Raw genomic sequence first — 54,904 nt, 5'->3', positions numbered from 1 at the left:
CGTTTCACGAACATCGTTCCAGTGACACCCTTCGGGGACGACAAAGCGGTGTATTTCTGGGAACAGCGAAGGATCGGCCTCGCCGTAAATCTCCTGTGCTTCGGCTGTCTCCTCATCCCAAACGTCAGAAATGCGCTTGAAGAAAAGGAGCGGAAGAATGTAGCCTTTCCAATCAGTTCTATCGACGGCCGAACCTCTAAGCGTATTAGCTGCATCCCATAGGGAGGATTTCAAATCTGGTGCCTTATTCATCATTTCGGCAACGTATGACGATATTCGGAGATTCTACAATGCCAAGACATCTGCAGGCAGAACATCGCAGGTCCCTGTAGCTGACCGCAAGTTAAGCAGTGATCAACAAATGCGGGCCAGCTTCTAGGTCGCTGGCTTGATCAACACTTCAAAAAGAGCAGGCAATGACAAACGCCAAAACAATTCGCCTTCTTGACATCGATCTCGATGCCTTTCAGAGCGACACAGAGCATTTTAGGTCGGGTGCGCCGCGCATCTCTGAGTTAAATTTACTTCTCGTCTTATCCGTCTTGTCTCCTGTCATTTAGGAGTTGAAGGTCCGACAAAACCGCCCGGTTCAACCAGTTTTTTAATGAAAATCTAGAACCGGGCCCCATAGCGGCCCCATCGTTACTTCAACTTGGACCGAAACATTGTGGTAACTGCTTGAAATGAAATGGAGGCGAGTACCGGAATCGAACCGGTGTACACGGATTTGCAATCCGCTGCGTCACCACTCCGCCAACTCGCCTTTTCAAGCAATATCAAATACTTGCTGTGGTATGGTCGGCGTTCTAACAGCTTTCTGAGTGAACGTCCAGAGCTTTGAGCGCGATTGTTTCAGCTCTTGTACTAAATTCCGAAGCGCTCTGATAAGATCATTTTGCCGCGCCCGAATTTGCCGCCTGAGCCGTTGCTGCTGGCAGACGGATGTGGCACAAGCCAATAAGCAGAATGACAAGGATTGAGCGATCAAATGACAGATTTCGCAGCCCGGCGTCTTACGATGGTTGATACTCAAGTCAGGCCGTCGGATGTGACAAAATTCCCGATCATTGATGCGATGCAGTCAGTGGCACGTGAAAATTTCGTGCCGGATTCGCAGCGCGAGGCAGCCTATGTCGGCGATCTGATTGAATTGGGAGGCGGGCGTTGCCTACTGGAGCCCAGAACTTTGGCCAAGATGTTGGATGTAGTGAATATTTCCAACGATGAAGTGGTTTTGGATATTGCACCTGGATTGGGCTATTCGACTGCGATAGTGGCGCAAATGGCTGAGTTGGTCGTGGCTGTGGAATCCGAAGACGATTTGGCGGCAGAAGCGCAGACACTTCTGATGGAAGCCGATGCAGATAATGCAATTGTTCACACAGGTCCTCTCGAAATGGGGGCCGTTGAGCATGGCCCTTATGATGTAATCTTGGTTCAGGGCGGTGTTGAGCAGTTGCCCGCCACGCTGCTGGATCAGCTCAAGGATGGTGGACGGATCGTCTGCCTGTTCATGGAGGGCAGTCTTGGGACTGTGCGGGTAGGTATTAAGGCTGCAGGCCGGATTTCGTGGCGCTATGCGTTTAATGCCAGCGCTCCGGTTTTGCCCGCGTTTTGCGCTGAGTGTGCATTTTCGCTATAGTTGGCAATAGAAGTATTTTGATGCCTTGATTACTTGAAAACACCAGCGCAAACTGCTCCGGTGGTTGCGTAATTTCGATTTGAGAGGATTTGGTAATGCGCGGGACGACGACAGGAAAGCTGCTCAAAGGTCTCACTTTGGCTGCTGGTATTGCGTTTAGTGCAATACCCGGACGGTCAGTTTGGGCTGACAATCTGACAGATGCGTTTATCGGTGCGTATAATACCAGCGGTCTGCTCGAACAGAACCGTGCGTTGCTGCGGGCAGCGGATGAAGACGTCGCAATTGCGCTGTCTGCATTACGTCCCATCATCAATTGGACAGTGCGTGTTAGCAGCGACTACACGCGGACCAGTACAAGCGGCCTAATCAATACGAACGAACCCTCCAGTTTTTTCTCGGGCCTTACGCTTAGCCAGTTGATCTATGACGGCGGCGCTTCGGTTCTGGGCAAGCAATCGGCGCAGGAAACCGTTCTTTCCACGCGTCAGTCTTTGATCGATATCGAACAGCAAATCCTAAATCGTGCAGCGAATGCTTATTTAGGTGTATTGCTGCAGGAAGAAACTGTCGCGATCCGCCAAAACAACGTGGAAGTGTCGGCCGAGGAACTCCGTGCCTCGCAAGACCGTTTCGAGGTTGGTGAAGTGACACGTACTGACGTCGCGCTGTCCGAGGCACAGTTGGCCAGTTCGCAAGCGGATTTGGCCGTTGCCCGTGGTAATCTGAGCATTGCGCAGGCTGAATACGTAAATGCAGTTGGCAAAACGCCCGGAAGGACGGCTGGCCAGCCGAGGTTGCCAAATCTGCCGCGTTCGGAATCCGATGCTGTCAATCTGGCGCAGCGTAACCACCCGGCTATCCTTTCGGCGCAGCATCAGGTTCGCGCGCTGGATCTGATCGTACAGCAACAGCGAGCTAATCTTGGACCGAATGTCAGCTTGAATGCTGATGCAGGTATTACCGAGAGCTATGACAACGACGACTATATCAACGATGCAACGATCTCGTTGAATTTCAATCAACCGATCTATGCTGGCGGTGGTCTGGCGGCTGCAGTGCGTCGGGCGATGGCAACGCGTGACGCGTCTCGCGCGAATTTGCTGAATGTACAGAAAAACATCACGCAAGGAGTTGCGGATCGCTATGCAGCATTTCAGGCCGCTACGGCCAGCTTGCGGGCTTCGACCGAGCGTGTTCGCGCCTCGCAAGTTGCCTTTGACGGTATCCGCGAAGAAGCGACGCTAGGTGCGCGTACAACTTTGGATGTTCTGAACGCTCAGCAGGATTTGTTGGACGCACAGTTGGCTGAAGTTGCGTCTCGGACCGAGCGGTCTCGTGCTGCGTATGAGTTGCTGCAGGCGCAGGGTTTGTTGACGGCAGAACGATTGGGGCTGGCGGTGCAGATTTATGACCCGACCTTGTATTACAACCTCGTCAAAAAGGCGCCATCGCAGGTTAGCAAGCAAAGCCGCGATTTGGATCGGGTGCTCAAGGCATTGCGCCGGGATTAAACAGTATCGCTACCTGTTGTGGCGATGGTTTTGATTGGCTACAATCGAACCAAGGTTAGAGCGGTAGAAAAATATGTCGGATCGTGTTGTAAACGCCAATATTCAGGACGTTCTCTCGTCGGTTAAACGAATGGTCGACGAAGACGCCAGTGGCGAATCGGAATTTATCTTTGTCCCTTCGCCCCCGGCGTCCAAGCCTGGACGGTTGGTTTTGACCGACGCCCTGCGCGTCAGCGAGGAACCGCTGATTGCCAAGAAGCGGGCACCTCTGAATTTGATGCCTCATAACAACGCAGGCGATGAGGCAGAAAGACAGGCGGCGAATACGCCTGACAACCCAGACGAACCGATGCGTTTGCAGCCCAACGATGTTGTGCCTGCCAAAGATACAGAGGTCAGCACCGGAGAACCAAAGCGTGACCTTGCGGGGAGTTTGAGCGCAAAAATCGAAGCCTTGGAAGCCGCGATCGCCCGGACTGAAGATCAGTGGGAACCGGATGGTGAAAGCGACGATGAGTACTCTGGTACAAAGACAAAGGCTGTCGAGTGGCCAGTGGGCAAGGGATTTGCGCAGTCTAAGGTCGCACAACCTGACACAGAGCCCAAAACAGAGGCCGTGTTCATACGCGATCCTTCGGTAAAAGCGGATCTGACACCAAAGCCCACCGGTGCGGTGTTTGAGGAGCAGCAGTTGCGCGAGCTTGTTGCGCAGATCGTCCGAGAAGAGCTGCAAGGCGCATTGGGCGAGCGGATTACTAAGAACCTGCGCAAGATGGTTCGGCGCGAAATTGTGCGGGCGTTGGCCGCTGGGGATCGAGACTAATCCTCAGCCCCGATTTGGTGTCTGCGCCATCGAGAGAAGCAGGTCTAAATCCATGTGCCGCTCAAGATGGTCGGCAAGGTCGTCCAAAACCTGTTCGACGCCGTCTTCATAGGCGTTTTCTGATACAACGCCCAATTCGGACAGATAGTTTGCGCGAAACGCGTCTGATGTAAAAATCCCATGCAGATAGCTGCCGCGTATGCGACCGTTGGCGCTGGCAGCACCTTCTGGCCTCCCCCCGACCTGCAGCCACGCGCGAGCGCAATCCGGACCGTCGGTCCTACCCATATGGATTTCATAACCGCTGACGGGTTCCTTACCGGGTAGGGCGGTCGCTGATCGCAATGTAACCTGCTTTTCACCGGCCATGGTGGTGGTGACATCCAGCAGCCCCAAACCTTCGACGTGACCCGGGCGACCGTCTACGCCATCCGGATCCGCGATGGTTTTTCCCAGCATCTGATATCCGCCGCAAAGGCCCAGAACATGTCCTCCCCGACGGACATGGGCATACAAGTCTATGTCCCAGCCTTGCGCCCGGAAATAGGCCAGATCGCCAATCGTGGATTTGCTGCCGGGCAGCAACACCAGATCGGCATCGCCGGGCAGGGGGCGGCCGGCAGGAATGATCTCGACCGTCACACCGGGTTCTGCCGAAAGCGGGTCAAGATCATCAAAATTGGCCATCCGCTCTAGCTGAGGCACAACGATCTTGCACGCACCGCCCGCGTGAGAGCGAATGTCCATCATATCCTCGGCAGGCAGCTTCCATGCATCGTGAAACCAGGGCACCACGCCGATGCAGGGCCAACCGGTCCGGGCCGCGATGTCATCGCGACCATCGTCAAATAGGGACACGTCGCCTTTGAACCGATTTATGGCAAAGCCTCGGATCATCTCGAGATCCCTTGCGTCCAGGACTGCCTGTGTTCCAACGATTTGGGCGATCACTCCGCCACGATGGATATCGCCGACCAGAACAACCGGAACGTCAGCGGCACACGCAAATCCCATATTGGCAATATCACCCATGCGCAAATTGGTCTCAGCTGGGCTGCCTGCGCCCTCGATCAGCATCAAATCGGCATCGCTGCACAGCCGGCCGAAGCTTTCCAAAGCCGCACCCAGAAGCTTGGATTTATCTTTGCGATAGTCGCCCGCTTTCATTGTGCCTGCGCGCTTGCCCTGAAGGATGATTTGCGCGCCTGTGTCGGTTTCTGGTTTCAACAGGATCGGGTTCATGTCGGTATGCGTCGGCCGTTTCGCCGCCCGCGCCTGCAGGGCCTGCGCACGCCCGATTTCTCCACCGTTTTCAGTAACAGCGGCGTTGTTTGACATGTTCTGCGGTTTGAACGGAGCAACCCTCAGCCCGCGTCGGGTATATGCGCGTGCCAGTCCGGCCACCAAAACCGATTTTCCGACATTGCTACCGGTGCCTTGAATCATGATGGACCGCGCCATGGCCTGTCTCCTATGTTGACGCGCAGATGAACTGATTTAAGGGCAAAGGAAAAGCCCCCTATGAACACACCTGCGCATCTTTTGATCGGCGCCGCCACTTTTGCACTCCCAGCCCAAGGAGCCGCGCTATGGGCAGCGTTACTTGGATCGGTGTTGCCGGATTTATCGTTATATGTGATGGCAAGTGCCTCGCTGTATATTCTGAACATCCCGGCACAGGTTGTATTCGACCAGCTTTACTTTTCGCCAGCCTGGCAAACGGTGTTCTCCGTCGACAACTCGTTCTTTGTGTGGGGAACAGCGCTTGGCCTAGGGCTGTGGCTAGGTTGGCACCTATTGACCATAGGTGCGTCCGCAGGGCTGCTGCACTTGGTGATGGATTTCTTTTTGCACGCAGGAGATGGTCGGCCACAATTCTGGCCGCTCAGTTCTTGGGTCTTCGACAGTCCCATCAGCTATTGGGACAGCACGCATCAAGCCATGTGGGTCGCGCCCATATCCATGGCGGTGTGTTTGGCGGCCTATGCGGTGTTGTGGCAACGCGGCCTTTCGATAGGGGCTAAGCTCTTTTTTGCTGTTTTTCTTGCGGCCGAGCTCTGGGTTGTAAGGCAATGGATAATGTACTTTTAGTCTGGCCAAAGAAAAACGCGCCCCGTCGTCAGGGCGCGTTTTTTCAATCGGATGCGGGGTTCAATCAGGCCGCTTCGGCCTGCTGAGCCGCATTCCGGCGTTCGCTTTCTTCGCGTGACAGAGCCACCGAAGTCCGGACGCCGCGACCGACGAATTCCATCAATCCACCAACAACCCGCTCATTGGGGTCGATACCGGCGCAGGACAGTACTTCGCGACCATCGCGCGAACGGGCCCAGCGGGCAATTTGTTCTGGCCCATTGCCGTATTTCTTGTCGTCAGCGATGGCATCATCCAGAGCAGCCAGTACAACGGCTGCGAAAAGTTTGCGTGCACGATTGCCTTGTTCGTTATTGAAGGCAGTGCCGTCAACGAAATCTCTCATCTCGTTTTTCCTGTTTTTCTTGCTCTTGCAATTTTCGGCGTGACGGTCCTTATGACCTATTACATGCGATTCGGATACACCTAAATCGCATAACTACGTTGCGTCATTTGCATGGCTCGCTGCATGTGCAGCACTAGGTTTCGTTGTCTTGTCAGGTGTGGTCACGCCAGATATAGGGACAACAACTGACGCATCAACCGTTTGTGAAGGATTTAAGTCATGCCCAAGATAAATGGGAACGAAATTCGCCCCGGCAATGTGCTTGAGCATAACGATGGGCTGTGGGCGGCTGTTAAAGTGGATCACGTAAAGCCCGGTAAAGGCGGTGCTTTTGCACAGGTCGAACTGCGCAACCTGCGCAATGGCTCAAAACTGAACGAACGCTTTCGTTCTGCGGACAAGGTTGAGCGCGTACGGCTTGAGCAAAAAGATCAGCAGTTCCTGTACGAATCCGATGGCATGTTGGTGTTCATGGATTCTGAGACATACGAACAGATCGAGCTGCCGTCGGAATTGCTGGGTGAGCGCCGCCCGTTTCTGCAGGACGGCATGACCATTGTTGTCGAATTCTACGAGAGCGAGGCGTTGAATGCGACGCTGCCGCAAAAGGTGACCTGCAAGATTGTTGAGACCGAACCGGTCGTCAAAGGGCAAACCGCTGCAAACTCGTTCAAACCTGCAATCTTGGATAATGGCGTCAAGGTCATGGTTCCACCGTTTATTGGTCAGGATGAAATGATCATCGTGAATACAGAAACGATGGAATATTCCGAGCGCGCCTAAGCTTGTTCCAACCACATTCGAAAGACCGCATCCTTCAGGTGCGGTCTTTTTTGTTGCGCGGTCGCCGGTATCGCTCGGGGTCTGGACCGAACAGTTCAAGCATCAATTCGAACTTGATGCGATTGGCACTGACTTGGCGATAGAATGCGATTAGGAATGCGGTTGGACCTTGTATGCGTGTTAGCCCGCTGGTGGCAGCAACCACGGTGCCGACGTCCGTACGCCCCTGCAAAACCAGCCATCCGCCGAGCATCAAGATGCCAACCGTCCCGGCACCGTTGATGACGCTCAGCAAGAATTTGGCAGATAATTTCCAGATGAACATGCGACGGCGTGTTTCGTAAATGTCATCAAACAGTGCCTCGATATCTGTAGATACAGCCTCGATATCTTCGGTCGTCAAACGGTCGGTCGAATTGCGCAGGATACGGACCCGTTCGGCGACAAAGACGTTCACGCGCCGTTGCGAGACCAGAACAATAATGATTTGCGGAACGATCATCGAAAACGCGATCAGACCCAGGCCGGGTTGTGTGGATGAGATATAGCCAATCACACTGATCAACGTTCCGATCTGAACAACGGGGTCGGAAAAGGCGCCGCCTGCAAATTTACCAAGCTCTTCAGCCTCGGCAGAGACGGCAGTGCTCATGGTTCCTTTACGAAAGGATTCTCCGGTTTGGTTGAGGTCAGCTGCGCGCACCAACAGGCGTTGACGGATCATGCGGATCAGGTCCTCGCCCAAAGTGCCCGCCCGGTAGCCCAGCACCCATTTCAGGGCAAGGCTCAGCAAAATGACAGCCATCATGCCAGCGCCTAATGTCAACAATCGCTCAACCCCGACATCTGCCGAAGTCAGATGGTTGATGATGTCGCGCTGAAATTTCAGCGGAACTGCAGCTAGCGCTGCAACTGCCAATGACAGCAGGATAAGTATAACTTGCCGGCCCGCACTGGCCCGCCAGATTGCCCGATACAGCCGGAACATCTTTTACATCCCTCTTGCAGTTCCGGCGCCAGTGTTACCGCGCAGCGCGATGGGTTCCAGCGAAAACGTGGCGCGAGGCTATCCGTGGGGTTAGTCGGTCAAACGCACGATCGCATCGCCCGCCAGCATGTCCCCTTGGGCGCGGTCAAGGCGCAGATAGGCAATTGCTTTGCCATTGGATTGCGTAAACAAAGTTCCGGCGGGCTTTCCACCAGACTGTATCTCGGTTCCGATCGGTGCAGCGCCCGTAATTTCAACAACACGCAAGCCTTTGCGCAGTTCGGTTTTGTGCTTCATGCGCGCGGTGACTTCCTGGCCAACATAGCAACCTTTTTTGAAGTCGAGGCCATTCAGGGCTTCGAAACCGGCTTCAAGTATGTAGCTGTCTGGCGTTAGTTCGATATTTGTCTCTGGAATGCAATGACGGACGCGGATCGCATCCCAGTCTGTACCATCTTCGTCTTCCGGTGCCGAAGAATAGCCGCGCCAGCCAAGATCGGGATGCCTCGGATCGGGCAGGGCGCCTTCTGGTGCGGGGCCTGTGCCGCGCTGCAGATTGAGGTCGGTCGCTTCGATCGCAACATCAGCACGCAGCTTGTACATCGTCAGGCGCTTATTCAGCGCGTCGGCCAGATCCTCTGCCACGTCCAGCAGAATCGATGATCCGTCCCGTTTCAAAAAGAAATCAGCCAGATACTTGCCCTGCGGGGTCAGCAGGGCAGCGTAGACCAACCCCTCATTCATCCGCTGTACGTCATTTGTGATCAGCCCTTGCAGAAAGCTGTCAGTATCCTTGCCGGTCAGGCGCAGAATGCGGCGATTGGGCATGGGTTGATCCTCGTCATTTGGTCTGGCCTCGTGATATAGGAGAACGCGCCGCCATGACCAGAGGGTATCAGACGTGTCCGCCCCAATCAGCATCGTGATCCCGACATTGAATGCAGGGCAGGAGCTGCCAAGTACACTGCAATCGCTGATGGAAGGTCTGCAACAGGGACTGATCCGCGAGTTGATCGTCAGCGATGCTGGTTCGGATGATCACACGCTAGAGATCGCTGATGAGGCAGGGGCCAGGATCGTGTCAGGCGCCCCATCACGCGGCGGGCAATTGCGGAGGGGATGCGCTGAGGCCAAGGCTGACTGGTTGCTGATCCTGCACGCGGATACCGAGTTGCAACCGGGCTGGACCGCAGCGGTTGCAGAGCATCTGAACACAGGCCAACCTGCGGCCTTTCGTTTGCGGTTCCGCGCCAAGGGCGTGGCCCCACTCTGGGTTGCTGGCTGGGCGAATTTGCGCAGCCGCCTGTTCGGGTTGCCTTACGGCGATCAGGGACTGTTGGTCCAGCGCCAGACCTATCTGTCGGCGGGTGGGTATCCGGATCAGCCATTGATGGAAGATGTCGCCCTGGTTCGCGCCCTGCCGCGCTCGGTGCTGTTAAAAGCGAATGCGGTTACGAATGCGGAACGCTATATCCGTCAGGGCTGGTTTCGGCGGGGTGCGCGGAATCTCTGGACATTGGCGCGCTATTTTCTTGGGGCTGATCCGGCGAAGTTGGCAAAGGCGTATCGGGGATAAAGGCGGTGCGCAGTTCAACAATGGACTTGCCGAGGCGAAACGGGGCCGCAAAACTGACCAGACATAGGGCGATGATCTGTAAGACCAGAATATGCGCATTGGCCTGCAGATATTCCCATTCCTCCTTCAATTTGCCCACCTGATCAATCAGATCGTCATAGCTCTGGGCGAGGATCAGGTAGTCGCCTGCGATGGCAGGTACTTTGCGGCGCATGTTGTCAACTGCGGCTTGCGTGGTTTCATCCAGAGAGGTGAACACTAGAAACTGCTGGATATCAAAAGCATCGGCCTTAGCGGCCATATCGCGAGCCTCTTCCATCTCGTCCTTTGATGTCCGGCCAAACAGGAAATGCAGCCCTTGCAGCGGTGCAACTTCGTTTGTGACCGCAATAAAGAGCGGTAAATCGGCATTGCTGGCGGTCGAGGCAGACAAGAATTCCACCTTTTCACACAAAACGGCGGTATCGGGATCATATGCCGGGTCGCAAAACCGCAGTCGAAAGCGTGCTGCGTCGCGGTCGAAGGCCAGAGTTGCAGCATAAGCTACGTCAATTTGCCGATCCAATCGTGAGCTGTCTGATGTATAGAGCCCCGCCAGTACGGCGACCAATGCGCCGATCCCGCCCAAAACCACCCAGACAAGATCTGCCAGTTTCCAGGCTCGATGTCCCGCTGGCTTCCGGAATAAGAAGCCGGTTCCCAATAGGCCGATCAGAAACGAAAGAATAAGCAACGGTAGTTGATTGTCGGCAATAAATGTCATGTGTACAGAATGTACGGTCTGAGGTCGTTCAGACAATAGTGTTCACGCGCAGTTGTATCTCATGACACCACGAAAAAGGCGTCAGGATCCCGAGCTCTGACCGAATTTGCGGAACAGTTTGGTCCTGTCGAATGCCTGCTCAAGCTCTTCCGTACGTTCTTTCACGCTGTCCCACAGACGTTCTTGCATTTCGGCGATCACACATTCCAACAGTACCAGGATCGAGGCCATGGAATCCCACGCAGACGGAACCGCGATACGCGCTGCAAATGTGTGCTTTGCCAGCCGATGGATCGGCGAACGCCATTGATCCGTCAGCAGCACGACCTCGGCGCCTCGTTCATGGCAAAGCTGTCCGATCAGCAGCGTGGTGTTTTCGTACCGCCGCACATCCAAGGCCACCAACACGTCCCCTTCACGCACCTCAAGCAGATCATGGGTCCAGGAGGCCGCATCTGATAGCAGTTTCACGTCGGGCCGTATCATTTGCAGGTGCAGATATAGATACTGCGCCAGCGTCCCGGTAATGCGTCCTCCGGTTATGAAAATGCGTCGATCCGGATCGCACAATAGGCGGCAAAAGCTGTCGAATTCTTCCGGAGCCACCTCGTCGATTGAACGCCGTTGGTTGTCCAACGCCTGCCGGGAATAGCGGTTTAGGATATGTTCCTCTGGCAGATCATTTTGCCAGACATCCCGCTTGGCAACGGGACCCGAGATCATCTCTTTCACTTCGCTGCGGATAGCGGCCTGAAACTGAGGATAGCCGACAAATCCGGTTTTCTGCAGCATACGCGCGACTGTCGTGGTTGAAACCGAGGCGATGCTTGCAAGTTCCGTAATGCTGCCAAGACCTGCCATTGGATAATCATCCAGCAGCACATTCACCAATTGCCGCTCCGATGGGGTCATCGTTTCGCGATGGGCAAGGAGTCTTTCAGTTACGCGCACGGATTACATCCTCTTTGGTTATCCACCATCTAATGTGCAATATTTGACATCTGAAACGGTTGTGTGGGATGTTTTACAGGAAAATTATTGACAGGTTAAGGCTGGGTGTAGAAATTTTTCCCCATGGAATCGCACAACAATCTTTCGCCGATCGGGCATCTGGATTTTGGATCAGTTGTTCACGCACGCGAACCGGCGGACAGCCCATCGGTCATCGTGGTTTGTGAACATGCATCGTGCCGGATTCCCAAAGAATTGAGGGACTTGGGTCTAAACGCGGATGCTTTGCGCAGCCATATCGCATGGGATCCGGGTGCTTTGCCTGTCGCGCAGGCTATGGCACGACAAATGTCTGCTTCATTGATCTACGGAGGCGTTTCGCGGCTTGTTTATGACTGTAATCGGCCACCTGAAGCCGACGATGCGATGCCTGCTAACAGCGAGGATTTCGCCATTCCAGGCAACGCCTCCCTGTCTGACGCTGATCGCAAGGCCAGAGTCGAAGAGGTCTATAAGCCATTTTGTTTGGAACTTGCAGGAATGTTGGATCGTCATCGCGAAACGCTTGAGTTGATGGTGACAATACATAGCTTTACGCCCGTGTATCGGGGACAGAAACGGACTGTCGAATTGGGCTTATTGCATGGCGAAGACGAGCGCTTTGCGTTGAAAATGCTGGAAAAGACCCCTGCAGAGCTGCCGCTGAAGACGCGCCTCAATGAGCCATACTCAGCCCGCGACGGCGTAGCACATACGCTGGATGTTCACGCGAAACCAAGAGGTTTGCTGAACGTCATGATCGAAATTCGCAATGATCTGATCGAGACGCCTGAGCAACAACAAGCGATTGCTGATGATCTGGTGCACTGGATCGAAAACACGATGAGCGCGATCCAAAGCGAGGGCGCGCGGCAATGAAAATGATGGCCGCATATGTGCGCATCGTTGATGCGGTGAACTATCGGATCGGGCGGGTCATGATGTGGGGCCTGTTTGTGATGATGGGTATTTTGCTGTGGTCCTCGATCTCGAAAACGTTCTTTCTGCCATCGCTCTGGACGCTGGAAATGGCGCAGTTTGCAATGGTGACCTACTACATCATAGGAGGTCCGTACTCGATCCAATTGGGTTCGAACGTCCGGATGGATCTGTTTTATCACAATTGGAGCCCGCGCCGGAAAGCTTGGTTCGACGCCTGCACGGTGTTGTTACTGATCCTATATCTTGGCGTGCTGTTCTATGGTGGACTTGGTTCGACCGCCTACAGCCTCGGCTATTGGGGCGATGAACCGGTTTCCTATTTCACAGGCCTTCTGACCGGCAGTGAAGAGATCGGGAGACTTGAACGCTCATCGACTGCATGGAGGCCCTATATCTGGCCAGTCAAGGCAATTATGGTGTTCGGCTTCTTTCTTATGCTGCTGCAAGCAATTTCTGAACTCTTCAAAGACATCGCACGGATCAACGGGCAGGAAATCGGGGTCAGCCGGGCATGAGTCAGGAATATATCGCCATTTTCATGTTTGCCTCAATGATGCTGATGCTGTTTACAGGTCAGCGCGTTTTCGGGGCCATCGGCGCAGTTTCGGCGATTGCGGCGCTGGCACTGTGGGGAACAGGCGGGCAGGATATCCCCTTTTCGGCCGCGATGAAACTGATGAAGTGGTATCCGCTGCTCACGCTTCCGATGTTTATCTTCATGGGTTATGTTCTGAGCGAAAGCCGCCTGGCTGACGACCTCTATCGCATGTTTCACGTTTGGATGGGGCCGGTGAACGGAGGCCTTGCGATCGGTACAATCGGGCTGATGGTTCTGGTTTCTGCTATGAACGGCCTCAGTGTCGCCGGAATGGCCATTGGGGCGACAATTGCTTTGCCCGAGCTTTTGCGGCGCGGATACGACAAGACTATGGTGACCGGGGTCATTCAAGCCGGATCGAGCCTGGGGATTCTCGTGCCGCCTTCCGTGGTTCTAGTGCTCTATGCCATGATCGCGCGGCAACCTGTGGGTCAGCTGTGGTTGGCCGGTATTGTGCCCGGGCTGCTGATGGCGTCAATGTTCATCCTCTACATATGGATACGCTGTCGCATTCAACCTCAGCTCGGCCCTGCGATGGAGGACGCGCACGAAGTGCCTCGGGCCGAAAAAATCCGGTTGTTGGGGGCAGGCGCTCTGCCGCTGATTATCTTCGCGTCCATGATGATCCCCTTCGTCAATGGCTGGACCTCGCTTGTTGAAAGTTCAGCGATCGGGGCGCTGGCGGCTTTAGCGGCCTCGGTTCTCAAACGCCGGATGACGTGGAAAATCTTTGAAGACTGCACCAAGCAAACGCTGGCCATATCCTGCATGTTCATGTGGATCATTCTGGCCGCACTGGGATTTGGAGCCGTATTTGATGGATTGGGTGCAGTTAAGGCCATCGACAATCTGTTCACCGAACAACTCAATCTTTCACCATGGATGATCCTGATCCTGATGCAGCTCAGCTTTATCGTAATGGGCACGTTCCTCGATGATACCGCGATGCTCGTCATCGTTGCTCCGCTTTATGTACCGCTAGTGGGGGCATTGGGTTTTGATCTGATCTGGTACGGCGTGCTTTATACGATCACGACCCAGATCGCCTATATGACGCCGCCATTCGGCTACAATCTGTTCCTGATGCGAGCGATGGCCCCGCCCGAGATTACGCTTCGCGATATCTATCGCTCGATCTTTCCTTTTGTGGGCGTAATGGTTCTGGCGCTCGCGATAATCATGATCTTCCCGGAAATAGCGCTTTGGCTGCCCGGATATGTTTACGGAAATTAACCAGAAGGCCCGGCAAACGGGCACTTGAACTTTAACGGAGAGGAAATTGACATGACGACAAGACGTAAGTTTCTCAAAACTGCTGGGGTGGGGGTTGCAGCTGCACCTTTGGCCGCACCGGCGCTTGCGCAAAGTACGATTACATGGCGAATGCAGACCTATGCAGGGCCAGCGCTTGCGGCCCATGTGATCGATCCAGCCATCGAGATGTTCAACAAGATCGCCGGTGACCGAATGCAGATCGAGTTGTTCTACGCCGATCAGCTTGTGCCCACCGGAGAGCTGTTCCGTGCCATGCAGAAGGGCACCATCGATGCGGTGCAGTCGGATGATGACTCGATGGCTTCACCCACCGAGGTCACTGTTTTCGGCGGCTATTTCCCATTTGCCTCGCGCTATTCGCTGGATGTGCCGGTTCTGTTCAACCAGTGGGGCCTGAACGAGATCTGGGATGAGGAGTATTCCAAGGTCGGCGTGAAACACATCAGTGCCGGCGCGTGGGACCCCTGCCACTTTGCCACTAAGGATCCGATCAACTCGTTGGAGGATATGAAGGGCAAGCGCATCTTCACCTTCCCGACGGCGGGCCGGTTCCTGTCGCAGTTCGGCGTGGTTCCTGTGACCCTGCCGTGGGAAGACATCGAAGTCGCGGTGCAAACCGGAGAGCTGGACGGCATCGCGTGGTCAGGCATTACCGAAGACTACACCGTCGGTTGGGCCGATGTGACCAACTACTTCCTGACCAACAACGTATCAGGCGCCTGGGCGGGTCACTTCTTTGCCAATATGGACCGTTGGAACGAACTGCCCGAAGACTTGCAGACGTTGTTCCGCGCTTGCTGTGATCAGTCGCACTATTATCGCCAGTGGTGGTATTGGGGTGGTGAAGCCAACCTTCGCGTCAATGGCACCAAGATGCAACTGACCACAATTCCAGATGCCGAATGGGCGCAGGTCGAAGAAGCGGCTGTCAAATTCTGGGATGAGATTGCAGCTGAATCCGAGACCAAGGCCAAGGTTGTTGAAATCTTCAAGAAATATAACGCCGAAATGCAAAAGGCCGGTCGGCCCTACCGCTACGGCTGACCCAACTCGACCGGTCCGCGAGCGAGCGGGCCGGTCGCAACTGCGCAAAAAATTTTCGTCGAATTTTCTAGATCAAACTGGACGAATTTTTTGATCCTGTGACACCAGGCGCGACGCTTTGTCAGGCACACAATCTACCAATATGGGCCTGCGAGACGCATTCATCCAAGTGTTTCCAATACCCCAGTCCTTTGAACGCAGTGCAGTAACGGGCTTGAAGACCTCGTCCTTCACCTCACATATTGGTCACAGGTGAGGGAGTTTTTCATGACAAAAGAGATTGTTCTGATCCACGGAGCTTTTGCCGGGCCGTGGTGCATGCAGAATTACGCGGAGTTCTTTCGCGCACGCGGCTGGTCGGTACACACGCCTGCGTTGCGGTATCATGGCGGCGACCCTAACGCCGAACCCGATCCGGGCCTAACCGAAACCAGCGTCTTGGATTACGCCAATGACATAGCTGAATTCGTTCAGGGTTTGGACAGCAAACCGGTGCTGCTGGGCCATGCCATCGCGGGCGTAGTAGCACAACAGGTGGCCACTCGCGGTTTGGCCAGCGCCATTGTCCTGATCAACCCGAACGCGGCTTGGGGAACCTTGCCTGAAACTGACGACGAACGCGCCGTGCCGCGCGCGCTGATGGAGGGTGGGGCGTTCTGGAAACAGCCCATGCGCGTCGATTTCGACCTGATGGCCCCCTTTGCGCTGAACAAGATGCCCGAGGCGCAGCAGCATGAGGTCTTCGACCAACTCGGCCCGGAAAGCGGGCGGGTGATGTTCGAGATGTTCTTTTGGATGTTCGACGATCACCACGCAATGAAGGTGGATATCGACAAGGTCGACTGCCCGGTGCTGATCGTTTCAGGTACCGAGGATCGGGCCGTGAACCCCAACACCTGCCGCGCGCTGGCGAAGCTTTACGGAGATCGCGCGACGTTTCTGCCCGTCGAGAACCACGCGCATTTTCTGTTCATGGAACCGGGCTGGGAAGGCCCAGCCGGACAGATCGCCGATTGGCTGGATCAGAAGCTGGGGTAGGATGGGGTTTTACCCCATCGCTCCCGGTACGCTTTGATGGGTTGGAAACCCATCCTACATCAGTTGTTGGTTTGAAACGTGCTCTGCGGTTTCCAGACCAGAGAGCCATCGTCATTGCGATGACACCGCAGCAACCTTTCCTCGCGCGTGCTGATGGTTGAGGTGACGGTATTGTCGCCGGTTAGCAAGATGAAGGCGTCGGGCGAATAGGCCATACCGTCATAATAGCAAAACCGCGTCTCGGCGCCGTCCGGTATGGGCGATGCGGTGCTGAGCATCTGCTGCGCGGGGGCTGCCGTGGCCAGCAGGGTCAGGGCAAGCCCGAGGGTTAGTGTTTTCATGTCGTCCTCCCGTTCGGAAAATTGTTGGTTGTTTATTTGGGTCTTGGACGCTCGGAACCTCAAATGTCGTTCTTGGATGACGGTTTGAGGTTAAGTGTGAACGAGATCAACGGGTTAGGCAAGGGGGTTGCGGTGTGCCGGGCTGAAGCCCGGCCTACGGGGTGTGGGGAAAGCCAGCGTTCTTCATCCATCGCATGATAGGAAGTGTCATGCACGCATCAACTCCGCCCGCATCGGCGCATGCGAGAGTGGTGACGAAGTAGGATGGGTGCTTACACCCAACCTAAGTCTGCTATTCCCTTATGTGGCATCACTTAAATTCGGTTTTCAATTTGCGAAAGCTAGCGACGATCCAAAACTTAATACGGGTCTTTGTGCAGAGCGCGTTCCATATAGTAGTGATACTCTTCTTCAGCCTCCAAAATTGCAAGATCGCGTCTTACGTCTTCGACCTCTTTCTGAAGCTCATCAAAACAAGGTTCGCATACCTTCCGTTCGCTTGTTTCAAAGTCATTCACAACGATCGCGCGACCTTCGTCAAATTCCCATTCAAACAATTCTTGAGTTTCGAAAGTTTCATGTTCTGGGAGGGGGCTGCTGCAGCGTTCGCAAGAGAAGTGAGGTTCTTCCCAGTGGCAAAACAGGCAAAGAAACTTGTCTTCGCGGCCCACCAAAAAGTCTTTGCTACAATCAGGGCACAGCCATGTTGCATCTTCATTTTGCGCATTATCAAGCGCTCTTTTCTCGATCTCTTGAATTTGCTTCCCAATTGACAAGAGTTGTCCAGCAGAACTCGGGTCGACAAGATCAAGTACTTTGATGTTAAGATGGAACTGAAAAAAGTCTCGCAGGTAGGCGAAAACTTCAAAAAATTTAGCTTCCGTGGCACTGGGATTGGAGGTGTTCAAACCGTGAGCGATCCCGTTTCTGATCTTTATCGCGCTCGCAACTCGCTTTCGATCTTTGTCGCTTACGTGAAGACCGTAGATTTCTCGAACTTGCAGCCTTTGAAAAGCGGATTGAAGACCTACGCTACGGTCATCTGCATCCATCTTTTCGCGTACAAAAATCGGATGCTGCTTAGCCAATAGCGCTTTAGCAGCGTGTTCCAAGCTAGTTACCACATGAAGGAGAGCAAGCGGCCAACGTGAAGCGTCTTTGGCGTTCGCATCGAGGGCATTCCGTATTGCTTCTGCGGCAAAAAATTTTGCACTTTCAAGCAGTTGGTTATCCGTTGAACTCAAACATCCAACTCCTCCACAAACCGCGCGTTCTCCTGAATATACTGGAACCGCAGTTCGGGTTTCTTGCCCATCAAGCGCTCAACCAGATCGCCGGTCTCGCCGGGTTCGTCCTCGTCGATGGTGACGCGGATCAGTTTGCGCGAGGTGGGATCCATCGTGGTCTCTTTCAGGTCCTTGGCGTCCATTTCTCCAAGACCCTTGAAGCGCGAGACGTCGATCTTGCCTTTGCCGCCCAGACCTTTCTCAAGCCATTCGTCGCGCTCGGCCTCGTCCAGACAATAGACGCGTTTGGCGCCTTGGGTCAGGCGATAGAGGGGAGGGCAGGCCAGATACAGGTGGCCCGCGTCGATCATCGGGCGCATCTGGGTGAAGAAGAACGTCATCAGCAGCGAGGCGATATGTGCCCCGTCCACATCCGCGTCGGTCATGATGATGATCTTGTCATAGCGCAGGTCGTCGACATTGAACTTGGTGCCAAGGCCCACACCCAGCGCCTGCGTCAGGTCGTTAATCTCGGCATTGGTGCCCAGTTTCGAACTGGCCGCGCCCAGCACGTTCAGAATCTTGCCGCGCAGGGGCAGCAGGGCCTGTGTCTTACGATCACGGCCCATTTTGGCGGAACCGCCCGCCGAGTCACCCTCGACGATGAATAATTCAGTGCCGTCCCGTGTTGAACTGGAACAGTCCACCAACTTGCCGGGGAGACGAAGTTTCTTAGTGGCGGACTTGCGTTGTGTTTCCTTCTCGGCCCGTCGGCGCAGGCGTTCTTCGGCCCTCAGGATGAGGAAGTCGAGGATCGCCCCGGCGGATTTCGTATCAGCCGCCAGCCAGTTGTCGAAATGGTCGCGGACCGAGTTTTCGACCAACCTTTGCGCCTCGACCGTGGCCAGACGGTCTTTGGTTTGGCCGACGAATTCCGGTTCCGAGATAAAGCAGGACACCAATGCGCAGCCGCCGGTGATCAGGTCGTCACGGGTGATCTGACCGGCCTTCTTATTGTTGATTAGCTCGCCATAGGCCTTGATCCCTTTGAGGACCGCAGCCCAGAACCCGGCCACGTGCGTTCCGCCTTCGGGGGTGGGGACGGTGTTACAGTAGGACTGGATGAACCCGTCGCGCGAGGGTGTCCAGTTGATCGCCCATTCGACTTTGCCAGGGGTGCCGAACTTCTCCTGAAAATCCACGGTGCCAGCAAAGGGTTGCTCGGCATAGGTGGACGAGCCATTCATGGTTTCTTTCAGATAGTCAGAGAGCCCGCCGGGGAAGTGGAATGTGGCCTCGGTTGGCGTTTCACCGTCATCGATGGCAGATTTCCAGCGGATTTCGACGCCCGAGAACAGGTAGGCCTTGGAGCGGATGGATTTGAACAAGCGCGCGGGTTTGAACTTGTGATGGCCGAAAATCTCGGCGTCCGCATGGAAGGTAACGGTGGTGCCGCGCCGGTTGGGCGCCGCGCCGACCTTTTCCACAGGACCCAGTGGGATACCACGTGAAAAGCGTTGTTCGAACAGCTGCTTGTCGCGCGCCACTTGAACGACCATAGAATCCGACAATGCATTGACCACCGACGCGCCCACGCCGTGCAGACCGCCCGAGGTCTGATAAGCCTTGCCCGAGAATTTTCCGCCCGCGTGCAGGGTGCAAAGGATGACTTCAAGCGCCGATTTGTTGGGGAACTTGGGGTGCGGGTCGATCGGAATGCCACGCCCGTTGTCGCGTACGGTCAGGGCGTAATCGGAATGCAGTTCGACCTCGATCCGGTTGGCGTGGCCCGCTACGGCTTCGTCCATCGAGTTGTCTAGGATTTCAGCCACCATATGGTGCAAGGCACGCTCGTCGGTACCACCGATATACATGCCGGGCCGTTTTCGAACCGGTTCCAGCCCTTCGAGCACCTCAATGGACGAGGCGTCATAAGTTGTGGTCGCTTCTGGTGTCAACAGATCGTCGGGCATGGGGGCTGCTCTTGTTTTTGAGTTTCCCCCATTATGGCAGGTGATGTGGTCCGGGGGAAGAGGGGCGCGAGGTGTTGTGGGTGTTTTGGACTGCGATTGGTCTGAGCAGTTTTTGCGGCATTGAATCAACCGCTTGTTGCGTTACGCGAGAACGGGACTTTGTAAGCACGCTTAGCCTCCGCTTTAAACGCTCTTGAACGTTTGCTTTTAGGCGATTTCCGGACGGGCTTTCAGAACACTTAAGAAACTAGATTCGAAGGACTGAGGAGTTCATTCTTTCTCTTCAATCAATAGCTCTTCAATCAGAACACACAAAAGTTGCGTTCTCGATTTAACATTGGCCTTTCTGTAGATGGAGTTGTTCTGCGACTTAATTGTGCCCTCACTGGTCTCACGCAATTTAGCTATCTCTGCGACAGACAAACCCTTCACAGTGAGTAGTGCAACATCTCGCTCCGCAGCGCTCAGATTCCAGCGGTCGAATTGCAGCTCCAGCATCCGGAAAAACTCACCTTGAGCCATCTGAAGATTATGCTTGATCTCCTGATGTCGCCGCAAAAAAAGTTTGTGGCTCTGCCAGATCAACACCCCCCCAATAACAAAGCCGAACAGGGTGATGAGCGCGGTGATTTCGTGCACCACCCAGCTCGCAGAGAAAAGATAATATCCGGTGATTTCGCCAACCAATTCAGCCGCAAACGCAAATGCGGAGATCGCATATATAGCGATCCCCACCTTGAACATGGCGTCCTTGTCAAACCAATTGTTCAAACTTGGGACTCACTTGCGAGCAAGCGGAAATATACCTTAGTCATCATCTCCCTCACCATCGTCACCTTCGCCATCGCTTTCACCGCCGTCGTCACCATCGCCATCGCTTTCGCCGCCGTCGTCACCCTCGCCATCGCTTTCGCCGCCGTCGTCACCTTCGCCATCGCTTTCACCGCCATCGTCACCTTCGCCGTCGCTTTCACCACCGTCGTCACGCTCGCCATCATCGCCTTCGTCGTCGTCACGTTCGCTGTCATTACCTTCGTCGTCATCTTCTTCGTCATCAAATCCTTCATCATCATCATCTTCATCGTCAAAATCTCTGTCGTCGTCTTCTTCGTCATCGTACTCATCGTCACGCTCAGATCGATCGCGGACGATGGTTCCATCTTTTCCCAATACCACTTCTCTCTCGATCCCAGGCCCAGTTGCCTCAAAGCGGAGATTCCCAAAAAGCGTGTTTGTTATTTCAATTCTCTGGAAACCTTGTTCAGTAAGCTCGTCGATGACGTCTTGTTTGGTGGTTTGCGAGAGTGCTGTTGTAGCCATCAAAACAAAGGTTGTCGTAAGACCCATAGTTTTCTTGTTCATGTTCCAATCCTCAACGATTTTGCTGATTAATTTAGAGCACTCGCCGCTGAAGCTGGGAATACAACTTTGGATGGTTTCGCCATACTTGAACCAAAGATCTATTTCCTCAACGATAGGGGGTAACGCACGTAAAGTATTAAGGTGTGGGTTTGGAAAGCCCTAGGAGATCTGGCAAGGAAGACTCTTGCAGGTGCGCTCGGGGTGATCTGAATATTTTGACCAACAGTTTAGTTGAAGGTAACGCCAAGGACATGCCCGAAGCCAAGAAGTTTGAGAAGCTTTTCTCCACTCCAATGATGCGATTCCAAGTGCCCGACAGCGCAGCATTAAATGCGGCGTTGTTGTTTGAGGCAGACAAGATGCGTGAGGAAGATGAAGGCGTCTCAAAGTCCAATCGCGGGGGTTGGCACTCACGAGGGAATCTATTTGAACGCGATGCGCCGGCCATTCAGACTTTGCGCGACGCAGCAAAAGATGCGGTGTTCCAGATGACACGAAAGGTCTCGGACAAGGTTAAACCGGACGAACTTCGTCTGAAACTGTTCGGCTGGATGAACGCCAATCCCTCCGGCGGTTACAATGCACCACATACGCACCCCGGAGCGCATTGGTCAGGTGTATACTATGTCTCCCAACCCGAGGTCGAAGAAGGTTCGTCTGGAATGATTGAATTTCTCGACCCTCGGAATGAGTTGCCTCACTGGCGGATACTTGAGGCGAGTGCATTTCGGAACAAAAAGAAGCTGCGCCCATCTCCGGGTGAAATAATCCTGTTTCCATCCTATCTGACCCATTGGGTCCACCCAAATCAAAGCGAGGACAGCCGTGTAACCGTTGCGTTTAACGCGACTTTTCGTCGCCCTAAGTCAGGCACGCTGAAAACGTCAGGAAGCAAGTAGTATTTCATTCTGCGCAAACGATATCTAACGGATACATGTCGAATTCGTCTCGCCACCTGCTCAAAGCGCTCCTAGTCTGTGGACACTAATCAGTTACGACAACAGGAACCCAAATGAGCTGGATCAAGACCATACCCTATGCCGAGGCGACGGGCAGGCTGCGCAAACTCTATGACCGGGTCACCGGCCCGGACAACAATGTGGACAACATCATGATGGCGCACAGCCTGCGCCCGCACTCGATGGAAGGCCATATGGCGATGTACAAGGCTGTACTGCATCATTCAGGCAACGCTATCCCGAAGTGGTTTCTTGAGGTGCTGGGCGTGTGGGTCAGCTCTCTGAACCGATGCGGGTATTGTGTCGAGCATCATTTCGCGGGTCTGCAGCGGTTGTTGCAGGATGAAGCACGAGGGAACGCGATCCGGGCGGCGATCGAGGCAGGCGAGCCGGGGCAGGCGCCTTTGGACGCGGCGCAGGTTGCTGCGATGTATTATGCACGCCAACTGACCGAAGCTCCGGCGGATTTGACTGAAGCCAATGTTGAGCGTTTGCGCTCCGCTGGTTGGGATGATGGAGAGATTCTTGAGATCAATCAGGTATGCTCGTACTTTTCCTATGCGAACCGAACCGTACTTGGGTTAGGGTGCTCGACGGATGGGGACGTTCTGGGACTGTCGCCGAACAATTCGAAAAACCCGGATGATTGGGGCCATCGGTGAGGGCAGGAGCGAGGGGCCAGCCCCTCGCGCTCCCCGAGATATTTTTGGCCAGATGAAGGGCGGATCGGCGCGTCTGCCCGGAGGCTCAGTTAAAACACAACTCTGTTTGACACCAATCAAAGCGCTGAACATGCCGAACTGCTAGCTTTCTCTTCGACAGTGAAACCGAGGAGAGAATGTATGGATGCAACGCCCCAGATCAGTCAGAAATCACCTCATATTAATTCGGCAACTGCCCCAAATGCGGAGGCCTCGGCGCCGACGCTTGAAAAAATTCGGCAAGCTTTTGAAAGCGGTAACTATCCCTATGGCCGAAAGATGGCGCGCAAGGATTATGAGGCGCAGAAGGCCGAGTTGCAGGCTGAGTTGCTGAAAGTTCAGTTGTGGGCGCAGGAGACAGGCCAGCGGTTTGTGCTGTTGTTCGAGGGGCGCGATGCGGCCGGGAAGGGCGGCACAATCAAGCGGTTCATGGAACACTTGAACCCGCGTCAGGCGCGCGTCGTTGCGTTAAACAAGCCGACGGATGAAGAGAAAGGGCAGTGGTATTACCAGCGGTACGTGCAACAGCTACCGACCTTAGGTGAGATGGTGTTTTATGACCGGTCCTGGTACAATCGCGCGGGTGTCGAACGGGTTATGGGGTTCTGTTCTCCCAACGAGTACTTGGAATTCATGCGCCAAACTCCTGAGTTGGAGCGGATGTTGGTACGCTCGGGCATTCAGCTCTACAAGTACTGGTTCTCGGTCACGCAGGAAGAACAGCAACGGCGCTTTCGGAGCCGTGAAACAGACCCATTGAAACAATGGAAATTGTCACCGATCGACAAAGCCAGCCTGAGCAAATGGGATGACTATACTGAGGCAAAAGAGGCGATGTTCTTCTACACCGACACGGCCGACGCGCCCTGGACCATTGTAAAATCCAATGACAAAAAACGCGCGCGTCTGAATTGCATGCGTCACTTTTTGTCGACGTTGGATTATCCTGACAAGGATCACGAGATCGTTGTTGAACCTGACCCTCTGATCGTTGGGCAGGCGCATCATGTGATCCATCGCTCGGACCATATTCTTGGAACGGCACTGCATCCGGATGCGAAAATTGGCTAACGGGCCGGGTCATCACCAGACAGGGTGATGGCCCGCTTGGTACAAGTCATGTAAGTCTCACATTGAAATAAACCTGTTCTGCTCTTGTCTTGCGCTGCGGGCAAGCCTAAGGCTGGCGGGATGAACAAGGTGATGACATATCCCGGCCATTTGCGGGCAATTACAGTGTTGGGCGTGCCATTGATTGGCGGGCATTTGGCACAATATGCGATCGGTCTGACCGATACCATCATGCTGGGGTGGTACGGGGTCGAGGCACTGGCCGCAGTGACATTGGCCAGCAGCTATTTCTTTGTTCTTTTTCTGTTTGGCGCAGGATTTGGCTTGGCCGTTATGCCGATGGTGGCGACTGCTGCGGCTGAAGAGAATGAGACCAGCATACGCCGGTCGACCCGCATGGGCCTGTGGCTGTCTTTGATCTATGCGACGGTGATGATGCCCCTTCTGTGGTGGTCACAACCCATTCTGATTGCATTAAAGCAAGAACCGCAAGTTGCTGAAACCGCAGCGATTTACCTGCGTGTGGCAGGGTGGGGCCTGTTCCCGGCATTGTTGGTGATGACCCTCAAGTCCTATTTGGCCGCACTAGAACGAACGCAGATTGTGCTCTGGATCACGGTTGTTGCTGCTGTTGTGAATGGATTGACGAACTATGCGTTGATTTTCGGCAATTGGGGTGCGCCTGAGTTGGGGGTGATGGGCGCGGCCATCGCTTCGGTCGTGACGCAGATCGTGTCACTGGTGGCGGTGGTGATCTATGCGGTGAAGGCGTTGCCGGAACACAGTCTGTTCCAGCGTTTTTGGCGTCCGGATTGGGAAATGTTTATGAGCGTTCTTCGCTTGGGCGTTCCGATCGGCCTGACGACACTGGCAGAGGTGTCTTTGTTCGCTGTTTCAGCGGTGATGATGGGCTGGCTGGGTCCGGTGCCACTGGCGGCGCATGGTATTGCTCTGAATCTCGCGTCTGCGACATTCATGGTGCATCTGGGACTGTCTAATGTAGCAACAATCCGCGCGGGAAATGCATTGGGTCGTCGAGATCGTGCACATCTTGAAAAAGGCGCCATCACTGTGACCGGAATGTCGCTGGTGGTTTCAGTCTTAACCATTATTCTGTTCTTGACCTGTGCCGAGCCTCTCATTTCCTTGTTTATGGAATTTGATGATCCGCAACGGCCGGAAATTCTTTTGATTGGCACCGGGCTGCTGGCAATGGCTGCTTTGTTCCAACTGGTCGATGGCGCTCAGGTGATCGCACTGGGTCTTTTGCGCGGATTGCAGGATGCCAAAGTGCCGATGGTGATGGCCGCACTCAGTTATTGGGTGATCGGGATCCCTGCATCGTATTACTTCGGCTTCGTTCAGGGCATGGAAGGGATCGGCGTGTGGCTTGGCCTGGTGCTGGGCCTTGCCTGCGCCGCTGTGCTTTTGATGTCGCGATTCTGGCTGCGGTCTGTGCGCGAAGTTGGCGAAGTTCCGGCCTAAGGGATCAACCTTTGCTGATCCGATCTGATTTTTTGCGCACAAGCACCGAACGCAGATCGTGCATAGCCATCAATAGCCGATCCGTGACGTCCTCCAACTGCTCATCCGTGGCCTTGGACTGCGCCCATTGCGTCGTCAGATTTAGATGGTCGACGGCGCGATGAATATCATCCAAGTCGCGGCGGGATAGCAGGGCTTTCCGCTCTTCCATCCAGCGCGTGATTTCGGCTTTGTCCGCATCGGACAGACTACGTTGACCCTGCGGTTTGACCTCACCATTGCGGATGTTGACCACTGCGATCTGATCCATCTCGATCCTACGTTGGCGGTTTTCCGTATCGATCTTGAACACTGCCGCGCCATTCTCGCGTACGCGGAAGTAATATTCGGGCAGGGTTGTGGACATGGAAACCTCAGGTCAGGGACGCGCAGAAGCGTTGGATACGGGTGCAGGCCTCGGTCAGCGCTTCATCGGATGTCGCGTAGCTGACCCGGAAATTGGGAGACAGACCAAACGCCGCGCCAAACACCACCGCAACGTCGGCTTCTTCCAGCAGAGCAGTCGCGAATGCTTCGTCCGAGTCAATCACCGTCCCTGCCGGGGTGGTCTTTCCGATCAGGCCAGCGATGGACGGGTAGACATAGAATGCGCCTTCGGGTGTTGGGCAAGAGATGCCATCGATCTGGCTGAGCATATCGACCACCAGATCGCGACGGCGTTTGAATATCTCGTTATTTGGCGCAAGAAACGCCTGAGTCCCATTCAACGCTTCGACCGCAGCCCATTGGCTGACCGAGCAGGGATTCGACGTGGACTGCGACTGCACTTTACGCATTGCCGCGATCAGCTCGCCCGGGCCCGCAGCATATCCGATGCGCCAGCCGGTCATGGCATAGGCTTTGGAGACGCCGTTGCAGGTTAGCGTCCGGTCGTAAAGCCCCGGTTCCACTTGTGCAGGCGTGCAGAATTCGAATCCGTCATAGGCCAGATGCTCATACATATCGTCTGTCATCACCCAGACATGCGGGTGCCGCATCAGCACGTCAGTCAGCTCTTTCAGTTCTGCGCGGCTGTAGCCCGCACCGGTTGGATTGGACGGAGAATTGAAGATGAACCATTTGGTCTTGGGCGTAATCGCTGCTTCTAACTGATCGGCCGTCAGTTTAAAGTTGGTTTGAAGTGAGGTTTCAGTAATCACCGGTGTCCCGCCTGCCAGCAACACCATATCCGGATAGCTGACCCAATAGGGCGCGGGAATGACGACTTCATCGCCCTCGTTCAGTGTTGCCATTAAAGCGTTGTAAAGCGTCTGCTTGCCCCCGGTCCCGACCGAGATCTGAGCAGGCGCATAATCCAACCCGTGGTCACGCTTCATCTTGGCGCAGACCGCCTGTTTCAGCTCGGGGATACCATCTGGCGCTGTGTATTTCGTTTTGCCTGCGGCTATGGCGGCAACAGCGGCGTCCTTGATGTTCTGCGGTGTGTCAAAATCCGGCTCACCAGCACTCAGCCCAATGACATCGCGTCCGGCAGCTTTCAACTCGGCCGCTTTGGCTGTCATGGCGATGGTGGGCGAGGGTTTTACGCGTGACAATGTCGCAGACAGGAAACTCATGGGGGGCCTCAGTTTGTATGTTCAGCCTGACTGTCATAGGGTGCGCCGAAATATCGATCAAGCCAATTGAACCTCACCTATTGGAGACCCCTATGAACGACGAAACGGACTGGTTCGGACCGGACACTGCAACCTTTGGAGATCGCGTCGCGGGCGCGCGCGAGGTTGCGGGTATGACCCAGACACAATTGGCCCGTCGTCTAGGGGTTAAAAAGGCGACGATAATTTCGTGGGAAGATGATCTGTCCGAACCCCGTGCTAACAAGCTGTCGATGATGGCCGGGCTGTTGAATGTCTCGATCATGTGGCTTTTGACCGGCGAAGGCGACGGCATGGATGAGACCAGCCTGAACGGCGATGTGGACTCGGAGCTGCGCGATCTGGTGGCAGAACTGCGTACAATCAGGGGTGAGATGCGCGCGAGTTCAGAGCGCTTGGCCAGAGTGGAAAAGTCGCTGCGCCTGAAGCTGGAACGCAGTCAATGACCGAATCCCGCGAAACTCGGATCAAGCGCATGAAAATGCGCTCGATGCGACGTGGTATCAAAGAGATGGATTTGATCCTGACAGCCTATGCTGATCGCAACCTTTCTTTGATGGATGACGACGGGCTGAATACCTATGATGCGTTGCTGCACGAAAATGATCAAGATTTGTATCAGTGGGTCACCGGTCAGGCCAGCCCTCCGACCGAGCTGTCAGATTTGATCGCGGACATTGCGCAAACCTTTCAGAAATAAGCGATAATTCAACTTAACCGATTTTTCGGAAATTCGCGTCATGTTTTTAGAAACAGCGCGATGAATCGGAGGATCGGATGAGTACGGAGTTACAGGTCGCCGCGCCAGGGACCAAAGGGTTCATGACGGGTTATCTTGAGGCACTGGCGCTGGTTGAGCGTCTGCACCGCTTGCTTCTTGATGTCATCAAGGATGAATTTGAACGTGTCGGTGTGTTGGAAATTAACGCCGTGCAGGCCTTGTTATTGTTTAACATAGGCGATCATGAAGTGACTGCCGGCGAATTGAAGAGCCGAGGCTACTATCAAGGCAGCAATGTCAGCTACAACCTCAAGAAGCTGGTCGAGATGGGGTATATGCACCATCAGAGATGCGAAATTGACCGGCGTTCTGTCAGAGTGCGATTGACCCAACGCGGGCGAGAGATTCGCGATATAGTATCTGATCTATTTGCCCGTCATGCAGAAGGGCTGCAAAATCGTGGCGTGATTGGTGCGGATGGAATTGAAGAGATATCGGGTTCATTGCGACGGGTCGAGCGGTACTGGACAGATCAAATCCGCTATATTTACTAGCTGTTTAAGCGGTCAGAGACCAAATTTCATTGGACTGTCCAATGAAGCGGCACCTTATGCCTGCAGATATGAAACATTCATCAGGGGTGTAGCTCGGTAAGTTCAAAACCCTTCAATTCTCGTTCCAGCTTGCGTCGCATTGCGTTTTCAAAGTCTTCAAATCCATTTGCGATTTCAACGAAAGCTCCGGGGCCGTGCAGGACGTTGGACTGAAAAAACGGGATCAGGTCGATTTCGCCCTCAAAGTCGCCAGCGTTAATGACCAGACCATTCACGGTCGTGTTCTGGAACGGAAAATGCTTGTAGGCGATTTGAGGTCCGTAACCATCGTTGTTTTTCCCATCACCTGAAATGTCGATGGTTTGGAACAGGCAGCGGGGCGCGCGTTGCATGAGCGTTGCACCATATGCCAAAGCATGCCCCATTGCTGTTGGATAATCATTGGCAGACCTCTCGGAATCGCCGATGCTGTGTGCGGCAGCAAGCAGGTCTGCAGGCGCCTCGATCAAGAGCCAATCCAAAAGAAGTTTCTGGTTGAAACTGCCGGACCATTCGTAGACCGCCAGTGCAACCGGCTGCGGAGACCTAAAAAAAGCCGCTTGCACTTCTGGTGCGATCAGGGCGGCGGCCAACCCTTTGCGCTGCAATGCATCTTCGACAGCATCGACCGAAGTTGAGATGTCCATAGCAAGGGCAAGTGCAAGGCGACATTGCTCGGCCCAAGCGGGGCCGCCTGAAACGAGCAACCCCAGAGATGTTATCCGGCGGATCACCAGTGACCGGTGCTTTCCATGCTTGTCCACGGTTCCGCCGGTTCCAGTGCCTCTCCGTTTTGTAGTAATTCTACAGAGATGTTGTCGGGCGAGCGCACAAACGCCATTCGCCCGTCGCGGGGTGGGCGGTTGATTACGATCCCGTTGTCCTGAAGGTGCTGGCAGGTCTCATAAATATTGTCGACACCATAGGCGAGGTGACCAAAATGGCGGCTGTCGCTGGGCAGTTTATCGTCGCCATCCCAGTTATAAGTCAGCTCGATCGGGGCGTCTTCCTGACCAGGAGGGGCGAGGAAAACCAGTGTGAATCGACCTGCTTCACTGTCGTAGCGGCGGGTCTCTTTCAGTCCAAGAAGCTCATAAAATGTCATAGATTTCTCAAGATCCTTCACGCGGACCATAGTGTGGAGGTATGTCAGCCCCATCGCGACTTTCCTTACATTGATTGTGATGCCCAGCACCTTAGCGCGCCGGGATGCGGTGTCGAGAGGGCAGGACTGACACAATTCGCATATTGCGCGCTACGCCGCACATATCGCGGTTCCGGTGGTTAAAAAGCCGATATATAGTGGTGGGCGACTCATTGCTGGAAAGGATAATTTCATGCCTCTGTCTTCCGACCAACTGGCCGAGATTGAAGCGCAACGCGCACTATCGAGCCCGACCCGCCGCGTCGTTGCCGAAGGTATGGAAGATCACCTGTACACGGCGCATCAGGTTCTGGATCACGGATTTGTTCGGGTCATCGACTATATGGGCGATGACGCCGCGATCTGTCAGGCCGCGCGGGTATCCTACGGCAAAGGCACCAAATCGGTGCAGAATGACGAAGGCCTGATCCGTTATCTGATGCGGCATTGGCATTCGACTCCATTTGAAATGTGCGAGATCAAACTGCACGTCAAACTGCCGGTTTTTGTCGCCCGCCAGTGGATTCGCCACCGGACTGCTAATGTGAACGAATACTCGGCCCGTTACTCGATTCTGGATCGGGAATTCTACATCCCCGCGCCCGAACATGTGGCCGCACAGTCTAAGGTGAACAATCAGGGCCGTGGCGACACGTTGCAGGGCGAAGAGGCCGCACGGGTGTTGGAGATTTTGAAGGCCGACAGCGCGCGATGCTATGACAACTACGAAGCTATGATTGGTCAGGATGGCCAGCAGGGGTTGGCACGAGAACTGGCGCGGATGAACCTGCCAGCCAATATCTATACGCAATGGTATTGGAAAGTGTTAGGTGCTGTGAATATTCCCAATTTATGGAAAATGCTTTCCAAGCCAGTAAGTTGCGAAAAAGTGGGAAGTAATTTTCCCGTTACTGGTCTGACTGGTTTTTTCAAACGAGGAAAGTTGGAGCGGCTAGGTGCTGTTTGAAATATCGTGCCGTGTAGACAGATCTCGTTCCGAGATTAGTCTGAGTGAACGTCAATGTGACTGCACGATGCTTTTAGCTTTGGGCCAGTGATGTCCAAGCTGAAGAAAGAAAGGCGAGGGCAAAGTTGAAGCAGTATCTAGATGCTTTGAACACCATTCTAGAATGTGGTGAGGAATCAACCGACCGCACGGGTACGGGTACAATCTCGTTATTCGGCTTGCAGTCGCGCTATCGGTTGGCGGATGGTTTTCCTTTGGTAACTACCAAGAAGCTACACCTAAGATCAATTATTCATGAACTTTTATGGTTCATATCTGGCGACACCAACATCAAATATTTGAACGACAATGGTGTCACGATTTGGGACGAATGGGCTGACGAAAATGGTGATCTGGGTCCAGTATATGGTCATCAATGGCGAGCCTTCCCCACACTTCAACCGACTGGGCAGGTGAAGGATGATGAACCCCTGTACTTCGGGAGGGGAGTTGACCAGATCACGCATCTAATCGAAACGATAAAGTCCACACCCGATAGTCGCCGCCTCATTGTGTCTGCATGGAATCCGGGAGATGTACCGCGCATGGCGCTCCCTCCTTGCCATACAATCTGGCAAGTTCGAGTCTTGAACGGTCGTATGCACCTTCAGCTCTACCAGCGGTCAGCTGATATGTTCCTTGGCGTGCCATTCAACATTGCATCCTATGCGTTACTTCTAGTGATGCTCGCTCATGTTACTGGCTACGAAGCGGGTGATTTTGTGCACACTATTGGAGATGCCCACATATATTCCAACCATATGGATCAGGTGAAATTGCAGCTTACTCGCAAGCCGAAAAAGCTGCCGACTATCCGCATCAAACGCGATGTGTCGTCCGTATTTGATTTCCGATACGAGGACTTCGAGATCGTTGATTATGATCCTGAACCCGCGATCCCTGCGCCAGTGGCGGTCTAAGCAATGATTACTTTGATCGTCGCGCGTGCCGAAAACGGCGCAATCGGCCGAAATGGCGATATCCCCTGGCATCTTCCCGAGGACTTGAAGTCCTTTCAGCGAGAAACACTCGGCGGTGCACTGATAATGGGACGTAACACGTGGGATAGCCTTCCGGTAAAACCGCTGCCAAAGCGCCTAAATATCGTTGTATCTTCACGGCCTGACGCCGCGGATCTTGTGGCTCCCTCGGTGGCCGCGGCTGTTAAGATCGCCGCCGATGCGGGATATGATCGAATTTATGGCATCGGAGGATCGCGGATTTACCAAGAGATGATCCCACTAGCGAACAGGTTGATGATTTCCGAGGTCGACATTCAAGTCCAAGATGCCGATACATTTTTCCCCAGTTTTGACCTGGAGGCCTGGCGTTTGATCAACAAGCGGCTACTGCGGTCAGACGGGCCAAAGTGTTGTTTGCACGAGTACCTGAGGCGTGGGACTCAGCTAATTCAGCTGGATACCCAGGAAGCAAACATGCTTAGCTGACTATCGCAAGTAGCGGAGAGTGCTTTTGCCTTTATCCGTAAAGATCGAAAACCCTTCGCAGGTGAGTGAAGAATTTTCCGTATTGAAGGTTATTGGCGCGCGCGGTCTTTTTGAACCAGACTTCGTCTTCTTCCAAAATCGACAGGTGCAGCTGTCCAGTGTATTTGGATTTCGGTCTGCCTACTTCCTTCCCGGGTTTTTCGTTTGTAACAATTCTTGGCCTAACAAAGGTCACCTGTTCCTTTTCACGCACCTCTCTTTGGAGCATTCGAGCTTCAACTCTGTCAACTATTTCAATTACCTGAGATTCTGACAGTTGGATCTTTCTCGCCATGTAGTGCACCCCACAAACTATTTTGCCACGTTCTTAAGTAGACTGAATTTACCCATAGATTCAAAGTATACTGTATAGACGACTAGCGTTGCGTCAGCGATTTGTCAAAAGATGGCGCACATACAAGAAGACCAACTGCTTTTAGCATTTTCGATAGTTTTGCGTCGTCATCGTTTGGACAAAAAACTTTCTCAACAAGAGCTCGCAAACTTGGCAAATAGGAGCATGCAATACATCTCGCTATTGGAGTCAGGACGCCACCAACCAACCCTGGGAACACTGAACTTACTTAGCGATGCGTTAGGCTTGACTATATCTGAGTTGGTCAATGAAATTGAGATAGAGGTCGTTAATCGTCAATGAAATTGCCGATGAGTTCTAAATCTTCGTGATTGTCAACACGCATAGAACGAACCTGTACCATTAGGACGCTCTGACCTAGAGGCTATCGTTGTTACATGAGACATGGCCTAGTTCACATCCTTCGTCTCGTTCCGAGCTTCATCATTTTTCCGAATTGCCAACTCCGAGATTTTTTCAAATACCAAACGCTACTTCGGCGCGCGTGCCCCTTGATCCGATTGGTGACATACTTGGCCTGGATTTCGAGGCGCGGTGCGTCGTCTTCAAAGACTCTGACCTTGTTAGTCGGCTAGTCAAACTTACTGGTGACTGAGAGTGTTTTGAATTAGGGGACTGGCGGCATACCAGGCCCTCTCTAATCAAGACCCTGCGCTAGAGACCTCGAAGTGTGTATTTACCACGCGCAACAAGTGCTCAAAGTCACCTTGGACAGCGTCCTTCAGAAAGGTCTGAATTCTGACTTGCTCAGCTCCGGCGATTTCGGCTGCGGACTGGCAGCGCGCCAGAACTTCAAAAGCGTTGGCGTTTGTTCTGGGTAGGTCGATTGTCGCAAGTTTTTTCATGGCAAACCCTCATGTTGAATATCGGTCAACTATCGCAGGCCCGACTTAAATTCAGGTATAAGGTTTGCGGATTTTATTCCGATCCGGAGACTGATTTAGATTAAACATAAATCGCAGTTGTAGAGCGTTTGCAGCGGCTCCAGCCGATCATCCGCCGCATCCGAACAGTCGCTAGTCGTGAATATTCCGTCAGCGACAGCCTTAAGGCTAGAATACAAAAACCTATACCATGCTAAAAGGCAACAATGCGGAGTAAAGCCGACATTGCAAGGTCGAGCGGAGAGCCGTTGTAGGTGCGCCCAAAGCTTTGCATTTCGCCTAAAGATTTGCATCTTTGGCCCAAAGCCTTGGGCGCAATAGCCAACCACTGAATTTCGAATTCAACGTTAATTTCGCACAGTGCAAACTTTGGTTGTTCCCATGCAATGGTCGTGGGCCTCGTGAAGCGTGACGACTGCCGCTTAAGAGCAAGCCTTGGGCGATTGTCACTGCGATTGTGCACCCGGACACTCAAAAGACCTTGTTTGATGCCGGCAAACTGACGATCACACTGCTGTTTGTGATTGCTAACGCGCTGATCCTGAAACATGTGCTGACGGACGAGCAAATTCCGCAGCAGGTCGCCAATGCGATGCTGTCGGCGGGCTTCGGGCCGGTGATGTTTCTGGTGGTCGTAAACATCATCCTGCTTATCGGTGGTCAGTTCATGGAACCATCGGGCCTCTTGGTCATCGTAGCACCACTGGTGTTCCCGATTGCTATCGAGTTGGGCATCGACCCGATCCATCTGGGCATCATCATGGTAGTCAATATGGAGATCGGCATGATTACGCCGCCGGTGGGTCTGAACCTCTTTGTCACCTCGGGCGTTGCCGGAATGCCGATGATGAGCGTGGTCAAGGCAGCTCTGCCGTTCCTGGCCGTGCTGTTCGTGTTCCTGATCATCGTTACCTACGTTCCGTTCCTGTCTACATTCCTCCCCAACACATTCATGGGACCGGAAATCATAACCCAGTGACGCGGAATGCGCTGGCGGCATCCGTCGCCAGCGCATTTTGTTTTAGATAGTAGGATTTGTGCAATATTGCGGTGGTCCAGCAGCGCTACAGCACCGAACACCACAAACGGCTGCAATGCGCAGGAAGCAGACTTTGCAAAATTCGATTAGTTCTCACAGGTGGTCTTTAAAAGAAGTGCTTATGTCGCCTTCTAAAACGCCAATCTGGCATCCGCAGAATTCATAGAGGTATGTAATGCGCTGCATTCAATACTCTTTGAGACGTATGAATTCTGAATCGATCACCCCGAAGGACAAGACTGCTGACACATGCCGATTGGTCTCGGTCGACCTTTCCGCGTCACGATATAGGAAATGGCATTGTTCTCTCCCCTGATGGACCGATGGAAGCCTCTGACAAATAGCATCGTCTTTGATACTCCAAGTCCCATTGAGAGGGATACCGTTCATCCAACCAAATTCCATTTCGACCGTTCCGTCAGCTCTTCGTTCTTCTGAATATGGCGCTCCAAATGGGCCTGTCGTGAACTGTTCTTCGAACTGCTCGGAGTACAATTCAAGTAGCTCATTGTGCCCGATGCGGTCCCCTTCGCGCCCCTTGTCGAAATTGTAAGGCCATTCAGGCAATCCAGACGCCAACATTGCTTCGGAATAGATAATGAATACATTAGGATCATCATAAATTTCGAACCATGGCTTCATCCACATCACATTCAGCCATAAGTTATTGGTTAGAAAGCGCTGGATATATTCACGAGCCTTTTCGCTATCGCCTTCGCGGAAAAAAGCTTCCGCCAGAAATCTAAAATGCTGTTCGCGCAGTTCGTTCTCCGGAATGCTAAGCAACAACGAAAGCGCCTGCTGGCTGTTGCCCGCCCGGAGCAAATTCCAAGCCAGATCCCCTTTGTCGCCCGAACTGAGGCGCGCAGACAGCGCCTCGTACTGATTGAACGCCTCAATGGCCTGTTCGTAATCGCCAACCGCATTCAAAGTGAGCCCGTGCACAAGCCTAAGGCCTGGTTCGCTTGGGTCGTTGAAAACTGCGGCTCTCGCCATAGACAAAGCGCGGTCCCTTTGGAGTTGCTGCAATAGCAATCTGACCTGCAATCCAATAGCGACTGAATTTGAGGGATCGGCGCTGAGCACATCTCGGATAACAGTCTTTGCTTCATCCAGTGCGTCCAGCGTGAAACGTATTGTGTTGTAGCTTCCTTCCCAGATTTGAAAGTTGGCTTCTGCATATCCAAGTTTTGCCGCAACAAAGTTTGGATCTAGCGAGATTGCTTCCTCGTATAACGGCAGGGCTTTACCGATATCCGTGAAATCCTTGCTGTGCAGCAACCTATCGGCGTTTGCATAGGCAAGAAATGCGTTTTGGTCAGTTGTGGGCGTCTCTTCAAAAAAACGGCGCTCGACCGGGTTGAGTTTGAGCTTCAGCGCGCCAGCTGCTTTGAATTTCAGGTCGCTGACAAGGTCGAACAGCCGGTCTTTTTCCCCCTCTACAACTTGCTGCCAGATGACGCCGTCGCCGCTTTCTGTTGCATCTCTGAGACGCGCACGAATTTCGATTTCGTTTTCGTGTGTTCTGACTGACCCATCGAGAACATACCTGACATCAATGTCCCGTTTCAGGTCCGCTAACGTGACGGCGATACCTTTGTACCGCATCGTTGTACTGTACGGAGCAGAAGGCAACTGCCTAAGCCTGCCGTATGATCGAAGAAACAACTCTGTCACGACATCCGCTGAGACCTTGTCAGAGCTTGTTTCGGCCGTAAACGGGACGATCAATATTCCATCGTCGGGATCACCGAAGCTCGGAGTCCAGATTGAACCGATGAGGACACTAAAACCCACCAAAAGAACAACCGCTGCGGCAACCATAGGTTTTCCGATCCGGCCTGAGATCGGGTTTGTATCGGCAAGAAATTTGCCGGCATCACCTGGGTCAAGAAGCACTATGAATGCTTGTATTGGCTCCGAGAGGTTCTTGACCTTGTTGAGCCCGACGTCGGCAAAGCCAAGATCCAGTTTGCCTTTCACGCTTTTGAATACCGTATCCGAGATCATAATCCCGTTGGGCTCAGCCAATCCTTCCAGGCGGGAAGCAACGTTCACCCCTTCCCCAAAAATGTCGTCGCCTTCGACGAGAACATCACCGAGATTGATCCCAATACGATAAGAGATTCGTTTATCCGCATCCTGATCACGTTCGTGAATGATCATCGCGCGTTGTACCGAAGCCGCCCATGAAACCGCGTTTACGGCACTGGCAAACTCAATCAGTGCTCCGTCTCCCATGGTCTTCACGACCCGACCGTCAAACTCGATCACCTTTGGGTTAATGATCTTATCCAGGACAGTTCTTTGCCGCGCGAGGGTTCCGGACTCGTTCAACTCCATTAGCCGGCTGTACCCAACCATGTCGAAAGCCACTATTGCGGAAAGTCTTCTAACCTCATTTGACAAAGACGCCTCCAGCCCGTTGCAAACTTAGTGTAATGGCATTTTGGTCCGCTGTCCTATCCCGATAAGTTAAGACGCAAATCCGTCCAACATGAACAAACGCTGATGCATCTTTCGTGTGTGGCGGTGGCAAGTCCATTGAACATCTCAGTAGAATTGACTTTTGGTCAACTTGTCTGGATTTCAGGAATTGCAAAACTTTGACGCCAAGGTCCGGTTTGGGCTGCGATCAGTCATAGGCACGGGAAGCAGCGAAGGTCGAATGCGAGCCCAAATTGTCGATTGCTGCGGAGCAGTGTTAATGTCTGGATACGATGCTCTGGAATCCGAAATGACCAAATACCCCAGTCAAGCGAACGATGAAAGGCCCGCCATTCTCTGTGTTGCAGGCTTTGGTGACAATGCGAGCATGTTTGAAGGTTTGGCTGACACCCACCTCGCCAACAGCTATCGTTTGCTACCTATTAATCTTCCGGGATTTGGCGCTCAGCCTCTGGCAAAGAAAACAACTCTCGAAGCACTTGCGCAAACCGTCGCCGACGAAGCGAACAAGCACGGAGCCGAAATCATTGTTGCTCATTCGGTTGCTTCAATCATAGCTTCACTGGCTGCCAAAAGGGCAAGCTGTCCTTTGACAACCATCATTTCATTGGAAGGTAATATCACTGCCGAGGATGCCTATTTTTCTGGAACTGCTGCCGACTACAGTGATCCGTTTGCGTTTCGTGAGGCGTTTCTTGAGCGGCTTGATGAAATGGCGAAAACGGCACCAATCATCCGACGGTATCGTAATGAAGTATCGAAGGCCGATACTCTGGCGCTGTGGCAACTCGGCACAGACGCACGACATTTTTCAGCAGACTGCGTGCCCGGCAAGCTTTTGCAGAACGCGGCAAATGTGATTTATCTCTACAATCCCGACAACTGTCCGGACAGCACCGTCCGTTGGCTGGAAGAAAACAAGATGGATCGGATCGTTCTCGAAAAGGCCACACACTGGGCGAGCGTTGATCAACCCGAAAGGCTTGCAGAAATGATCGCTGAGGCACTTCACCGATAGGCGAATGCAGCCGTTCACAATTGGATAGATGAAAGCTGGCTTTGTATTGGTTTTCCGCAAGAACCGGGTCGCGGTGTCGGGGTCACGTAGGCGACACAAGTGGTCAGTCTGCAATCGCCCCGGACCTGACGATCCCGGAGGTCTGGGTCTTTGCTGTCTTGAAAGAACTACTTTCGGAGAATTCTGGGAGCATTTTCTTCCAACAAAGAAATTTGCTGAGTGATCACATTGATATTGATCAAGCTGTGAGCCGTGCGATGAAGTAGGATGGTTGCGTCGCATTACGCAACCGAACTTCCGTGACAAGAATGATAGCTCAATCCCCACCTTGGGTTCGCCCGGTAGCAATAATCGCTGCACTCTTTGGTCTCCTGACCATTTTTTCCGGGGGGATGGTGTTGTTTGGTGGTTCGGCCGCGAAATCCGCAGCCGGGGACGCGGTCCCAATAGTGCTTTGGTTCAATTTCCTTGTTGGGTTCGTTTATGTTGTTGGTGCTGTCGCACTCTTTAAATCCGCAGTATGGGCTCGACGATTTGCCTGGGCAATCGGCATTTGTACAGCTCTGGTATTCTTGGTTTTCATAGCAATGGCAGTTGGTGGTACGCCCTTTGAATGGCGAACTGTTGGCGCGATGATCATTCGCTCGGGATTTTGGCTTGCGGTGGCAATCGCGCTTTCCAGGTGAGCCTCCCCAACCAAACTGGTCCACCATTATGTTAATGACACAGCAAACTGAAATCCGCATGCGCCAAAGCTTGATTGCACAATGGTTCCAAACGCTTCCTTGATTCAGGCGATCCAATTGACCCACGATTCCGGTTAATCTTTTGCTGTAAGGTAGGAGCCTGCCCCGGCAGTAAGACTTTGGCGGCTGGCGTAGAAAGATAAGTGACTGGGCCTACGTCCCAGCCGCCAGGTCTTCCAACGACCCACCATCACGCAGAAAGTCGCTCCAGATCCACGCCATGCGATCCACAAACCACATCTTTCCACCTGAGATCACAACTATGCCGAGGCATGTGAACCCCAAGTCGAATAGCCAAAGGCCGTACGCAAACGGCAGAAGACCTAATCCGCTGACATAGGCCAGTGCTTTGGCTACTCGTATATGATGAGCCGCAATCTTGTCTCGGTGTCGCAGCCAGACACGCTCGCCCAATACACCTTGGGCTGACCAGCTTTCGAAGGTCTTAGGTCGGGAAAACGCGCGCGGATTGATCCAGACCCAGACCAAAACCACGCCGACGGCAACCCATGCCCAACTGCCAATCCATGCCCGACTCCAGATCGCCAACGCCAAAAGGGGCAGCGGTGTCAGCACGCGGGTCCAGACCGACCAAGGGTTTGTATGCCGCAACCATACCTCGTCCTTCATACCCATGAGGCGTTCGGAAAATCGAACTATGTCCATCGGGTCACTCCAGAAACTGCAAACCCACTATTGAGATTGAATCCATCCGCTACTGATCACAACCGCTTTCAAGTTTCGTCCTTTGGTGAAGATCAGGCGCTCACAATTGCATGGCGAATTTCCAGATCGATCCTGACAAGGCTTGAAAAACATATCTAGCCCTGACTTTGCTTGAGTTTGTTCTTGTTACATTTTGGAGCTTTGGGGGGCTGAAGTGACTGATACAGCAGACTTTGAGATAATGGAACGCCAAGGATGGGCGGATCCGTCTATTGCTAAAGGGTATGCCGACGGCTTTGAAATGGCGACGCGCCTGGTTGCCAGAAAGCTTGCAGGCGAAGTCGCTGCTGGGCCGAATTGTAAAGCTCTTGATCTGTGCACCGGACACGGTGTCGTGGCAGCAGAGCTTGTGGCCTGCGGCTCGGATGTAACGGGCTTGGATTTCTCTGAGCCGATGATTGAGCTCGCCCAATCAGCTGTTCCAACGGCGCGGTTCCTTCAGGGTGATGCAATGGCAATGGAGTTTCCAAATCACACCTTTGATGCGGTCACAATCGGGTTCGGCGTCCCACATTTTCCAGACCCTGAACGCGGTCTCAGAGAAGTAAACAGAGTGCTGAAACCGGGCGGTAGAGTTGCCTTCTCGATTTGGCGTGGCAAAGGATCAGATGGCGCGTTTGGCTGGCTGTTCGATGCTGTTGAACGCCTGGCCGACCCATCCATCTCTCTGCCTGCGGGCCCGGATGCGCACATGCTCGTAGACAGCGGAATTGCCAAACCAATGGTCGAAAATGCAGGTTTCCGCAATGTGCGGCTTATCGATGTTGCAAGCGAATTGTGCGTTTCAGATCCTAAGATGCTTTTTGATGTTTTTGATGGGGGTGCAGTGCGTGCGGCATCGCTCCTCAAGCGTCAACCGAAAGAACGGCGTGATGCAATACGTGCGGATTTGGCAACGCGCGTTCAGGCGGAAGTAAACAAAGACATTCGAGGTTACTTTGTGCCTGCCCCTTCAGTTGTTATCACTGCTTCGTCCCAAGCCTGAGCTGCTTCGCTGTAGATCGATTTCGCAGGATGATAATTGGAGGGATCGTCCATTGATGCCGCATGGACGTAGATGCAGTCACTCATCCGTTCACTTCTACGGATCAGCGGTGAGCCGCAGTTCGGGCAAAACCCGCTAAAGGTCGACAGCCCTGATCCTCCTGCCATTTCAAATGTTTTGAGCGCATCACCAATCGAAACAGATTTGGCCACAAGTGGCACCATCTCTGAATGTCCCGAGCCGGTGAGCTGCTGGCAATCTCGGCAGTGACATCGAAACATCGGAAGGTCAGAGCGAATTCCAGAATATCGCACCAGCCCACATTTGCAGCCGCCTTCGATCTTATCACTCATGTCTTCTCCTCCACCTAGAAAGGATAGAACGGCCGGTCCTTTGTGTCAGCTTGAACCTGCCGCTCCGAGGTAACAAGGACCGGCTATCGGTTAGAACGGTACAGCCACGCTTGTTCAGAATCTCCGGCGGTTCGCGCCTAAATCTGCCTAGCCGATACCGCAAATGCAGAAAGCGTCCGAACGGACAAGTAAACACCTCGGTTTTGCAGAAGATCTGATCATTGTTATTGTGGATGCGGAGTAATGCCGGTGTTCGAGGGGTGCAAAATGGCGCGGAGACTTCCAGGCGAGGGTGACAAGAAATTTTTGGTTTATGCAGGTACAGGTACGGACCTGATCTTTAACCACGGTATCGAGCTTCCGGGTTTTGCTTCGTTTCCGTTGCTGGAGAAGCCTGACACCCGGGCTGTTCTGGCCGGACAAATGCAAGCGCTCGTACAATTGGCCGGCGATATGGGTGTTGGGTGCATTCTCGACGCACCGACATGGATGGCCAATGCCGACCGTGCTGCACCTTTGGGCTACGATGCTGAACGTCTTTGTGAGGTAAACAAGGATGGTGTCGCACTGATGGAGGAGGTGCGCAATGCTTCTGGTCGGGATGACGTTTTGGTTTCCGCCTGCGTTGGCCCAAGACACGATCCTTACGCTGACATCCCGCCCATGACAGTTGAACAGGCGCGTGGTTACCACGGTGCGCAACTCTCTGTTCTGAAAGAAACCAGTGTTGATCTGGTGACCGCGTACACGTTCAACCGCCTAAGCGAGGCTGCTGGCTGTGTTCTGGCTGCAAGAGATATTGGTTTACCCATCATTTTGTCATTGGTCGTCGAAACCGATGGCTGTTTGGCTGACGGCACAAAGCTTGTTGATGCCATAGACCAGATCGAAGCGGAAACTGACGGCGCGGCTCTGTTCTACATGGTCAACTGCGCACACCCGACGCACTTTGCCGACGCGCTCAACGCGCATCCAAGGCTCAAAGGTGTTGTTGCCAATGCATCAAGTTGTTCGCACGCAGAACTGGATGAGGCCGATACCTTGGATGAAGGAGATCCCGTGCAACTCGGCCAAGAAATTGCGGATGTCATGCGGGAAAACCCGTCTATCAGGGTGTTTGGCGGTTGCTGCGGTACGGATATGCGACACCTAAGGGAAATGGCTTTGGAGGTAGATCGCAGATAGCGCTGCTATTTTACTTACGACGGCGTATCACCGAATGCGTGAAGCTTGATGATAGGCTTTGAGGTGAAATACAGTGATCGGTGAATATTCCAATCAAAAGTTGGCGAAGCGTAAAAGCGCTTGAATTTGTGATTATAGACCTAGGACCAAACGTGTTCTACCGTCCCAATAACGCAACTCAATTTGCGAAACTCAACTGGCACCTTCAGGACGGAGACAGACGATGTTTGCTTCGAGGATGAAAAGCTTTCGCACTCACATGCAAAAGGCCGGAATCGACGTTGCTCTCATCGCCGATGACGACAACGTTTATTATCTGACAGGCTATTACGACTACCTACATATGGAGTTTGGGCGCCCAACCATTCTGGTTGTGCACAAGTCAGGTGAAAGCCTTTTGATCACGCCGACAATAGACCTGAATGCCGCACGTTCGGCCGCTCATGTTGATCGTATCGCGGCCTGGAATGACGGCATGGGCGAAGAGTGGCGGTCGGAACTGCCCAAGGCGATCAAAACGGCAAAGCGCGTTGGTATCGAGCCTGATCATATGCCACCAGTTGTGCGGGCATATCTGGATACGTTGATCCCGGTGGAAAATCTGGTCAGCGCCACACCGATATTGGCTGAAATGCGAATGATAAAATCCGCCCAGGAACTTCAATTGGCCCGGCATGCCGGGCAAGTTGCAAGCGCTATGATGGACGCCGGACGCGACGCCATTGCAGACGGAGTGCCGGAGTTCGAAGTTGCGCTTGCCACGTCCCGAGCCGGGACACGAAAGGCCGCCGAGCTTTTAGTGGCGCATTACGATGACGCGGATATGTCGCCCAACACTCATTTTCTGCAAATAATGGCGTCGGGCGATACCATCACCAAAACCCATCATCGCGCCTCAACCCGGATTATGAAACGGGGCGAGCCGGTGTTTTTGTGCTTTTGCGGTATGACCAATTTTCACCGCTTCAAACTTGGCTTTGACCGCACCTTTTGGATCGGTGAGATGGCGGATAAACAACAAGAGCATATCTATGAGGTTGCTGTAGCAAGTCAGGCCGCCGCACTGGCTGAGCTGCGCCCAGGTGTGACCGCCGAAAGTGTCCATGCGGCCTATGCCGAGGTTATACAGGGGGCGGGGTTTGAATACCCGTTCCGGTGTGGTCGCGCGACTGGCTATAGCTTTTTGGAAAAGCCACAGTTGGTCACCGGCGACACGACAGTATTGCAGCCAGGGATGGTTTTCGCTGTTGATGGTTCAGTATCAGTCGATACATTTCGTGCGCAGGTCGGCGACAGTTTCATAATCACCGAAGATGGTTGGGAGGCAATAACGGAACATCCAAAGTCCTTGGATGCCGTTATCCTTTGACCTTCTGACCAACGCAGTCTTTTGAATGCATTGGCGTGGCGAGCGCCTGAAATGGCGAGCCGGGTCTTAGGATTTTGTAAGTTTTGCTCCACGATCTCGCGATTGCGTTGCATCTTTAGGCATCCGCAACGCGATAAGGTGCGCGAAGTTGGAAGCACCTCCGGCACCTTCGATAGCGCAGTTTCAGAGGTAAATAAGCCACTTTGGGACCCGGCAATTGGAATGTATAACTGGCAGTGCATTGGAGAAGAAGGCGTGGCGGAAAACTTGCGGTAACAGCCATTGTTCGATTGGGGGTAGATGGAAAATGAGTGATGATTCTGAAACCTACCGAGGAATCTGTTATTGCGGCGCATGTAGTGTTTCTACTGCCGGTGAGCCGATGGTCATGGCTTATTGTCATTGCCACTCTTGCAGAAAATGGCATTCGGCGCCGGTCAATGCCTGGTGCCTCTGGTCGGCAGACAATGTCTCGTTGTCAGGACCGACGGTTCACTCGGACAAGAATGATGAAAGCCATCGTGTTTCCTGCGGCAAATGCGGGGGTGCATTGGTGAATATCAAACCCGGAAAGGACATTGTAGCGGTCTACGCAATGTCGCTGGCCGAATCCGGTTTGAGCTTCGAGCCGGCCTTTCACATCTTCTACGGCGAGCGTGTTTTCGACATGGCTGATGGCCTGCCGAAGTGGAAGACGGTTCCGACATCGTTTGGAGGGGATGGTGCCGCTGTGACCGAACCGGACAAAACCGGTTGGATTTCCTTGAACACGCGAGCCGAAGGTTGAAACGCAAACTCACTTCGATCTTGGCGGCTGACATTGTCGGCTTCTCGCGGCTTGTGGAAGCCGCCGAGGAAGCCACGCTGGCCCGTCAGAAAGAACTGCGCGTGTCCGTATTTGATCCCGGTGTTGCGCAGGCAGGTGGTAAGATCATCAAGTCAACGGGCGACGGATTTCTGGCCGAGTTTTCTAGTGTAGTGGAAGCGGTTCGCTTCGCGATATCTGCACAAGAAGCCGTTCGCGCAGAGGAAGAATCCACGCCTCAGGATCGGCAGATCAGTTACCGCATGGGCCTTCACATAGGCGATGTGGTTGTTGATGACGGCGATATCTATGGTGACGGTGTGAATCTCGCAGCTCGCTTAGAGGGCGCAGCCCCGACGGGCGGGATTTGCATCTCCGCTGCCGTTCGTGACCAGATCGTTGGCGTAATGGACGTGCAATTTGCGGATGTCGGTGAATTGACATTAAAAAACATCTCGCGCCCGATCCGCGCCTTTGTTTGGGCCCCCGACCAAGATGGTGCGCAGAACGGTGTCAGCACACCACCCATCGGTGGTACATCCAGGAAACCGACCATAGCCCTCGCGGCATTCGAAGCCCTTGGCAGCAATGATGATGCCAAGATGCTGGCAGAGGCCTGCAATCACACGGTAGAGGCGGCGCTTGCCAATCTGACCGGATTGGATCTGATCGCTCTCGATGCGGACCCGGATCATATCGCAACCGCAGTGTTTCAGGCGTCCGGCAATCAGGTCCGCGCCACCCTTAAGCTACGCGAGACGAGCACGTCAGCAACCTATCTGACCCAGCGGATGAACGGTGATCTTTCCGACCCCTTCTTGGCGGAAGATCTGTTGTCAGGTGAAATCGCAACAACGATCCGATACGGAATTCTGCAACGAATTGCTGAGCACGCGGCTGAGACAGAGACAAACGATCCCGAGGCAATGCTGAACCTCGCAGGGCATTACATGATGGGATCGCAGCCCGAAGAATGGGACGCGGCGGGCCGTCTGCTGGACAGGATCCTGACGGTCCAGCCACGCAATTTTATGGCCGTTGGGATGAAGGCGAACACGTTGATCGGCGAATTGGTCTGGGGTTACCGTCCGATAAACACAAAGGATATCGAAGCGGCCGACGCCGGGTTGAGCAAGGCGGTATCGTTGAATGACCAAAGCGACTACTTGCACCTGATCCGGGGGATATTTCACTACGGTATTACCGGCGATTTGGAAGCGGCGGTGCGGTGTGTTGAACGCGGGTTCGAAATCAGTCCGCAGTTCGCCCAGGGGCATATGGTACTGGGCTGGATTCAGAACCTGATGGGCCAACCAGAGTTAGCGCTGAAGTCCATCAAAAAGGGCTCGTTTTCTCTTGCCAAGAACCGGATATATCACCGTGTCCCACAAGCGTTGGCCCAGACTTATCTGGTTATGGGCGACTTCGAGAATGCCATCGCCAACGCCAACCGAGCGCTACAAAATTCGCCGGGGCTGCCGGTCGCACAAATGTACCTTGCCAGCGCAGCCGGTCAGGCTGGTCTACCTGATGAAGGAGAAAGGGCGCGGGATGCCCTAATTGCGTCAGATCCGGACTTCCGAGTTAGCGGCGTGCGCAGGTTCCATTTTCAGGACCCAACACGTTGGGACGCAATCCTGGATGGACTTCGTTTGGTGGGGCTGCCCGAGTAAGCTCTCTCGGGAAATTCTGTGTTGAAGTGTGCTAACATCAATCCCCGAGGGGGACATTATGCACAACAAAGTATTGGCCGTTTTAGTTTTACTCGTGAGTTCAGGGCAGGCAATCGCCCTCGATTGTGGTGACAAAACAAACTCGTGCAAGATTGAAACCGGAGAATATCATATCGTTCTTCCGAGCGATTGGCAGGGTGGACCTGCTGTGATGCACCTGCATGGTTATGGCGATACAGGTGAGAAGATTGTAGAGAACTCGGCGTTCGTTGAAGAATTCACCAAGCGGGGATACGCATTTATCGCGCCAACCGCGCTCCCATGGTTGGATGGTAAACCCACCGACTGGTCTGTTCGAGACGGTTGGAACACCTACCCTCGCTCAGACGTAAGATTTCTCCGTGAGGTTTTGGCTGACGCTGCCCTTCGTGCAAACGTGAATGTGGGCCGGGTGTTGCTGACAGGGTTTTCCAGAGGCGGATCAATGGTCTGGGAAGTTGCTTGTCTTGCACCGGAAATAGCGCTTGGTTACGCGCCGGCTTCCGGTGGTTTCTGGCTCCCGGCAACCGAAGATTGTCTAAAGCCGGTACACTTGCTCCATACCCACGGGTTTGCCGACAAAGTTGTTCCGCTTGAAGGTCGCGCAATACACAGCGAGGAGTTTGACGTTACCATCACGCAGGCAGATATCTGGCAAGGCCTGTCGGTGTGGCGGCAAGAAAACAAATGCCCACCCAATGCTGTACATCACGAAATGACCGAGGGTCTGTGGCGCAAACGCTGGAACTGCGAATACGGTAGTCTCGAAATCATTCTGCATAACGGAGGGCACGGTTACCCGACAGGATGGAGCTCCACAGCGCTTGACTGGTTTGAAAGTCTGGGAAACTGACGCATCATCAATTTCAAAAAAATTTGGTTTTGCTACGGTGAGACTTATAAGAGCTTGTGGATCGGTCGGCTGGCCAAAAGGCACGTCTTCTAGATTTTAGTTAGAAACGCAGAGCGGATAGCTGTTTTCATGGCATCCAATGGCCCGGTTTCCTGTGAACCGGATGCCGCCATCACTAGCTTCGAGGCGGGCGTTCTGCTGAAGCCAAGCGTCTCGCCCACTATCGACAGATTGGCATGAAGTGAAGAACGCCCCAGCAGACCAGCCGCGATCCCAGCTTCTACTGCCGCGATTACGCCAGAAACACTTTGGCTTTCCGATATTCTCTGCCGTTGCGAAGGCCGTGGTCTAAGGAACGTTCTCACTGAACACGGGGTGGACTGATTATGTGGCAGTTCGAGAGGCAGCTGAAATTGACGACTGCAAGTCAACAAGATGAAGCCATGCAAAGAGCAATTACTTTTTTTTGCTTTCGAGGCTCGCGGAAGTAAAAGCCGCTTGCAAATGAGTAGCGCAATCGGAGGTGCCGGTTCGCGAAGGTTTCGCTCAACTCGGCAAGTCGTCACTAGATGGTGGCCGGAGTTGTTACTGATGCGAAAGCAACTTTCCATTTCTGTGTAAGCTACGGTATATGTTGTGTCCGCTTGGTCTAAAGATAGTATAAATTGTGCTATGTACGCATCCTTTCAGATCCCAAAACCGACAGATGAACAGGTTCTAGAGCGAGCTCCTCTGGAGCTTTTTCGGTGCGTTCTTAAAGACCCAAATGTTACGACGTACGTCCGCCAAAGCATCAAGGCTTGTATCGTGCGTGGTCGAACTCCATATACACAAGGTTTACGTTTTTCTTTTTCGACCTGCTGTCTCCCCAATTCGGCGTTCAGTCTTTCGATTCAGACCGACCGCGCCGAGTCGCCGCAATGATGCGGGCGGCAAGTATTAGGAGACCTCCACCATGGCAAATGGCACAGTAAAATGGTTCAACTCGACCAAAGGATTTGGCTTTATCGAACCTGAAGATGGCAAGCGCGACGTATTCGTGCATATCTCGGCACTTGAACGTTCCGGCATCAGTGAATTGAAGGATGGCCAGAAGGTTACCTTCGACATTGAAGCGGGCCGTGACGGACGCGACAACGCTGCCAATCTGGCACTCGCCTGACCTTTTTCGGGCACCCTTTCTGGGTGCCCGTTTGCACACTGGGCTACTATAAGCTGTTGGAGAACAAGTAAGTTGCAAACAAAAGTCTGGACGCGGGCGCTCGCGCAATACCGTGTGCCCGATGCGAAGCGCAGTATTTAAGAAATTGCGATCACTGTTGTCCCCTTATTCGCACTATGGGCCCTAGCGTGGACGGCTTCATCTTTTAGCGTCTGGATCGCAATATTACTGACCATCCTGAATGCCGCATTTCTGGTCCGTGTCTTCATCATTATGCATGATTGCGGTCATGGATCATTCTTTAGAAACCGCACTGTTTGCAATTGGACAGGCCGGGTTCTAGGTGTTCTTGCCCTGACACCCTATGACGTTTGGCGGCAAAGCCATGCGATTCACCACACCTCAACCGGTAACCTTGATCGCGCGGTATGGGTGACATCCCTACATTGACCACTGAAGAATACTTGAAGCGAAAGTGGTTCGGGCGTGCCGCTTATCGTCTGACCCGGAATTCCATCTTCCTGTTCGTTGTTGCGCCGATCTATACGTTCTTCCTTCAAAATCGTTTACCTCTTGGTTTCATGCGGTCGGGCTGGCTGTACTGAGCCAGTGCAATGGGAACAAACGTCGCGATTGCAGGGTTATTGGCACTGGTTTTTTGGGCCGGAGGCTTTGAGGTGTTGGCGTAGGTTTTCCTGCCAACCATGATTGTCGCATCGTCACTTGGTATTTGGCATTTTTACATTCAACACCAGTCTGAACACACGACCTGGGATCGGGAAGAGAGCTGGAATCTTCAGAACGCCGCATTCTATGGAAGTTCTCACTATGCCCTGCCTGACATCCTGCGTTGGTTCTCTGCTAATATAGGCGTGCACCATGTTCACCACCTCGCCAGCCGAATACCTTTTTATCGGCTAAACGAGGTTTTGCGTGACCATTCTGAGTTAGTAAACTGCCAGCGTATTACTCTGTATGAGAGCTTTCATTGTGCTCGATTGCATCTTTGGGATGAAAAAAGTCAACGTCTGCTGACATTTTCCGAGGCTTTGTCTAACGCCAATTCCAATAGACAATTAGTGTAACCTAGCGCGTACCAGATAGGCTTCGACCGTATCACCGCCCAAGGCGCGAATGGCCTCTAATCGGTGAAGGCCTTCAATCAGCACGAACCTCTTGTTATCCGCGCGTATCTGAATAGGCGTCTTCTGGCCGTTCTTCAGGATATCATCGGCCAGCGTCAGGACTTTTTGCTGATCAAGTGTTTTTGCACGTTTTATAGGTACATAGATCAATTCAAGCGGATATGGTCTTTTTTCCAACATAAGCTACGTGTGCAACCTTTCGTGCATTTGTCCCGGTTCGGTGTTCGCTTCAAAAGCAGGCGCTGGAACGTACGTCATAGGACTGAACGAACAGCATCACGCAGTTCCTGATGCATAATCCAAGTCGCGGGCTCATCGTCACTTTCGATGTGAGAAAACGCCAAGACCTGCGCAGCGCCATCATTTTGTACCGATCCGACTTCGGGAAGTTCGAGTTCCAGATATTCTGCAATCAATAGTCCGATTTTTTTGAAGACCTTTATGGATGCCTCGCGCGATTTGTAACCGGCTGCCTGAGACAAGTGACCAATGGTCAGACCGTCCTTGCCTGCAATTGTAAGTGCTTTGAGCATTGTGACTTGCGCAGGGGTGAGCCTGATCTGGCGCAATGCCTCGGCATATTCTCTTTCACTGGGAACGAGGGTGCCGGAGTTTCCCTCCAAACGGCGTTGACCGCTACGCTTCCTGTCTCGTTCTTCGAGAACTTCTTTTAAGGCTTCAATGGCTAATGCCGGCGTTTCGCCAACTGCATCGGCAATCATTGCCTGCGTTTTAGCTGGTGGCATGGGAAATGCCCGTGCAACACTATTACCGCTCAGAACGCCAGCCTTAATCAAGTACTTTCCAAATTCTACTTCAATCACTCCTGATACGTCAGCGTTCCGCGACTTACGAACACTGCGGTCCTGAAATGCTCTTTGTTCCAAACCACGAGCTGACATATTGTAGTCCGGAAGGGTTACTTGAGGGGCATTTTTGCGCATCAGAAAAACACCACAACAATTATCGCCGTGACAAATACCGCTATCGCGATAAACATCTTTACATTGTAGGACCAGCGATGCGCCCTTTCCGCCTTGAGCCTTTTGCCCAGATTTTCGTTAATCGAGTTATGGTTCACGGCTTGGTCCTTCCGGATATTTCAGGCGGTATTGATTCCCACCAACCTATTGTCGCGGCACATTTTCGGCGCACTTGTCATTCTGTCTCGTGAACGGCCGATTACATTCCCAACCGTCACCTCTTCGATTTAAGTGAGCGTTGAAAGGGACAAAGATCGCAACACACCTGTCCTGGTTCGCGCGAAAACCACGCTCACACTTCCATCCAGAATATGTGTCAGACGCGAGGTATGCGTGATCGGGAACGATCACAAAGTCACAGCCACCTTCCGTCGCTTTGAACCCTCTCAGACACACCCAGCCATCAGCGCTTCGCCTGTCAGATAAGCGCCCGTTCTCGGGAACTTCTATTGTAACGCACTCCCGGCCCTCTTTGCGAAAACCCCAGTGGCAATGTGCTTCCTGAGCACCAAATCGTGTTTCGACGAACCCGTTTTCAGGCACAAACACTTCTTCACATCTATCCTCGACACGTTGGAACAAGCGATTGCACTTCCATCGATCTCCGGTCGATGCAAGATAGGCATTCTCAGGAACATAGATTTCATCGCAAAACTCCCCAACTTGCTTGAATCCATGATTGCATTCCCAGTCACTGCCATAGGAACTGCCCGTCAAATACGCGTTTTCGGGTATGTCAGTTCTTTGACACGATCCATTCTTGTTTTCAAAACCTTCGTCACAAACTAATCCGTCGGTATTACCTGCGGTTTGAGCAGGAAGCTGCGTTCCTGAGAGCAACACCAAAAGTGTCGGGATCAAACAAAGAATGCGGCGCGTAAACACGATGAAAGACTGATTGAAACGGAGCCTGAGACCTGATCTATCGGTCATTAGGCACGCAATTTATGAGCCATGTGCTCTTCATACGGCACCTTCTTTCATGGGTCACGCAATGACTGATGCATGTCAGGTGACAATTGCGAATGCTTGCGAGGAACGAGCTCATAGCGAAGACCCCAGCGAAACCCGTTCCTATGCTGGGGCACATGCTACAATTAGTCTGAAGGCCATTGGATCATCGAAGCCGGCAGCATCGCGGCGACGAGTAAATCTTCCCAATACACTCTTGTCGTTCTTAGTTTATGAAGAGTCAATGACGCATCCTCGTCACGAAGCGTGTGCTACGGAGATGGTTATTTTTGAGATCGGTGAATGACTAGGTGGCTTTGAGAACAACTGAAAGAAAAAATTCAGCGTGATACCACCGTTGAAACGGAGCTATCGGCGAATTGGCAGAAACTGAGTTCTGTGATGCGCAGTGCAGCTTCACAAACGCATAGCGTTAAAAGTCTGCTTCAATGGCCAATTTCGGGCATTAAGGCACAATCGTGAGATAGGAATTTTAGGCACATTTATACCGCAGTGTGATCGGCCGATTGCCAAAGTAAATTTGCGTACTGTTCCTGGCCAGACAATGACACCAATCGTGTCCGTGGCTGGCAGGCAGAACGAAGCGATCTGCACGGGTATCGTTCAAATCTGTTCCCGAAGACGAGCAGCTGTTTCTTTTGGATGAGCATCCAGCAGCGCGAGAAGCTTGAACGCTGGCCCTCCGGGGCGGCGGGTGCCTTTCTCCCACAATTCGTAACCGAGCTCGCTCATCCCGATAAGGTTGGCCATTTCCGCCACGGTCAAACCAGCCTTTTCGCGGACCTCAAGCGGTGTAGCGACGAGTTCGGAATTGTTGTCGGAATGGGTGCCTTGCGCCGGATCAACGGGTACAAGGCTGGGATCCGGTCCTGTCATCATCTGCTCCTAGTATTGTCATTTGTGTCATGGCCTCAGGTCATGCCTGAAGTTCGCATTTGCGCAGATGTCAAAGTCTGGCGCGCAGGCGTTTTTCGACTGTGCTCAATCTGCGTGTCGTCTGTGCGATATCCGTTCGGAGGGTCCGGATTTCATCAAGGATGCCCTGAATATCCTCCGATCCGGAAGTGGTATCGGTCGGTTCAAGCACACCTTCTCCTTCACCGATCAGAAGCCAAACCAGCGAGACACCAAGAATGCCGGACATCATCTGCGCCTTGTTTGCACGCGGCTCAGTACGATCCTCTTCCCATCCTTGCACGGTCTTCAGTTTGACGCCCAGGCGACTAGCAAGTTTCTTTTGCGAATATCCTACAGCTTCGCGCGCGGCGACGATCCGGTCGCCCAGAGTTGCCGCTTCATCACCGTAGTATGAGGTGTCGTTTGGTATCGTCGTGGCTACGTTCATTCTGCTCTCTCACTTTGGTTGAAAATGTCGTGGCTCGGTCAGGCCGCGAGTTCATTACGATCCTCAAGACAGATCGCCACAAGGTTGCTGTTTGCATGGCGGCGATATGGGGTCAGTGCCTGCGTGATGAAGGGTTGGATGTCCATCCGAGAACGCTTCCACCGCGCAAACCGACGGAACAAAGCCCAGGTGCGCTTGTCGTTGGACGCAATAACGGTCTGAGCACGGGTTAAATCGGCGCAGACGTCCCGACGCATCACCTGACCCAGCATCAGCGACGCAAGGCCCTTGTCAGTCTCACCCTCTGAAACACCGACCTGCCAGATAAACAGGGTTTCCGGGTCATATGGCAGAACATAAGCCAGCATCGCGCCAACCAGGTCTCCATCCAGTTCAGCAATGATCGAGAATTCTTTGTAGTCATCAAGCGCTGCCAGTTCGCCCAGCAAACCACCTATAGCTTCCTGATCCTCGGTTCTGGCCAGCGAAGACACCGCAGCGCCGTCTTCCGGCAATGGGGGACGCAAAACCGGAATAGGTTGTTCGAACAACTCCAAAGAATGCTGCATGTACCGCTCCATCAATAAACTTTGATTGGCTAAGTACCACAGGAAAGACAAAACTTCAAAAGACGAAGCTATCTTTTGCAGAAGCGTCATAAATCTACCTCTACTAGTGATATTTTAATTAGTAGAACTAATTATTTCACTTTCCGTTAACGCTTGAGCACTCAACGCAATTTTGACAATCTCACTCCAATCGAACGCGGAGTAGATACATGGATCGTATCGACAGCAGCCTTGTCGCCCTGCGCCGAATCCTGCGCGCCACCGAGATGTTCGGCCGTGAACTGGCGCAATCCGCCGGGCTGACCGCGGTCCAGCTTCGTGTGCTGCAAGTGATTGGCGAGACCGGGCAAACCACGGCAAAGGCGATTTCAATGCGCATGCATGTCAGCCAGGCCACTGTAACAGCGCTGGTGGACAAGCTGGTTTCGGGCGGCATGGTTGTGCGCGAGAAATCCATGACCGACCGACGGCAGACCAATATCCTGATCACGGATCGAGGGCGGAAAACCCTTGAGGACGCCCCCGATCCACTGCAACAGCTCTATGTGCAGCGGTTCAAGCAAATGGAGGACTGGGAGCAGGCAATGCTTGTTGCCGCGCTCGAAAGGGTTGCAACGATGCTGGACGCCGAGGACCTTCAGGCTGGCGCGATCCTGACAACCGGCGATTTGAACAAGACGGAATAATGGGCCGGAAAGACCGAACTCTTCGCGTATCTTCTTGTTAAGGCTTTCATCAAGAAAGGATTGGGCGGCACGAACGGAGTCGTCGTCAACTTGGTCGTTCTTTCATTACCACATATTCATTGCGCTAGCGGCCAATCCTTACCTTTAGAACGACAGTTCCGCTTTGGGCGGCGAGCAGTAAATGAAACCCATAGCAGGCATCGCCTAACCAGTCCCCATGGGTAATGCAGCGTGTCTTTCGTCAACATTGTCTACCTGGTCGGATCATCCCGGTAACGCCTAGGATCTGATATTGCCGTCTGAGCCGGTCGCGGCATGGATTTGCTGCGAGCCCCGAAGCATCTATGTTCAATGGAAAGCTCTCAACCTGGGCTTTGGGGCAATTTAGGTTGACAATTCATCTGTGAATTCTCCGGATTTCTTGGGCAACAATCTTGGAGGTGGTGAACGCTCGCCGCTCCAGCCTATTGCCGACACCGAACTAGGAGATTCGCAATTTCTATCGACAGTTTTGCGGACACTGAGATTGGAAGACACCTGGCCGACGCTGCACGCCATTGCCGCATGGTTTTCTTCACCGGATTACCGGCATCTGGAAAGTCATTCTTGTTACGCCAGCAAATATCCATTGCGATCTCCTTGGGACGTTGCGTGCATATCATGCGTTGGGATACGGGGCTCGCTGCGTTTCAGACCGAAGATCTAATCGCTAGGTATCCAGATGTTTCAGATGGAACTCATCCGTTGATCCGAAAGGCAGCCGGATTGTGGGGCCGGAGGGCCCTGGCGCGATGGCTGGCAGAGAATACCGATCCCAAAGCCATGATTGTCGGTGAAGTCCCTATCATCGGAAACAGGTTTTCCGAGTTCATCCAGGCGCAGTCGGATCAGGTTGAACCAGCCTTAGCATCCGAGGAAACCACATTCATCTATCCCGTTCCTACAAAGAGCTTGCGGGCCAATCTCGAAGCCTTCCGAAGGTCTACGTTTGCGAACCCAAAACATCCTGATGAGGCCAGAGATGCGCCTCCATCGACAATGGAACTGGCTTGGCGTTTGACGTGTGCCAAGGCCGCAGAATTGGGTTTGATCTCTGAAGCAGACAGTCATTCTCCGTACGAGGAGATGATTTATGTGCGGTTTTTTGAGCACCTACTGCAACACCGAAACGCCATCAGAATTGGGGTCGATACGATTTATTCAAATGCCGGGTCAGCCCATGATCTGGGGGCGAGTATTTTAGAACTCAATGCAAGCCCGGATGAAGTACGGTGTGTAGGTTCTGGACCCATTAATTTGGTTGCCGTCATCTCGGCTGCATGATTCAAGCCCCTGAGTTTCAGGGGTATAACATGAGTAATCTATTC

General features: G+C 53.3%; 59 protein-coding genes, 1 tRNA gene and 3 pseudogenes (1 of these 63 cut by a window edge). 36 read left to right on the top strand and 27 right to left on the bottom strand.

What is annotated here, in order from left to right; all coding sequences use genetic code 11:
- Together ACR0MQ_RS20485 and ACR0MQ_RS20480 are read right to left on the bottom strand one after the other, a co-directional pair.
- A pseudogene (locus tag ACR0MQ_RS20485) lies at positions 1 to 252 on the bottom strand (type I restriction-modification system subunit M) (it extends 1,245 nt beyond the left edge of the window).
- Positions 253 to 689: 437 nt separating this feature from the next.
- Positions 690 to 763 (bottom strand) — tRNA-Cys (locus tag ACR0MQ_RS20480).
- A 225-nt stretch (positions 764 to 988) separates the two neighbouring features.
- Here ACR0MQ_RS20480 and ACR0MQ_RS20475 point away from each other — a divergent pair.
- From ACR0MQ_RS20475 to ACR0MQ_RS20465, 3 genes are all read left to right on the top strand, one after another.
- Positions 989 to 1,642, top strand: coding sequence for a protein-L-isoaspartate O-methyltransferase family protein (locus tag ACR0MQ_RS20475; protein ID WP_480610445.1), 654 nt, complete (start codon positions 989 to 991; stop codon positions 1,640 to 1,642).
- Between the two features lie 95 nt (positions 1,643 to 1,737).
- On the top strand, positions 1,738 to 3,156 hold the full coding sequence (locus ACR0MQ_RS20470) for a TolC family outer membrane protein (protein ID WP_170770251.1): 1,419 nt from the start codon (positions 1,738 to 1,740) through the stop codon (positions 3,154 to 3,156).
- Between the two features lie 73 nt (positions 3,157 to 3,229).
- A complete protein-coding gene (locus ACR0MQ_RS20465) occupies positions 3,230 to 3,979 on the top strand; it encodes a hypothetical protein (protein ID WP_480610442.1) in 750 nt (249 codons plus the stop codon).
- Between the two features lie 3 nt (positions 3,980 to 3,982).
- Here ACR0MQ_RS20465 and ACR0MQ_RS20460 read toward each other — a convergent pair whose 3' ends face one another.
- Positions 3,983 to 5,440 (bottom strand): cobyric acid synthase, encoded by a 1,458-nt coding sequence (locus ACR0MQ_RS20460; RefSeq protein ID WP_480610438.1) that lies wholly within the window; start codon positions 5,438 to 5,440, stop codon positions 3,983 to 3,985.
- Positions 5,441 to 5,500: 60 nt separating this feature from the next.
- Between ACR0MQ_RS20460 and ACR0MQ_RS20455 the strand changes: the two genes are divergently transcribed.
- Entirely contained in the window at positions 5,501 to 6,070 is a 570-nt protein-coding gene (locus ACR0MQ_RS20455; RefSeq protein ID WP_480610435.1) for a cobalamin biosynthesis protein CobQ, read from the top strand.
- Between the two features lie 64 nt (positions 6,071 to 6,134).
- Here ACR0MQ_RS20455 and ACR0MQ_RS20450 read toward each other — a convergent pair whose 3' ends face one another.
- The gene (locus ACR0MQ_RS20450; RefSeq protein ID WP_008757056.1) at positions 6,135 to 6,455 is read right to left on the bottom strand and encodes a DUF6280 family protein; all 321 of its coding nucleotides are present in this window, start codon (positions 6,453 to 6,455) and stop codon (positions 6,135 to 6,137) included.
- Positions 6,456 to 6,674: 219 nt separating this feature from the next.
- Here ACR0MQ_RS20450 and efp point away from each other — a divergent pair, with 219 nt between their 5' ends.
- Positions 6,675 to 7,238, top strand: a complete 564-nt coding sequence (gene efp / locus ACR0MQ_RS20445) for an elongation factor P (RefSeq protein WP_010439041.1) — start codon at positions 6,675 to 6,677, stop codon at positions 7,236 to 7,238.
- 34 nt (positions 7,239 to 7,272) lie between these two features.
- Here efp and ACR0MQ_RS20440 read toward each other — a convergent pair whose 3' ends face one another.
- Positions 7,273 to 8,226 (bottom strand): ABC transporter transmembrane domain-containing protein, encoded by a 954-nt coding sequence (locus ACR0MQ_RS20440; RefSeq protein WP_170770259.1) that lies wholly within the window; start codon positions 8,224 to 8,226, stop codon positions 7,273 to 7,275.
- 90 nt (positions 8,227 to 8,316) lie between these two features.
- On the bottom strand, positions 8,317 to 9,054 hold the full coding sequence (gene ygfZ, locus ACR0MQ_RS20435; RefSeq protein ID WP_170770261.1) for a CAF17-like 4Fe-4S cluster assembly/insertion protein YgfZ: 738 nt from the start codon (positions 9,052 to 9,054) through the stop codon (positions 8,317 to 8,319).
- 73 nt (positions 9,055 to 9,127) lie between these two features.
- On the opposite strand from ygfZ, the gene ACR0MQ_RS20430 reads away from it, so the two are divergent.
- The gene (locus ACR0MQ_RS20430) at positions 9,128 to 9,802 is read left to right on the top strand and encodes a TIGR04283 family arsenosugar biosynthesis glycosyltransferase (protein WP_029621734.1); all 675 of its coding nucleotides are present in this window, start codon (positions 9,128 to 9,130) and stop codon (positions 9,800 to 9,802) included.
- 7 nt (positions 9,803 to 9,809) lie between these two features.
- Here ACR0MQ_RS20430 and ACR0MQ_RS20425 read toward each other — a convergent pair.
- A pseudogene (locus ACR0MQ_RS20425) lies at positions 9,810 to 10,565 on the bottom strand (hypothetical protein); the annotation flags it as partial.
- An 81-nt stretch (positions 10,566 to 10,646) separates the two neighbouring features.
- Positions 10,647 to 11,516 (bottom strand): MurR/RpiR family transcriptional regulator, encoded by an 870-nt coding sequence (locus ACR0MQ_RS20420; RefSeq protein ID WP_029621737.1) that lies wholly within the window; start codon positions 11,514 to 11,516, stop codon positions 10,647 to 10,649.
- Between the two features lie 123 nt (positions 11,517 to 11,639).
- Between ACR0MQ_RS20420 and ACR0MQ_RS20415 the strand changes: the two genes are divergently transcribed.
- From ACR0MQ_RS20415 to ACR0MQ_RS20395, 5 genes are all read left to right on the top strand, one after another.
- A complete protein-coding gene (locus ACR0MQ_RS20415) occupies positions 11,640 to 12,434 on the top strand; it encodes an N-formylglutamate amidohydrolase (protein ID WP_480610431.1) in 795 nt (264 codons plus the stop codon).
- On the top strand, positions 12,431 to 13,012 hold the full coding sequence (locus ACR0MQ_RS20410) for a TRAP transporter small permease subunit (protein ID WP_010439060.1): 582 nt from the start codon (positions 12,431 to 12,433) through the stop codon (positions 13,010 to 13,012). Before ACR0MQ_RS20415 ends, ACR0MQ_RS20410 begins: the two co-directional genes overlap by 4 nt.
- Positions 13,009 to 14,328: a TRAP transporter large permease gene (locus ACR0MQ_RS20405; RefSeq protein WP_010439063.1), complete on the top strand. Its 1,320-nt coding sequence runs from the start codon at positions 13,009 to 13,011 to the stop codon at positions 14,326 to 14,328. The genes ACR0MQ_RS20410 and ACR0MQ_RS20405 overlap by 4 nt, the downstream gene beginning before the upstream one ends.
- 51 nt (positions 14,329 to 14,379) lie before the next feature.
- Positions 14,380 to 15,414, top strand: a complete 1,035-nt coding sequence (locus ACR0MQ_RS20400; protein WP_010439065.1) for a TRAP transporter substrate-binding protein — start codon at positions 14,380 to 14,382, stop codon at positions 15,412 to 15,414.
- Positions 15,415 to 15,681: 267 nt separating this feature from the next.
- Positions 15,682 to 16,452: an alpha/beta fold hydrolase gene (locus ACR0MQ_RS20395; RefSeq protein ID WP_170770267.1), complete on the top strand. Its 771-nt coding sequence runs from the start codon at positions 15,682 to 15,684 to the stop codon at positions 16,450 to 16,452.
- A gap of 59 nt (positions 16,453 to 16,511) precedes the next feature.
- On the opposite strand, the gene ACR0MQ_RS20390 is transcribed toward ACR0MQ_RS20395, so the two are convergent.
- The 5 genes from ACR0MQ_RS20390 to ACR0MQ_RS20370 all read right to left on the bottom strand — a co-directional run bounded on the left by ACR0MQ_RS20390 (position 16,512) and on the right by ACR0MQ_RS20370 (position 21,354).
- Positions 16,512 to 16,793, bottom strand: coding sequence for a hypothetical protein (locus ACR0MQ_RS20390; protein WP_170538886.1), 282 nt, complete (start codon positions 16,791 to 16,793; stop codon positions 16,512 to 16,514).
- Between the two features lie 359 nt (positions 16,794 to 17,152).
- Positions 17,153 to 18,037 (bottom strand): hypothetical protein, encoded by an 885-nt coding sequence (locus ACR0MQ_RS20385; protein ID WP_480610428.1) that lies wholly within the window; start codon positions 18,035 to 18,037, stop codon positions 17,153 to 17,155.
- Positions 18,034 to 19,992, bottom strand: a complete 1,959-nt coding sequence (parE, locus tag ACR0MQ_RS20380) for a DNA topoisomerase IV subunit B (RefSeq protein WP_480610425.1) — start codon at positions 19,990 to 19,992, stop codon at positions 18,034 to 18,036. Before parE ends, ACR0MQ_RS20385 begins: the two co-directional genes overlap by 4 nt.
- A 270-nt stretch (positions 19,993 to 20,262) precedes the next feature.
- On the bottom strand, positions 20,263 to 20,763 hold the full coding sequence (locus ACR0MQ_RS20375) for a helix-turn-helix transcriptional regulator (protein ID WP_480610422.1): 501 nt from the start codon (positions 20,761 to 20,763) through the stop codon (positions 20,263 to 20,265).
- Positions 20,764 to 20,799: 36 nt separating this feature from the next.
- Complete coding sequence (locus ACR0MQ_RS20370) at positions 20,800 to 21,354, bottom strand: hypothetical protein (protein ID WP_480610419.1); 555 nt, start codon at positions 21,352 to 21,354, stop codon at positions 20,800 to 20,802.
- Between the two features lie 215 nt (positions 21,355 to 21,569).
- On the opposite strand from ACR0MQ_RS20370, the gene ACR0MQ_RS20365 reads away from it, so the two are divergent.
- The 4 genes from ACR0MQ_RS20365 to ACR0MQ_RS20350 all read left to right on the top strand — a co-directional run bounded on the left by ACR0MQ_RS20365 (position 21,570) and on the right by ACR0MQ_RS20350 (position 25,570).
- Positions 21,570 to 22,253 (top strand): TIGR02466 family protein, encoded by a 684-nt coding sequence (locus ACR0MQ_RS20365; protein ID WP_480610417.1) that lies wholly within the window; start codon positions 21,570 to 21,572, stop codon positions 22,251 to 22,253.
- Between the two features lie 113 nt (positions 22,254 to 22,366).
- A complete protein-coding gene (locus tag ACR0MQ_RS20360) occupies positions 22,367 to 22,975 on the top strand; it encodes a carboxymuconolactone decarboxylase family protein (RefSeq protein ID WP_480610415.1) in 609 nt (202 codons plus the stop codon).
- A gap of 180 nt (positions 22,976 to 23,155) precedes the next feature.
- Complete coding sequence (gene ppk2 / locus ACR0MQ_RS20355) at positions 23,156 to 24,085, top strand: polyphosphate kinase 2 (protein ID WP_170770276.1); 930 nt, start codon at positions 23,156 to 23,158, stop codon at positions 24,083 to 24,085.
- A 120-nt stretch (positions 24,086 to 24,205) separates the two neighbouring features.
- Complete coding sequence (locus ACR0MQ_RS20350; protein WP_480610413.1) at positions 24,206 to 25,570, top strand: MATE family efflux transporter; 1,365 nt, start codon at positions 24,206 to 24,208, stop codon at positions 25,568 to 25,570.
- Positions 25,571 to 25,574: 4 nt separating this feature from the next.
- On the opposite strand, the gene ACR0MQ_RS20345 is transcribed toward ACR0MQ_RS20350, so the two are convergent.
- Entirely contained in the window at positions 25,575 to 25,976 is a 402-nt protein-coding gene (locus tag ACR0MQ_RS20345) for a hypothetical protein (protein WP_170469092.1), read from the bottom strand.
- A gap of 7 nt (positions 25,977 to 25,983) precedes the next feature.
- On the bottom strand, positions 25,984 to 27,186 hold the full coding sequence (locus ACR0MQ_RS20340) for a pyridoxal phosphate-dependent aminotransferase (protein ID WP_170538902.1): 1,203 nt from the start codon (positions 27,184 to 27,186) through the stop codon (positions 25,984 to 25,986).
- A gap of 92 nt (positions 27,187 to 27,278) precedes the next feature.
- Between ACR0MQ_RS20340 and ACR0MQ_RS20335 the strand changes: the two genes are divergently transcribed.
- The 3 genes from ACR0MQ_RS20335 to ACR0MQ_RS20325 all read left to right on the top strand — a co-directional run bounded on the left by ACR0MQ_RS20335 (position 27,279) and on the right by ACR0MQ_RS20325 (position 28,500).
- Entirely contained in the window at positions 27,279 to 27,671 is a 393-nt protein-coding gene (locus ACR0MQ_RS20335; protein WP_010439102.1) for a helix-turn-helix domain-containing protein, read from the top strand.
- Positions 27,668 to 27,925, top strand: a complete 258-nt coding sequence (locus ACR0MQ_RS20330) for a succinate dehydrogenase assembly factor 2 (RefSeq protein ID WP_170770280.1) — start codon at positions 27,668 to 27,670, stop codon at positions 27,923 to 27,925. The genes ACR0MQ_RS20335 and ACR0MQ_RS20330 overlap by 4 nt, the downstream gene beginning before the upstream one ends.
- Before the next feature lie 77 nt (positions 27,926 to 28,002).
- Positions 28,003 to 28,500, top strand: coding sequence for a MarR family winged helix-turn-helix transcriptional regulator (locus ACR0MQ_RS20325; RefSeq protein WP_480610410.1), 498 nt, complete (start codon positions 28,003 to 28,005; stop codon positions 28,498 to 28,500).
- 80 nt (positions 28,501 to 28,580) lie between these two features.
- Here the strand turns inward: ACR0MQ_RS20325 and ACR0MQ_RS20320 are convergent, their stop codons facing one another.
- Both ACR0MQ_RS20320 and ACR0MQ_RS20315 read right to left on the bottom strand, forming a co-directional pair.
- Positions 28,581 to 29,276: a DUF1194 domain-containing protein gene (locus tag ACR0MQ_RS20320; protein WP_480610495.1), complete on the bottom strand. Its 696-nt coding sequence runs from the start codon at positions 29,274 to 29,276 to the stop codon at positions 28,581 to 28,583.
- Entirely contained in the window at positions 29,270 to 29,698 is a 429-nt protein-coding gene (locus ACR0MQ_RS20315; RefSeq protein ID WP_170770284.1) for a VOC family protein, read from the bottom strand. Before ACR0MQ_RS20315 ends, ACR0MQ_RS20320 begins: the two co-directional genes overlap by 7 nt.
- Before the next feature lie 178 nt (positions 29,699 to 29,876).
- On the opposite strand from ACR0MQ_RS20315, the gene thyX reads away from it, so the two are divergent.
- The 3 genes from thyX (at position 29,877) to ACR0MQ_RS20300 (ending at position 32,137) form a co-directional block, all read left to right on the top strand.
- Positions 29,877 to 30,650 (top strand): FAD-dependent thymidylate synthase, encoded by a 774-nt coding sequence (gene thyX, locus ACR0MQ_RS20310; RefSeq protein WP_480610408.1) that lies wholly within the window; start codon positions 29,877 to 29,879, stop codon positions 30,648 to 30,650.
- Positions 30,651 to 30,775: 125 nt separating this feature from the next.
- Entirely contained in the window at positions 30,776 to 31,609 is an 834-nt protein-coding gene (locus ACR0MQ_RS20305) for a thymidylate synthase (protein WP_480610406.1), read from the top strand.
- 3 nt (positions 31,610 to 31,612) lie between these two features.
- Entirely contained in the window at positions 31,613 to 32,137 is a 525-nt protein-coding gene (locus ACR0MQ_RS20300) for a dihydrofolate reductase (RefSeq protein ID WP_480610404.1), read from the top strand.
- Between the two features lie 31 nt (positions 32,138 to 32,168).
- Here ACR0MQ_RS20300 and ACR0MQ_RS20295 read toward each other — a convergent pair whose 3' ends face one another.
- Positions 32,169 to 32,471: a hypothetical protein gene (locus ACR0MQ_RS20295; RefSeq protein ID WP_480610402.1), complete on the bottom strand. Its 303-nt coding sequence runs from the start codon at positions 32,469 to 32,471 to the stop codon at positions 32,169 to 32,171.
- A 111-nt stretch (positions 32,472 to 32,582) separates the two neighbouring features.
- Between ACR0MQ_RS20295 and ACR0MQ_RS20290 the strand changes: the two genes are divergently transcribed.
- The gene (locus ACR0MQ_RS20290; protein WP_480610400.1) at positions 32,583 to 32,834 is read left to right on the top strand and encodes a helix-turn-helix domain-containing protein; all 252 of its coding nucleotides are present in this window, start codon (positions 32,583 to 32,585) and stop codon (positions 32,832 to 32,834) included.
- A gap of 359 nt (positions 32,835 to 33,193) precedes the next feature.
- Here ACR0MQ_RS20290 and ACR0MQ_RS20285 read toward each other — a convergent pair whose 3' ends face one another.
- On the bottom strand, positions 33,194 to 33,397 hold the full coding sequence (locus ACR0MQ_RS20285) for a hypothetical protein (RefSeq protein WP_480610398.1): 204 nt from the start codon (positions 33,395 to 33,397) through the stop codon (positions 33,194 to 33,196).
- A 460-nt stretch (positions 33,398 to 33,857) separates the two neighbouring features.
- Here ACR0MQ_RS20285 and ACR0MQ_RS20280 point away from each other — a divergent pair.
- Positions 33,858 to 34,415, top strand: a pseudogene (locus tag ACR0MQ_RS20280) (TRAP transporter large permease subunit); the annotation flags it as partial.
- A 246-nt stretch (positions 34,416 to 34,661) separates the two neighbouring features.
- Here ACR0MQ_RS20280 and ACR0MQ_RS20275 read toward each other — a convergent pair.
- On the bottom strand, positions 34,662 to 36,839 hold the full coding sequence (locus ACR0MQ_RS20275) for a tetratricopeptide repeat protein (protein WP_480610396.1): 2,178 nt from the start codon (positions 36,837 to 36,839) through the stop codon (positions 34,662 to 34,664).
- Between the two features lie 343 nt (positions 36,840 to 37,182).
- On the opposite strand from ACR0MQ_RS20275, the gene ACR0MQ_RS20270 reads away from it, so the two are divergent.
- Entirely contained in the window at positions 37,183 to 37,941 is a 759-nt protein-coding gene (locus ACR0MQ_RS20270; protein ID WP_480610394.1) for an alpha/beta fold hydrolase, read from the top strand.
- 899 nt (positions 37,942 to 38,840) lie between these two features.
- Here the strand turns inward: ACR0MQ_RS20270 and ACR0MQ_RS20265 are convergent.
- Entirely contained in the window at positions 38,841 to 39,353 is a 513-nt protein-coding gene (locus tag ACR0MQ_RS20265; protein WP_480610392.1) for a DUF6653 family protein, read from the bottom strand.
- 214 nt (positions 39,354 to 39,567) lie between these two features.
- Here ACR0MQ_RS20265 and ACR0MQ_RS20260 point away from each other — a divergent pair, with 214 nt between their 5' ends.
- The gene (locus ACR0MQ_RS20260) at positions 39,568 to 40,398 is read left to right on the top strand and encodes a class I SAM-dependent methyltransferase (RefSeq protein WP_480610390.1); all 831 of its coding nucleotides are present in this window, start codon (positions 39,568 to 39,570) and stop codon (positions 40,396 to 40,398) included.
- Here ACR0MQ_RS20260 and ACR0MQ_RS20255 read toward each other — a convergent pair.
- Positions 40,347 to 40,751, bottom strand: a complete 405-nt coding sequence (locus ACR0MQ_RS20255; RefSeq protein WP_480610388.1) for a GFA family protein — start codon at positions 40,749 to 40,751, stop codon at positions 40,347 to 40,349. The two genes, ACR0MQ_RS20260 and ACR0MQ_RS20255, sit on opposite strands and share 52 nt — an antisense overlap.
- A 267-nt stretch (positions 40,752 to 41,018) precedes the next feature.
- Between ACR0MQ_RS20255 and ACR0MQ_RS20250 the strand changes: the two genes are divergently transcribed.
- From ACR0MQ_RS20250 to ACR0MQ_RS20210, 9 genes are all read left to right on the top strand, one after another.
- Entirely contained in the window at positions 41,019 to 41,936 is a 918-nt protein-coding gene (locus tag ACR0MQ_RS20250; protein WP_480610386.1) for a homocysteine S-methyltransferase family protein, read from the top strand.
- A 223-nt stretch (positions 41,937 to 42,159) separates the two neighbouring features.
- Positions 42,160 to 43,305, top strand: a complete 1,146-nt coding sequence (locus ACR0MQ_RS20245) for a M24 family metallopeptidase (RefSeq protein WP_480610384.1) — start codon at positions 42,160 to 42,162, stop codon at positions 43,303 to 43,305.
- A gap of 307 nt (positions 43,306 to 43,612) precedes the next feature.
- Positions 43,613 to 44,092 (top strand): GFA family protein, encoded by a 480-nt coding sequence (locus ACR0MQ_RS20240; RefSeq protein ID WP_170361929.1) that lies wholly within the window; start codon positions 43,613 to 43,615, stop codon positions 44,090 to 44,092.
- Positions 44,089 to 45,783, top strand: coding sequence for an adenylate/guanylate cyclase domain-containing protein (locus tag ACR0MQ_RS20235; RefSeq protein ID WP_480610381.1), 1,695 nt, complete (start codon positions 44,089 to 44,091; stop codon positions 45,781 to 45,783). Before ACR0MQ_RS20240 ends, ACR0MQ_RS20235 begins: the two co-directional genes overlap by 4 nt.
- A gap of 58 nt (positions 45,784 to 45,841) precedes the next feature.
- Entirely contained in the window at positions 45,842 to 46,675 is an 834-nt protein-coding gene (locus ACR0MQ_RS20230; RefSeq protein WP_480610379.1) for a CE1 family esterase, read from the top strand.
- A 955-nt stretch (positions 46,676 to 47,630) separates the two neighbouring features.
- A complete protein-coding gene (locus ACR0MQ_RS20225) occupies positions 47,631 to 47,837 on the top strand; it encodes a cold-shock protein (RefSeq protein ID WP_010443199.1) in 207 nt (68 codons plus the stop codon).
- Between the two features lie 144 nt (positions 47,838 to 47,981).
- On the top strand, positions 47,982 to 48,287 hold the full coding sequence (locus ACR0MQ_RS20220; RefSeq protein ID WP_480610492.1) for a fatty acid desaturase: 306 nt from the start codon (positions 47,982 to 47,984) through the stop codon (positions 48,285 to 48,287).
- The gene (locus ACR0MQ_RS20215) at positions 48,266 to 48,442 is read left to right on the top strand and encodes a hypothetical protein (RefSeq protein WP_480610377.1); all 177 of its coding nucleotides are present in this window, start codon (positions 48,266 to 48,268) and stop codon (positions 48,440 to 48,442) included. Before ACR0MQ_RS20220 ends, ACR0MQ_RS20215 begins: the two co-directional genes overlap by 22 nt.
- A 99-nt stretch (positions 48,443 to 48,541) precedes the next feature.
- Positions 48,542 to 48,922 carry a fatty acid desaturase gene (locus tag ACR0MQ_RS20210; RefSeq protein WP_480610375.1) on the top strand — a complete coding sequence of 127 codons (381 nt, stop codon included), beginning with the start codon at positions 48,542 to 48,544 and terminating at the stop codon, positions 48,920 to 48,922.
- On the opposite strand, the gene ACR0MQ_RS20205 is transcribed toward ACR0MQ_RS20210, so the two are convergent.
- From ACR0MQ_RS20205 to ACR0MQ_RS20185, 5 genes are all read right to left on the bottom strand, one after another.
- Positions 48,914 to 49,162 carry a ParB N-terminal domain-containing protein gene (locus ACR0MQ_RS20205; RefSeq protein ID WP_319545933.1) on the bottom strand — a complete coding sequence of 83 codons (249 nt, stop codon included), beginning with the start codon at positions 49,160 to 49,162 and terminating at the stop codon, positions 48,914 to 48,916. The genes ACR0MQ_RS20210 and ACR0MQ_RS20205 overlap by 9 nt on opposite strands.
- A gap of 74 nt (positions 49,163 to 49,236) precedes the next feature.
- The gene (locus ACR0MQ_RS20200; protein ID WP_480610372.1) at positions 49,237 to 49,926 is read right to left on the bottom strand and encodes a hypothetical protein; all 690 of its coding nucleotides are present in this window, start codon (positions 49,924 to 49,926) and stop codon (positions 49,237 to 49,239) included.
- A 1,614-nt stretch (positions 49,927 to 51,540) separates the two neighbouring features.
- A complete protein-coding gene (locus ACR0MQ_RS20195; RefSeq protein WP_480610370.1) occupies positions 51,541 to 51,813 on the bottom strand; it encodes a helix-turn-helix domain-containing protein in 273 nt (90 codons plus the stop codon).
- 70 nt (positions 51,814 to 51,883) lie between these two features.
- Positions 51,884 to 52,282: a helix-turn-helix domain-containing protein gene (locus ACR0MQ_RS20190; RefSeq protein ID WP_480610368.1), complete on the bottom strand. Its 399-nt coding sequence runs from the start codon at positions 52,280 to 52,282 to the stop codon at positions 51,884 to 51,886.
- A 38-nt stretch (positions 52,283 to 52,320) separates the two neighbouring features.
- On the bottom strand, positions 52,321 to 52,851 hold the full coding sequence (locus tag ACR0MQ_RS20185; protein WP_480610365.1) for a GNAT family N-acetyltransferase: 531 nt from the start codon (positions 52,849 to 52,851) through the stop codon (positions 52,321 to 52,323).
- Positions 52,852 to 53,060: 209 nt separating this feature from the next.
- Between ACR0MQ_RS20185 and ACR0MQ_RS20180 the strand changes: the two genes are divergently transcribed.
- Positions 53,061 to 53,537, top strand: coding sequence for a MarR family winged helix-turn-helix transcriptional regulator (locus ACR0MQ_RS20180; protein ID WP_480610363.1), 477 nt, complete (start codon positions 53,061 to 53,063; stop codon positions 53,535 to 53,537).
- Positions 53,538 to 54,197: 660 nt separating this feature from the next.
- Positions 54,198 to 54,860, top strand: a complete 663-nt coding sequence (locus tag ACR0MQ_RS20175) for a hypothetical protein (RefSeq protein ID WP_480610361.1) — start codon at positions 54,198 to 54,200, stop codon at positions 54,858 to 54,860.
- Positions 54,861 to 54,904 lie beyond the last annotated feature (44 nt).

This window comes from Ruegeria sp. AN6 (assembly GCF_056540425.1).
Note: the sequence above shows the minus strand (reverse complement) of the source record. Positions and strands in the feature narration are given on the sequence as shown.

What these genes read in the sequence shown, in the direction of transcription:
- ACR0MQ_RS20275 (WP_480610396.1), bottom strand. Translation starts at nt 36,839, where the DNA reads ATGGTTGGGTACAGCCGGCTAATGGAGTTGAACGAGTCCGGAACCCTC.
- ACR0MQ_RS20315 (WP_170770284.1), bottom strand. Translation starts at nt 29,698, where the DNA reads ATGGGGCTGACATACCTCCACACTATGGTCCGCGTGAAGGATCTTGAG.
- ACR0MQ_RS20285 (WP_480610398.1), bottom strand. Translation starts at nt 33,397, where the DNA reads ATGAAAAAACTTGCGACAATCGACCTACCCAGAACAAACGCCAACGCT.
- ACR0MQ_RS20255 (WP_480610388.1), bottom strand. Translation starts at nt 40,751, where the DNA reads ATGAGTGATAAGATCGAAGGCGGCTGCAAATGTGGGCTGGTGCGATAT.
- ACR0MQ_RS20205 (WP_319545933.1), bottom strand. Translation starts at nt 49,162, where the DNA reads ATGTTGGAAAAAAGACCATATCCGCTTGAATTGATCTATGTACCTATA.
- ACR0MQ_RS20185 (WP_480610365.1), bottom strand. Translation starts at nt 52,851, where the DNA reads ATGCAGCATTCTTTGGAGTTGTTCGAACAACCTATTCCGGTTTTGCGT.
- ACR0MQ_RS20215 (WP_480610377.1), top strand. Translation starts at nt 48,266, where the DNA reads ATGGGTGACATCCCTACATTGACCACTGAAGAATACTTGAAGCGAAAG.
- ACR0MQ_RS20390 (WP_170538886.1), bottom strand. Translation starts at nt 16,793, where the DNA reads ATGAAAACACTAACCCTCGGGCTTGCCCTGACCCTGCTGGCCACGGCA.
- ACR0MQ_RS20325 (WP_480610410.1), top strand. Translation starts at nt 28,003, where the DNA reads ATGAGTACGGAGTTACAGGTCGCCGCGCCAGGGACCAAAGGGTTCATG.
- ACR0MQ_RS20340 (WP_170538902.1), bottom strand. Translation starts at nt 27,186, where the DNA reads ATGAGTTTCCTGTCTGCGACATTGTCACGCGTAAAACCCTCGCCCACC.
- parE (WP_480610425.1), bottom strand. Translation starts at nt 19,992, where the DNA reads ATGCCCGACGATCTGTTGACACCAGAAGCGACCACAACTTATGACGCC.
- ppk2 (WP_170770276.1), top strand. Translation starts at nt 23,156, where the DNA reads ATGGATGCAACGCCCCAGATCAGTCAGAAATCACCTCATATTAATTCG.
- ACR0MQ_RS20450 (WP_008757056.1), bottom strand. Translation starts at nt 6,455, where the DNA reads ATGAGAGATTTCGTTGACGGCACTGCCTTCAATAACGAACAAGGCAAT.
- ACR0MQ_RS20300 (WP_480610404.1), top strand. Translation starts at nt 31,613, where the DNA reads ATGATTACTTTGATCGTCGCGCGTGCCGAAAACGGCGCAATCGGCCGA.
- ACR0MQ_RS20405 (WP_010439063.1), top strand. Translation starts at nt 13,009, where the DNA reads ATGAGTCAGGAATATATCGCCATTTTCATGTTTGCCTCAATGATGCTG.
- ACR0MQ_RS20470 (WP_170770251.1), top strand. Translation starts at nt 1,738, where the DNA reads ATGCGCGGGACGACGACAGGAAAGCTGCTCAAAGGTCTCACTTTGGCT.
- ACR0MQ_RS20225 (WP_010443199.1), top strand. Translation starts at nt 47,631, where the DNA reads ATGGCAAATGGCACAGTAAAATGGTTCAACTCGACCAAAGGATTTGGC.
- ACR0MQ_RS20345 (WP_170469092.1), bottom strand. Translation starts at nt 25,976, where the DNA reads ATGTCCACAACCCTGCCCGAATATTACTTCCGCGTACGCGAGAATGGC.
- ACR0MQ_RS20400 (WP_010439065.1), top strand. Translation starts at nt 14,380, where the DNA reads ATGACGACAAGACGTAAGTTTCTCAAAACTGCTGGGGTGGGGGTTGCA.
- ACR0MQ_RS20440 (WP_170770259.1), bottom strand. Translation starts at nt 8,226, where the DNA reads ATGTTCCGGCTGTATCGGGCAATCTGGCGGGCCAGTGCGGGCCGGCAA.
- ACR0MQ_RS20360 (WP_480610415.1), top strand. Translation starts at nt 22,367, where the DNA reads ATGAGCTGGATCAAGACCATACCCTATGCCGAGGCGACGGGCAGGCTG.
- ACR0MQ_RS20250 (WP_480610386.1), top strand. Translation starts at nt 41,019, where the DNA reads ATGGCGCGGAGACTTCCAGGCGAGGGTGACAAGAAATTTTTGGTTTAT.
- ACR0MQ_RS20465 (WP_480610442.1), top strand. Translation starts at nt 3,230, where the DNA reads ATGTCGGATCGTGTTGTAAACGCCAATATTCAGGACGTTCTCTCGTCG.
- ACR0MQ_RS20265 (WP_480610392.1), bottom strand. Translation starts at nt 39,353, where the DNA reads ATGGACATAGTTCGATTTTCCGAACGCCTCATGGGTATGAAGGACGAG.
- ACR0MQ_RS20415 (WP_480610431.1), top strand. Translation starts at nt 11,640, where the DNA reads ATGGAATCGCACAACAATCTTTCGCCGATCGGGCATCTGGATTTTGGA.
- ACR0MQ_RS20190 (WP_480610368.1), bottom strand. Translation starts at nt 52,282, where the DNA reads ATGAACGTAGCCACGACGATACCAAACGACACCTCATACTACGGTGAT.
- ACR0MQ_RS20240 (WP_170361929.1), top strand. Translation starts at nt 43,613, where the DNA reads ATGAGTGATGATTCTGAAACCTACCGAGGAATCTGTTATTGCGGCGCA.
- ACR0MQ_RS20200 (WP_480610372.1), bottom strand. Translation starts at nt 49,926, where the DNA reads ATGCGCAAAAATGCCCCTCAAGTAACCCTTCCGGACTACAATATGTCA.
- thyX (WP_480610408.1), top strand. Translation starts at nt 29,877, where the DNA reads ATGCCTCTGTCTTCCGACCAACTGGCCGAGATTGAAGCGCAACGCGCA.
- ACR0MQ_RS20175 (WP_480610361.1), top strand. Translation starts at nt 54,198, where the DNA reads ATGCGTTGGGATACGGGGCTCGCTGCGTTTCAGACCGAAGATCTAATC.
- ACR0MQ_RS20370 (WP_480610419.1), bottom strand. Translation starts at nt 21,354, where the DNA reads ATGAACAAGAAAACTATGGGTCTTACGACAACCTTTGTTTTGATGGCT.
- ACR0MQ_RS20335 (WP_010439102.1), top strand. Translation starts at nt 27,279, where the DNA reads ATGAACGACGAAACGGACTGGTTCGGACCGGACACTGCAACCTTTGGA.
- ACR0MQ_RS20475 (WP_480610445.1), top strand. Translation starts at nt 989, where the DNA reads ATGACAGATTTCGCAGCCCGGCGTCTTACGATGGTTGATACTCAAGTC.
- ACR0MQ_RS20245 (WP_480610384.1), top strand. Translation starts at nt 42,160, where the DNA reads ATGTTTGCTTCGAGGATGAAAAGCTTTCGCACTCACATGCAAAAGGCC.
- ygfZ (WP_170770261.1), bottom strand. Translation starts at nt 9,054, where the DNA reads ATGCCCAATCGCCGCATTCTGCGCCTGACCGGCAAGGATACTGACAGC.
- ACR0MQ_RS20195 (WP_480610370.1), bottom strand. Translation starts at nt 51,813, where the DNA reads ATGACAGGACCGGATCCCAGCCTTGTACCCGTTGATCCGGCGCAAGGC.
- ACR0MQ_RS20395 (WP_170770267.1), top strand. Translation starts at nt 15,682, where the DNA reads ATGACAAAAGAGATTGTTCTGATCCACGGAGCTTTTGCCGGGCCGTGG.
- ACR0MQ_RS20410 (WP_010439060.1), top strand. Translation starts at nt 12,431, where the DNA reads ATGAAAATGATGGCCGCATATGTGCGCATCGTTGATGCGGTGAACTAT.
- ACR0MQ_RS20455 (WP_480610435.1), top strand. Translation starts at nt 5,501, where the DNA reads ATGAACACACCTGCGCATCTTTTGATCGGCGCCGCCACTTTTGCACTC.
- ACR0MQ_RS20290 (WP_480610400.1), top strand. Translation starts at nt 32,583, where the DNA reads ATGGCGCACATACAAGAAGACCAACTGCTTTTAGCATTTTCGATAGTT.
- ACR0MQ_RS20230 (WP_480610379.1), top strand. Translation starts at nt 45,842, where the DNA reads ATGCACAACAAAGTATTGGCCGTTTTAGTTTTACTCGTGAGTTCAGGG.
- ACR0MQ_RS20330 (WP_170770280.1), top strand. Translation starts at nt 27,668, where the DNA reads ATGACCGAATCCCGCGAAACTCGGATCAAGCGCATGAAAATGCGCTCG.
- efp (WP_010439041.1), top strand. Translation starts at nt 6,675, where the DNA reads ATGCCCAAGATAAATGGGAACGAAATTCGCCCCGGCAATGTGCTTGAG.
- ACR0MQ_RS20270 (WP_480610394.1), top strand. Translation starts at nt 37,183, where the DNA reads ATGTCTGGATACGATGCTCTGGAATCCGAAATGACCAAATACCCCAGT.
- ACR0MQ_RS20210 (WP_480610375.1), top strand. Translation starts at nt 48,542, where the DNA reads ATGATTGTCGCATCGTCACTTGGTATTTGGCATTTTTACATTCAACAC.
- ACR0MQ_RS20295 (WP_480610402.1), bottom strand. Translation starts at nt 32,471, where the DNA reads ATGGCGAGAAAGATCCAACTGTCAGAATCTCAGGTAATTGAAATAGTT.
- ACR0MQ_RS20460 (WP_480610438.1), bottom strand. Translation starts at nt 5,440, where the DNA reads ATGGCGCGGTCCATCATGATTCAAGGCACCGGTAGCAATGTCGGAAAA.
- ACR0MQ_RS20180 (WP_480610363.1), top strand. Translation starts at nt 53,061, where the DNA reads ATGGATCGTATCGACAGCAGCCTTGTCGCCCTGCGCCGAATCCTGCGC.
- ACR0MQ_RS20350 (WP_480610413.1), top strand. Translation starts at nt 24,206, where the DNA reads ATGAACAAGGTGATGACATATCCCGGCCATTTGCGGGCAATTACAGTG.